Source organism: Nocardia sp. NPDC055053 (assembly GCF_053608285.1).
Genome location: NZ_JBSGVD010000021.1, coordinates 57,672 through 113,535 on the forward strand (window position 1 = coordinate 57,672; position 55,864 = coordinate 113,535).

Annotated in this window: 55 protein-coding genes and 2 tRNA genes (2 of these 57 only partly in view); 31 read left to right on the plus strand and 26 right to left on the minus strand. The window is 69.1% G+C overall.

Annotation, left to right across the window (positions count from 1 at the left end; genetic code table 11):
• The 3 genes from ACWF82_RS21845 to ACWF82_RS21855 all read right to left on the minus strand — a co-directional run.
• Positions 1-716, minus strand: partial view of an ABC transporter ATP-binding protein gene (locus ACWF82_RS21845; protein WP_452503780.1) — the 5' portion only. Its footprint begins 97 nt before the window's first position; 716 of the gene's 813 nt are visible here — the first part of the coding sequence; the start codon lies at positions 714-716; the stop codon falls past the left edge of the window.
• Between the two features lie 10 nt (positions 717-726).
• A complete protein-coding gene (locus ACWF82_RS21850; protein WP_452503782.1) occupies positions 727-1,782 on the minus strand; it encodes a FecCD family ABC transporter permease in 1,056 nt (351 codons plus the stop codon).
• A 70-nt stretch (positions 1,783-1,852) separates the two neighbouring features.
• On the minus strand, positions 1,853-2,851 hold the full coding sequence (locus ACWF82_RS21855; RefSeq protein WP_452503783.1) for an iron chelate uptake ABC transporter family permease subunit: 999 nt from the start codon (positions 2,849-2,851) through the stop codon (positions 1,853-1,855).
• Positions 2,852-3,069: 218 nt separating this feature from the next.
• Here ACWF82_RS21855 and ACWF82_RS21860 point away from each other — a divergent pair, with 218 nt between their 5' ends.
• Positions 3,070-3,780: a hypothetical protein gene (locus tag ACWF82_RS21860; RefSeq protein ID WP_452503785.1), complete on the plus strand. Its 711-nt coding sequence runs from the start codon at positions 3,070-3,072 to the stop codon at positions 3,778-3,780.
• A gap of 96 nt (positions 3,781-3,876) precedes the next feature.
• Here the strand turns inward: ACWF82_RS21860 and ACWF82_RS21865 are convergent, their stop codons facing one another.
• The gene (locus ACWF82_RS21865) at positions 3,877-5,454 is read right to left on the minus strand and encodes an MFS transporter (protein ID WP_452503787.1); all 1,578 of its coding nucleotides are present in this window, start codon (positions 5,452-5,454) and stop codon (positions 3,877-3,879) included.
• A gap of 109 nt (positions 5,455-5,563) precedes the next feature.
• Here ACWF82_RS21865 and ACWF82_RS21870 point away from each other — a divergent pair, with 109 nt between their 5' ends.
• A complete protein-coding gene (locus tag ACWF82_RS21870) occupies positions 5,564-6,718 on the plus strand; it encodes a DUF5925 domain-containing protein (protein WP_452503789.1) in 1,155 nt (384 codons plus the stop codon).
• Here the strand turns inward: ACWF82_RS21870 and ACWF82_RS21875 are convergent, their stop codons facing one another.
• On the minus strand, positions 6,719-7,282 hold the full coding sequence (locus ACWF82_RS21875) for a TetR/AcrR family transcriptional regulator (protein ID WP_452503791.1): 564 nt from the start codon (positions 7,280-7,282) through the stop codon (positions 6,719-6,721).
• Positions 7,283-7,387: 105 nt separating this feature from the next.
• Between ACWF82_RS21875 and ACWF82_RS21880 the strand changes: the two genes are divergently transcribed.
• Entirely contained in the window at positions 7,388-9,079 is a 1,692-nt protein-coding gene (locus ACWF82_RS21880) for a nitroreductase family deazaflavin-dependent oxidoreductase (protein WP_452503794.1), read from the plus strand.
• On the opposite strand, the gene ACWF82_RS21885 is transcribed toward ACWF82_RS21880, so the two are convergent.
• Positions 9,069-10,460, minus strand: a complete 1,392-nt coding sequence (locus tag ACWF82_RS21885) for an MFS transporter (protein ID WP_452503795.1) — start codon at positions 10,458-10,460, stop codon at positions 9,069-9,071. The genes ACWF82_RS21880 and ACWF82_RS21885 overlap by 11 nt on opposite strands.
• A 108-nt stretch (positions 10,461-10,568) precedes the next feature.
• Complete coding sequence (locus tag ACWF82_RS21890) at positions 10,569-11,414, minus strand: NAD(P)H-binding protein (protein WP_452503796.1); 846 nt, start codon at positions 11,412-11,414, stop codon at positions 10,569-10,571.
• A gap of 80 nt (positions 11,415-11,494) precedes the next feature.
• Between ACWF82_RS21890 and ACWF82_RS21895 the strand changes: the two genes are divergently transcribed.
• Both ACWF82_RS21895 and ACWF82_RS21900 read left to right on the plus strand, forming a co-directional pair.
• Complete coding sequence (locus tag ACWF82_RS21895; protein WP_452503798.1) at positions 11,495-12,445, plus strand: AraC family transcriptional regulator; 951 nt, start codon at positions 11,495-11,497, stop codon at positions 12,443-12,445.
• A gap of 11 nt (positions 12,446-12,456) precedes the next feature.
• On the plus strand, positions 12,457-12,858 hold the full coding sequence (locus tag ACWF82_RS21900) for an acyl-CoA thioesterase (RefSeq protein WP_452503882.1): 402 nt from the start codon (positions 12,457-12,459) through the stop codon (positions 12,856-12,858).
• A gap of 10 nt (positions 12,859-12,868) precedes the next feature.
• On the opposite strand, the gene ACWF82_RS21905 is transcribed toward ACWF82_RS21900, so the two are convergent.
• The 4 genes from ACWF82_RS21905 to pdhA form a co-directional block, all read right to left on the minus strand.
• Positions 12,869-13,672, minus strand: a complete 804-nt coding sequence (locus tag ACWF82_RS21905; RefSeq protein ID WP_452503799.1) for an SDR family oxidoreductase — start codon at positions 13,670-13,672, stop codon at positions 12,869-12,871.
• Between the two features lie 116 nt (positions 13,673-13,788).
• Positions 13,789-15,123, minus strand: a complete 1,335-nt coding sequence (locus ACWF82_RS21910) for a dihydrolipoamide acetyltransferase family protein (protein WP_452503801.1) — start codon at positions 15,121-15,123, stop codon at positions 13,789-13,791.
• Positions 15,124-15,137: 14 nt separating this feature from the next.
• A complete protein-coding gene (locus ACWF82_RS21915) occupies positions 15,138-16,112 on the minus strand; it encodes an alpha-ketoacid dehydrogenase subunit beta (RefSeq protein WP_452503803.1) in 975 nt (324 codons plus the stop codon).
• A complete protein-coding gene (pdhA, locus tag ACWF82_RS21920) occupies positions 16,109-17,191 on the minus strand; it encodes a pyruvate dehydrogenase (acetyl-transferring) E1 component subunit alpha (protein ID WP_452503805.1) in 1,083 nt (360 codons plus the stop codon). Before pdhA ends, ACWF82_RS21915 begins: the two co-directional genes overlap by 4 nt.
• A 171-nt stretch (positions 17,192-17,362) precedes the next feature.
• Here pdhA and ACWF82_RS21925 point away from each other — a divergent pair, with 171 nt between their 5' ends.
• Entirely contained in the window at positions 17,363-17,857 is a 495-nt protein-coding gene (locus tag ACWF82_RS21925; protein WP_379308905.1) for an Lrp/AsnC family transcriptional regulator, read from the plus strand.
• A gap of 127 nt (positions 17,858-17,984) precedes the next feature.
• Entirely contained in the window at positions 17,985-18,506 is a 522-nt protein-coding gene (locus tag ACWF82_RS21930; protein ID WP_452503807.1) for a hypothetical protein, read from the plus strand.
• Between the two features lie 31 nt (positions 18,507-18,537).
• Here ACWF82_RS21930 and ACWF82_RS21935 read toward each other — a convergent pair whose 3' ends face one another.
• From ACWF82_RS21935 to ACWF82_RS21945, 3 genes are all read right to left on the minus strand, one after another.
• Positions 18,538-18,849, minus strand: coding sequence for a helix-turn-helix domain-containing protein (locus tag ACWF82_RS21935; protein ID WP_452503809.1), 312 nt, complete (start codon positions 18,847-18,849; stop codon positions 18,538-18,540).
• Positions 18,849-19,190, minus strand: coding sequence for a type II toxin-antitoxin system RelE/ParE family toxin (locus ACWF82_RS21940; protein ID WP_452503811.1), 342 nt, complete (start codon positions 19,188-19,190; stop codon positions 18,849-18,851). The genes ACWF82_RS21935 and ACWF82_RS21940 overlap by 1 nt, the downstream gene beginning before the upstream one ends.
• Positions 19,191-19,260: 70 nt before the next feature.
• A complete protein-coding gene (locus ACWF82_RS21945; RefSeq protein ID WP_452503813.1) occupies positions 19,261-20,466 on the minus strand; it encodes a benzoate/H(+) symporter BenE family transporter in 1,206 nt (401 codons plus the stop codon).
• A gap of 248 nt (positions 20,467-20,714) precedes the next feature.
• On the opposite strand from ACWF82_RS21945, the gene ACWF82_RS21950 reads away from it, so the two are divergent.
• Positions 20,715-21,533: a sulfurtransferase gene (locus tag ACWF82_RS21950; protein WP_452503815.1), complete on the plus strand. Its 819-nt coding sequence runs from the start codon at positions 20,715-20,717 to the stop codon at positions 21,531-21,533.
• A gap of 49 nt (positions 21,534-21,582) precedes the next feature.
• Here the strand turns inward: ACWF82_RS21950 and ACWF82_RS21955 are convergent, their stop codons facing one another.
• Both ACWF82_RS21955 and ACWF82_RS21960 read right to left on the minus strand, forming a co-directional pair.
• Positions 21,583-22,269: an HNH endonuclease family protein gene (locus tag ACWF82_RS21955; protein WP_452503817.1), complete on the minus strand. Its 687-nt coding sequence runs from the start codon at positions 22,267-22,269 to the stop codon at positions 21,583-21,585.
• Positions 22,270-22,314: 45 nt separating this feature from the next.
• Positions 22,315-22,677 (minus strand): hypothetical protein, encoded by a 363-nt coding sequence (locus ACWF82_RS21960; RefSeq protein ID WP_189031061.1) that lies wholly within the window; start codon positions 22,675-22,677, stop codon positions 22,315-22,317.
• Between the two features lie 198 nt (positions 22,678-22,875).
• Between ACWF82_RS21960 and ACWF82_RS21965 the strand changes: the two genes are divergently transcribed.
• Both ACWF82_RS21965 and ACWF82_RS21970 read left to right on the plus strand, forming a co-directional pair.
• Positions 22,876-25,671 (plus strand): DEAD/DEAH box helicase, encoded by a 2,796-nt coding sequence (locus ACWF82_RS21965; RefSeq protein WP_452503820.1) that lies wholly within the window; start codon positions 22,876-22,878, stop codon positions 25,669-25,671.
• Positions 25,671-26,420 (plus strand): SWIM zinc finger family protein, encoded by a 750-nt coding sequence (locus ACWF82_RS21970; RefSeq protein WP_452503822.1) that lies wholly within the window; start codon positions 25,671-25,673, stop codon positions 26,418-26,420. The genes ACWF82_RS21965 and ACWF82_RS21970 overlap by 1 nt, the downstream gene beginning before the upstream one ends.
• Positions 26,421-26,422: 2 nt before the next feature.
• Here ACWF82_RS21970 and ACWF82_RS21975 read toward each other — a convergent pair whose 3' ends face one another.
• From ACWF82_RS21975 to icmF, 3 genes are all read right to left on the minus strand, one after another.
• A complete protein-coding gene (locus ACWF82_RS21975) occupies positions 26,423-26,830 on the minus strand; it encodes a DUF3224 domain-containing protein (protein ID WP_452503824.1) in 408 nt (135 codons plus the stop codon).
• A 49-nt stretch (positions 26,831-26,879) separates the two neighbouring features.
• Positions 26,880-27,944 carry an amidohydrolase family protein gene (locus ACWF82_RS21980; RefSeq protein ID WP_452503825.1) on the minus strand — a complete coding sequence of 355 codons (1,065 nt, stop codon included), beginning with the start codon at positions 27,942-27,944 and terminating at the stop codon, positions 26,880-26,882.
• 94 nt (positions 27,945-28,038) lie between these two features.
• Positions 28,039-31,260 (minus strand): fused isobutyryl-CoA mutase/GTPase IcmF, encoded by a 3,222-nt coding sequence (gene icmF / locus ACWF82_RS21985; protein WP_452503828.1) that lies wholly within the window; start codon positions 31,258-31,260, stop codon positions 28,039-28,041.
• 134 nt (positions 31,261-31,394) lie between these two features.
• On the opposite strand from icmF, the gene ACWF82_RS21990 reads away from it, so the two are divergent.
• A complete protein-coding gene (locus ACWF82_RS21990) occupies positions 31,395-32,363 on the plus strand; it encodes a DUF2157 domain-containing protein (RefSeq protein ID WP_452503829.1) in 969 nt (322 codons plus the stop codon).
• Position 32,364: 1 nt separating this feature from the next.
• On the opposite strand, the gene ACWF82_RS21995 is transcribed toward ACWF82_RS21990, so the two are convergent.
• On the minus strand, positions 32,365-32,916 hold the full coding sequence (locus ACWF82_RS21995; RefSeq protein WP_452503831.1) for a hypothetical protein: 552 nt from the start codon (positions 32,914-32,916) through the stop codon (positions 32,365-32,367).
• Positions 32,917-32,948: 32 nt separating this feature from the next.
• Between ACWF82_RS21995 and ACWF82_RS22000 the strand changes: the two genes are divergently transcribed.
• A complete protein-coding gene (locus tag ACWF82_RS22000) occupies positions 32,949-33,107 on the plus strand; it encodes a hypothetical protein (RefSeq protein WP_452503833.1) in 159 nt (52 codons plus the stop codon).
• A gap of 67 nt (positions 33,108-33,174) precedes the next feature.
• Complete coding sequence (locus tag ACWF82_RS22005) at positions 33,175-33,969, plus strand: enoyl-CoA hydratase (protein ID WP_452503835.1); 795 nt, start codon at positions 33,175-33,177, stop codon at positions 33,967-33,969.
• Here ACWF82_RS22005 and ACWF82_RS22010 read toward each other — a convergent pair.
• Both ACWF82_RS22010 and ACWF82_RS22015 read right to left on the minus strand, forming a co-directional pair.
• Positions 33,966-35,024, minus strand: a complete 1,059-nt coding sequence (locus tag ACWF82_RS22010) for a hypothetical protein (RefSeq protein WP_452503837.1) — start codon at positions 35,022-35,024, stop codon at positions 33,966-33,968. The genes ACWF82_RS22005 and ACWF82_RS22010 overlap by 4 nt on opposite strands.
• A gap of 67 nt (positions 35,025-35,091) precedes the next feature.
• On the minus strand, positions 35,092-35,637 hold the full coding sequence (locus ACWF82_RS22015; RefSeq protein WP_452503838.1) for a MarR family winged helix-turn-helix transcriptional regulator: 546 nt from the start codon (positions 35,635-35,637) through the stop codon (positions 35,092-35,094).
• A 128-nt stretch (positions 35,638-35,765) separates the two neighbouring features.
• Here ACWF82_RS22015 and ACWF82_RS22020 point away from each other — a divergent pair.
• Positions 35,766-35,837 (plus strand) — tRNA-Cys (locus ACWF82_RS22020).
• A gap of 125 nt (positions 35,838-35,962) precedes the next feature.
• On the opposite strand, the gene ACWF82_RS22025 is transcribed toward ACWF82_RS22020, so the two are convergent.
• The 4 genes from ACWF82_RS22025 to ACWF82_RS22040 form a co-directional block, all read right to left on the minus strand.
• Positions 35,963-36,571: an Rv0361 family membrane protein gene (locus tag ACWF82_RS22025; protein WP_452503840.1), complete on the minus strand. Its 609-nt coding sequence runs from the start codon at positions 36,569-36,571 to the stop codon at positions 35,963-35,965.
• A 110-nt stretch (positions 36,572-36,681) separates the two neighbouring features.
• Positions 36,682-36,754: transfer RNA gene (locus ACWF82_RS22030), tRNA-Arg, on the minus strand.
• A gap of 112 nt (positions 36,755-36,866) precedes the next feature.
• Positions 36,867-37,595 (minus strand): DUF305 domain-containing protein, encoded by a 729-nt coding sequence (locus ACWF82_RS22035; RefSeq protein ID WP_452503842.1) that lies wholly within the window; start codon positions 37,593-37,595, stop codon positions 36,867-36,869.
• Positions 37,595-38,503 carry a DUF3105 domain-containing protein gene (locus tag ACWF82_RS22040; RefSeq protein WP_452503843.1) on the minus strand — a complete coding sequence of 303 codons (909 nt, stop codon included), beginning with the start codon at positions 38,501-38,503 and terminating at the stop codon, positions 37,595-37,597. The genes ACWF82_RS22035 and ACWF82_RS22040 overlap by 1 nt, the downstream gene beginning before the upstream one ends.
• Before the next feature lie 89 nt (positions 38,504-38,592).
• Here ACWF82_RS22040 and argS point away from each other — a divergent pair, with 89 nt between their 5' ends.
• The 17 genes from argS to atpA form a co-directional block, all read left to right on the plus strand.
• Positions 38,593-40,254 carry an arginine--tRNA ligase gene (gene argS, locus ACWF82_RS22045; RefSeq protein ID WP_452503845.1) on the plus strand — a complete coding sequence of 554 codons (1,662 nt, stop codon included), beginning with the start codon at positions 38,593-38,595 and terminating at the stop codon, positions 40,252-40,254.
• A gap of 26 nt (positions 40,255-40,280) precedes the next feature.
• Complete coding sequence (lysA, locus tag ACWF82_RS22050; protein WP_452503847.1) at positions 40,281-41,705, plus strand: diaminopimelate decarboxylase; 1,425 nt, start codon at positions 40,281-40,283, stop codon at positions 41,703-41,705.
• Positions 41,702-43,063, plus strand: coding sequence for a homoserine dehydrogenase (locus ACWF82_RS22055; RefSeq protein ID WP_452503849.1), 1,362 nt, complete (start codon positions 41,702-41,704; stop codon positions 43,061-43,063). Before lysA ends, ACWF82_RS22055 begins: the two co-directional genes overlap by 4 nt.
• Positions 43,060-44,154, plus strand: a complete 1,095-nt coding sequence (gene thrC, locus ACWF82_RS22060) for a threonine synthase (protein ID WP_452503851.1) — start codon at positions 43,060-43,062, stop codon at positions 44,152-44,154. Before ACWF82_RS22055 ends, thrC begins: the two co-directional genes overlap by 4 nt.
• A 25-nt stretch (positions 44,155-44,179) precedes the next feature.
• Complete coding sequence (gene thrB / locus ACWF82_RS22065) at positions 44,180-45,106, plus strand: homoserine kinase (RefSeq protein WP_452503883.1); 927 nt, start codon at positions 44,180-44,182, stop codon at positions 45,104-45,106.
• Positions 45,107-45,539: 433 nt separating this feature from the next.
• Complete coding sequence (rho, locus tag ACWF82_RS22070; protein WP_452503853.1) at positions 45,540-47,561, plus strand: transcription termination factor Rho; 2,022 nt, start codon at positions 45,540-45,542, stop codon at positions 47,559-47,561.
• Between the two features lie 222 nt (positions 47,562-47,783).
• Positions 47,784-48,014, plus strand: a complete 231-nt coding sequence (gene rpmE, locus ACWF82_RS22075) for a 50S ribosomal protein L31 (RefSeq protein ID WP_022567395.1) — start codon at positions 47,784-47,786, stop codon at positions 48,012-48,014.
• Between the two features lie 96 nt (positions 48,015-48,110).
• Entirely contained in the window at positions 48,111-49,181 is a 1,071-nt protein-coding gene (gene prfA / locus ACWF82_RS22080; RefSeq protein ID WP_452503854.1) for a peptide chain release factor 1, read from the plus strand.
• A 61-nt stretch (positions 49,182-49,242) separates the two neighbouring features.
• Complete coding sequence (gene prmC, locus ACWF82_RS22085) at positions 49,243-50,139, plus strand: peptide chain release factor N(5)-glutamine methyltransferase (RefSeq protein ID WP_452503856.1); 897 nt, start codon at positions 49,243-49,245, stop codon at positions 50,137-50,139.
• Positions 50,140-50,402: 263 nt separating this feature from the next.
• Positions 50,403-51,068 carry an L-threonylcarbamoyladenylate synthase gene (locus ACWF82_RS22090; protein ID WP_452503858.1) on the plus strand — a complete coding sequence of 222 codons (666 nt, stop codon included), beginning with the start codon at positions 50,403-50,405 and terminating at the stop codon, positions 51,066-51,068.
• 13 nt (positions 51,069-51,081) lie between these two features.
• Positions 51,082-52,212, plus strand: a complete 1,131-nt coding sequence (locus ACWF82_RS22095; RefSeq protein WP_452503860.1) for an MraY family glycosyltransferase — start codon at positions 51,082-51,084, stop codon at positions 52,210-52,212.
• 19 nt (positions 52,213-52,231) lie between these two features.
• Positions 52,232-52,699, plus strand: coding sequence for a hypothetical protein (locus tag ACWF82_RS22100; protein ID WP_452503862.1), 468 nt, complete (start codon positions 52,232-52,234; stop codon positions 52,697-52,699).
• 286 nt (positions 52,700-52,985) lie between these two features.
• Complete coding sequence (gene atpB, locus ACWF82_RS22105; RefSeq protein WP_452503864.1) at positions 52,986-53,840, plus strand: F0F1 ATP synthase subunit A; 855 nt, start codon at positions 52,986-52,988, stop codon at positions 53,838-53,840.
• 79 nt (positions 53,841-53,919) lie between these two features.
• Complete coding sequence (locus tag ACWF82_RS22110; RefSeq protein ID WP_056817903.1) at positions 53,920-54,168, plus strand: ATP synthase F0 subunit C; 249 nt, start codon at positions 53,920-53,922, stop codon at positions 54,166-54,168.
• Between the two features lie 5 nt (positions 54,169-54,173).
• Positions 54,174-54,731, plus strand: a complete 558-nt coding sequence (locus ACWF82_RS22115) for a F0F1 ATP synthase subunit B (protein ID WP_452503865.1) — start codon at positions 54,174-54,176, stop codon at positions 54,729-54,731.
• 19 nt (positions 54,732-54,750) lie between these two features.
• Complete coding sequence (locus tag ACWF82_RS22120) at positions 54,751-55,563, plus strand: F0F1 ATP synthase subunit delta (protein WP_452503867.1); 813 nt, start codon at positions 54,751-54,753, stop codon at positions 55,561-55,563.
• A gap of 56 nt (positions 55,564-55,619) precedes the next feature.
• Positions 55,620-55,864 carry the start of a F0F1 ATP synthase subunit alpha gene (atpA, locus tag ACWF82_RS22125; protein WP_379039560.1) on the plus strand. 1,396 nt of this gene lie beyond the right edge of the window, so only the first 245 of its 1,641 coding nucleotides appear in the window; the start codon lies at positions 55,620-55,622; its stop codon lies beyond the right edge, outside the window.

Genomic DNA, 55,864 nt, shown 5'->3' on the forward strand with positions numbered 1-55,864 from the left:
CGGACCAGCTCCGCGGTCACGATCTCGGCGGGCAGCCCGGAGGCGACGACCCGCCCGTCGCGCATGGCGATCAGGTGGTCGGCGTAGCGGAAGGCATGGTTGAGGTCGTGCAGTACCGCGACGACCGTGCGTCCCGAATCGCGATTGAGCGAGCGGCACAGATCCAGCAGCTGGATCTGGTAGGCGATATCGAGATAGGTGGTCGGTTCGTCGAGCAGGATGATGGGCGTCTGCTGGGCGAGCACCATCGAGATCCACACCCGCTGCCGCTGACCACCCGACAGTTCCTCGACCGGACGCGCCGACAACTCGGCGACGCCGGTGGCTTCCATCGCCGCCGCGACCGCCTCCTCGTCGGTGCGCGACCACTGTCGCAGCAGCGTCTGATGCGGATAGCGCCCGCGCGCGACGAGATCCGCGACGCGGATGCCGTCGGGCGCGGTCGAAGTCTGCGGCAGCAGGCCGACCTGGCGGGCCAATTCCTTGGCCGGATAGTCGGTCACCGGCTTGTCGTCGAGCAGCACCGTGCCGGATTCGGGGGCGAGCAGCCGGGCCAGCGCGCGCAGCAGCGTCGACTTGCCGCAGGCGTTCGGGCCGATGATCACGGTGAACTTGCCGTCCGGGATGTCAACGGAGAGTTGATCACTGATCGTGCGGCCCTTGTAACCGAGCCGGACCTGGTCGGCGCGCAACCGCGCGGCGTGAGAGTCGTTCATTTCGCTTTCCCTATTTCCGTCGCGCTTCGGCGACGAGCAGATACGCCAGGTACAGGCCGCCGACCGAGCCGGTGACGATGCCGACCGGGATGGTGGTCGGCGCGAAGGCGTGCTGGGCGATCCAGTCGCAGGTGATCAGCAAGGTCGCGCCCATCGCCGCGGCGGGGAGCAGCGCGATCGACGGGGTGCGGGTGAGCTTGCGCGCCAGGTGCGGCGCGGCCAGCGCGACGAAGGCGATCGGCCCGGCGACAGCCGTTGCCAGCGAGGTGAATCCGACGCTGAGCGCGATCAGCCAGCCGGTCGCCTTGCTCGCGTCGAGGCCGAGTGCGCGCGCGGTGTCGTCACCGAGTTCGAGGATCTGCAGGCGGGGCGCGGCCGGGATCAGCGCCAGCGCCAGCACGGCCAGGATGATCATCGTCGGTGCGACCTGTGGCCACGACAGTCCGTTGAGCGAGCCCGCGCCCCAGGCCGCGGCCGACATCGCCGCGTCCAGGTCGGCACGCATGATCAGCCAGGTGTTGACCGAGGCGAGCATGGCGCTCACGCCGATGCCGACGATGATCAGCCGGAAGCCGGTCACGTTGTGCCGGAAGGCAAGCAGGTGGATCACCAGGGCGGCGCCGAGGCCACCGATCATCGCGCCCGCCGCGGTCTGGAAGCTGCCGCCGCCGATGATCAGGATGACCAGCAGCGCACCGGTGTAGGCGCCGGTGCTGAACCCGATGATGTCGGGGCTGCCCAGCGGATTCCGGGTGACCGACTGCAGGATCGCACCGCTGACGCCGAGCGCCGCGCCGAGCGCCAGCGCCATCAGGATGCGTGGCAGCCGCCAGTCCCACACCACCAGCCGGTCGAACCGCTCGTCGCCGATGAACAGCGCGCGAAGCACGCGCGGCGCCGGAATCGGGAAATCGCCGCTGCCGAGGGCGAATACGGCGGTGACGAGGGCGATCGCGAGCAGGATCGCGCACACCACCACGGTGCGCACGCCGATCCTGGTGGTCAGACCGAGGCGCCGCGGGCGCACAACGAGCATGCCGCGCCCGAAATCAATCTTGGTACTCATGCTGTATCCATTCGGCATGCTCGGGCGCCCTGCGTGGTTACGCGAGCTGCCTCCTCCGGGCGCTGACCGCTCATGCCGTGGCTCCCACTCGCGAACGGCGGGCCAGCCAGATCAGCATCGGCGCGCCGAGGAACGCGGTGACCAAGCCGGCGGGCACCTCGTCGGGACGAATGATGATGCGGCCCAGCACATCCGCGGTGAGGACCAGCAGCGGCGCGAGCACCAGCGAGTACGCGAAGATCCAGCGCTGATCGGGACCGACCAGCCAGCGGGCGATGTGTGGCACCGCGAGACCGACGAAGGCGATCGGGCCGACGGCCGCGGTCGCGGTGCCGCACAGCAGCACCAGCGCGAGTGCGGTGAGCAGCCGCGTTCGGGTGACGTGCACGCCGAGCGACCGGGCCAGATCGTCGCCGAGGGCAACGGCATTGAGCGAGCGCGCGCAGACCGCGGCGATCAGCAGTCCGGCCACGATGAACGGCGCGGCGCCCGCGATGATGTCGAACCCGCGGCCGGTGAGCGAACCGGCGTCCCAGCGCCGCATCTCGTCGAAAGCCTTGGGGTCGAGCAGGATCAGGCCGCGGGTGAGTCCGCCGAGCACGGCGGTGGCGGCGACCCCGGCCAGGGTCAGGCGGATCGGATCGGTGCCGGCGTGGCCCGCGGTGCCGAGCCGGTACACGACCACCGAGACAAGCGCGGCGCCGGCGAAACCGAACCAGACGTAGGATGTGATCTCGCTCACGCCAAGCACTCCCACCGCGACCGTGATCGCGAAGGCCGCGCCCGCGTTGACACCCAGCAATCCGGGGTCGGCGAGCGGGTTTCGGGTGAGGCCCTGCATCAGGCAACCCGCGATACCGAGCGCCAGTCCGGCGAGCAGTCCGAGAACCGTTCGCGGCAGCCGGTATTCGGTGACGGTGACGTGGTCGGGTGTGGTCACGGGGCCGGTCAGTGCCGCCCAGACCTCGCCGGCTGGAATCGATTTCGTGCCGACCAGCAGGCTCAGCAAACAGGCCGCGATCAGCAACGCGACCGTCAGCAACCAGCCGCACCAGCGCGGACTTCTCATCAGGGGAATCTCTCTCACGTCGAACTACGCCACTTGGGAGGTTAGCCTAAGAAAGGGTTACATAGGTAAGCCTTGCCTGATCGCTGGTGAGATCACCTAAGAGTTAGCTAAGGCAAGGTCTTGATAGGTGAGCCTTACCTGGCTATGGTCACGGTTCGTTCGGTCCGCAGTTTCTGCGCCGCGCAGCTCACCACGAGGAACACGAAAGGTTCACCCCCGTGAAAATCACCAAGTTCGCCCTGCTGGCTTCGACCGTCAGCGTTGCCCTCGGCATCGCGGCAGGCACTGCCCACGCGGAGCCCGCCGCGGACCCGAACGCCCCGATCAACTACACCGCGACCACCACCGGGGATGCCACCATCATCGGCACCGACTCGGGCTCGATGGTTGTCGAGGACGGTGTGTTCAAGGTCAAGGCGGCCGACGGCACCACCGTCGCCGGCACCGAACTGTCGTTCCGCGTGGACGAATTCGTCTTCCCGATCGCCGCCGAGATCTCTGGCCGCAGCGCCACCCTGACCCCGAAGTTCGACCTCGCGCACGCCACCTACAAGCCGGTCGCGCTGCCCTACGAGGACAAGGCGCCCTGGAAGTCCGAGTACGACCGTGAGGTCGCGGCGTGGGGCCGGATGACCGGCACCATCTCGCTGGGCGCCAGCATCGGCGCCCTGGTCGGCGGCATCGGCGGCGCGGCTGTCGGTTGCGTGCTCGGCGGCGTGCTCGGCGCCGGTGTCGCCGCGGCGTCCATCGCCGGCCTGTTCGGTCCGTTCATCCCCGCCGCCCTGGTCGGTTGCATCGGCGGCGCGCTGATCGCCGGTCCGGTCGGCACCCTCGCCGGCCAGATCTTCATCGCCGCCCCGGTCGCGATCCTCGCTGCGGCGCAGTACTTCACCACCATCAACTCGCCGATGCCGACGCCTGCCAAGTAGGCCGCGCCAGCCTTCTCGTGGAGGGGACAACTCGACGAGATGACGAATCCCGCCCGATCCTTATCGGGCGGGATTTCGCCGTGTTCGAACCGTTTGTCAGTGAGTGTCGGCGTCGACGGTGGGTGTCTTCTCGTTCGGGGCGGGGATATGGCGCAGCAGGACCATCACCAGGGCGGCCGCGACGGCGGTGAGGCCGATGGCGACGAACGAATTCACCTGGAGTGCATGGGTGTATGCCTGGCGGGCGATTGTGCTGAGTTCGGCGCCCAGTGCTTCGGGCAGTGCGGCGGCGACGTGTAGCGCGCCTGCCAGGGTGTCTTCGGCGGCGTGGGTGACTTCCGCGGGGAGGCCGTCGGGCAGGGCTTCGGCCATCTGGCCGCGGTAGACGGCGGTGCCGATGCTGCCGATGACGGCGACGCCAAGGGCGGCCGAGAGTTCCTGGCCGGTTTCGGAGATCGCCGAGGCCGCACCGGCTCTGGCCGGGTCGACCGCGCCGACGATCAGGTCGAGGCCGAGGACGAACATCGGGCTGAGGCCGAGGGAGAAGACCACCATGCCGGTGACGATCAGGGCGAGGTCGTCGGCGCCGGAGAGCTGGGTGAAGATCGCGTAGCCCGCCATGGCGATCACCAGGCCGACCGTCATCAGATACGCGGGGCGCACCCGGGGCGCCAGCGCGCTCACCACGCCGGCGGCAACGACCATCGCCGCGGCTTGCGGCACGGTCCACAGTCCGGCTTCGAACGCCGACAGGCCGAGCACCAGCTGGAGATACTGGGCAAGCAGCAGGAACAGCCCGCCCATGGCCAGCATGGCGACCATCAGCGCGACCAGCGATCCGCTGAATCGCACATTGCCGAACAGCCGCAGGTCGATCAGCGGATCGGTGAGCCGTTGCTGGCGCAGCACGAACACCGTGCCGAGCACGAAACCGGCCACCAGCACGGCGACGGCATCGATCGCCCAGCCGTCCTTGGCGAGTTCCTTGATGCCGTAGATGACGGCCATCACCGACAGCAGCGACAGCAGCGCACTGAGGATATCGAGCTTGCCCGGGTTCGGGTCCTTGTATTCGGGCAGCAGGATCGGACCGCTCGCCAGCAGCAGCACCATCGCCGGCACCGCGACCAGGAACACCGAGCCCCACCAGAAGTTCTCCAGCATCGCGCCGCCGACCAGCGGTCCGATCACCATGCCGATCATGAAGCTGGTCATCCACACGCTGATCGCGGTGGTGCGCTGGCGGTCGTCGTGGAACATGTTGCGGATGAGCGCCAGCGTCGACGGCATCAGCGTCGCGCCCGCGATGCCGAGCAGCGCGCGCGTGCCGATCAGCATGCTCGCGCTGGTGGAGTACGCGGCGACGATCGAGGCGACACCGAAGGCGAGCGCGCCGATCATCAGCAGCTTGCGCCTGCCGATCCGGTCACCGAGAGTGCCCATGGTGATGAGGAATCCGGCGACCAGGAAGCCGTAGATGTCCAGGATCCACAGCAGCTGTGAGCTGCTCGGCTGCAATGCCTCGCTGATGTGCGGGATCGCCAGGTAGAGGACGCTGAGGTCCATCGAGATCAGCAGGGTCGGCAGCGCGAGCACCGCCAGCCCGATCCACTCCTTGAGCCCGGCCGTCCCGGTAGGTTCGCCGGTGGCCTTGTCGCTCTGTGTGGACGTCACCGTACCGACGTTACCGACGGATCGACGGCACGTGCCAGGCATTTTTCGGCGTCGCGGTCGGTGCGCGGACGCAGAAGTCATTGGACATTACCGGGCAGGTCCCACGAGGATGGGCGCGGTGTCCACACGTAACGAACAGCTCAGGCTCGTCGAACCGCCGCGTCAGCCGGAGGATCCGGGTGAGCGTTTTCCGTGGTCGGCGGCCATCGATTCCACCTACTCCACCCGCGACGCCATCGACGCGCTGGCGCTCGCGCCGTTCCTGCGCGGCGACCAGTCCTTCGCCCGCCAGGCCCACCTGGACAGGGTGCGGCCCGACGCGCCGCTGCGGCCCGCCGACTCGCGGATCGTGCGCTCGGTGGCCGACGACGACAGCAGCGCGCTGCTCGCCGAAGGCGAGGGCTGGTCGCTGCGGGCGGTGCGCTGGGCGGGCGGCTCGGCCACCGTCGAGGTGACCGCCGTCAGCGACGAACTCGCCGTCGACGTGCTGGCGAGGGCAACGGCCGAAGCCGTGCAGCCGCCGGGCGCCGGTTCCACCGTGGAGATGGGGTTCTGGCACATGGATGTCCGGCGGCCGCTGCGCAGGCGCCGCCAGATCAGCGCGCCGGCCTGGTCGGAGATCCGCGACAACTACGCCGCGGCGGTGTCGGCGAGCATGGACCGGCTGATGGCGCTCGAGGTCGCCGAGATCAGGGGCAGGCTGGTGCTGTTGCACGGCGAGCCCGGCACCGGCAAGACCACCGCGCTGCGTGCGCTGGCGCGGGCGTGGTCGTCGTGGTGTCAGGTCGACTGCGTCGTCGATCCGGAGGAACTGTTCAGCAATCCCGGCTATCTCATGGAGGTGGCCGCCGGCGCCGACGGTGACGACGGCAGCCGCTGGCGCCTGCTGGTGCTGGAGGACTGCGACGAGCTCATCCGTGGCGAGGCGAAAGAAGCTGCGGGACAGAAGCTCTCGCGACTGCTCAACCTCACCGACGGCATGCTCGGCCAGGGCCGCAATGTGCTGATCGCGGTCACCACCAACGAGGATCTGTCCCGGCTGCACCCCGCGGTGGTGCGGCCCGGCCGCTGCCTGGCCCAGATCGAGGTCGGCCGGTTGTCGGCGCCCGAGGCGCGGGAGTGGCTGGCCGCGCAGGACTGCTCCCCGGGCGAGTCGATCGGCAGGGAGGGCGCGACGCTGGCCGAACTGGTCGCCCGCCGCGACGGCGAGATCCAGATCCAGTCGGTTGCCAGGGACGCGACCGAGGTCGGCATGTACCTGTGATCACGCCGGGATGTGCGCCTTGACCAGCTCGGTGAGGTGACGGCCGACGCGGTCCAGCGGCTCGGTGCTGTGCTTGGCGAGCGACATCACCACCGCGCCCTCGATCGTGGCGATGACCGTCGTCGCCAGGGAGCGGGCGGTGTCGGGCGCGATATTCTCCGCGCGCAGCCGCGCTTCCAGCGCCTGCTCCCAGTCGTCGAACGCCTCGCCCGCGGCGTCGGCGGCCGCTGGTGACGCCGAGCGCCCGAGCGCGGCGGCCACGACCGGGCAGCCGTCGAGGAAATCGCTGGACTCGACGACCTGTTTCCACGCCTCGGCGAAGGCGGCGATGGTCTGCTCCGGTTTGGCGTTCTTGCTGAAGGTCTCGATCAGCGTCGTCATCGCCCGGCCGGCGACCCGGGTGGCCTCGGTGATCAGCTCGGATTTGCCGCCGGGGAAGTTCAGGTAGATCGTCCGGCGGGAGAGCCCGCTGTGGTCGAGCAGCTGCGCGACGCCGGTCCCGGTCACGCCGTTGCGGCGCACCAGGTCGATCGCGCTCTGCACGAGTCCGTCGCGTGCTGCCATCGGCGTCCTTTCGGTCGGTTCGATTGAAGTATACCGATCGGTGTACTACCGTCGGGTAGGTACACCGATCGGTGTACTCGACGCGATCCGCGGAGGAGCCGACCGATGACAGCCCTGAGCGATCAGCTCGCCCTGCCCTGCGGCCAAGTGCTGCCCAACCGGCTGATGAAGGCCGCGCTGAGCGAGGGCCTCGGCACCGCGGCCGGCGCGCCGGACGAACGCCTCGAGCGGCTCTACCGCCGGTGGGGCACCGGCGGTTTCGGTCTGGTTGTCACCGGCAATGTGATGGTCGACCACGACCATCTCGGCGAGCCTGGCAATGTCGTCATCGCCGACGAACGCCACCTCGACGACCTGTCGAACTGGGCGCGGACCGCCAAGTCCGGCGGCGCCCGGCTCTGGATGCAGATCAATCACCCTGGCAGACAGGCGAATCCGCTCGCGACCCGGTCCCAGCCGGTGGCGCCGTCGGCGATCGGCCTCGGCCTGCCCGGCATCCCGGCGCCGCGCGCGCTCACCGACGCCGAGATCGTCGACATCGTCGGCCGCTTCGCCACCACAGCGCGGATCGCGGAGCGCGCCGGCTTCGACGGCGTGCAGATCCACGGCGCCCACGGCTATCTGGTCTCCCAGTTCCTCTCGCCGCTGGCCAACCAGCGCGACGACCGCTGGGGCGGCGATCCGGACCGGCGGGCGCGTTTCGTGCTCGAGGTGGTGCGCGCCATCAGGGCCGAGGTGTCGCCGTCGTTCGCCGTCGCGATCAAGCTCAACTCCGCGGACTTCCAGCGCGGCGGCTTCACCGAGGACGAGTCGCGCGCTGTGGTGCGGCGGCTCGCCGCCGAACGACTCGATCTGATCGAGATCAGCGGTGGCAGTTACGAATCGCCCGCGATGATGGGCAGGCCGGTCGCCCGGTCGGCGAGCACCGTCGCGCGCGAGGCGTATTTCCTCGAGTACGCCCAGTCGGTGCGGGCGGCCGCCGGGTCGGTGCCGCTGGCCGTCACCGGCGGGTTCCGGTCCCGCGTGGCCATGGTCGACGCGGTCGAGTCGGGGGAGTGCGATGTGGTCGGCCTCGGCCGTCCCAGCGCCGTCGCCCCCGGCGCGGCCGGTGACATCCTGCACCGCCGCACCGAGCGGCTGCATTCGCCGAGCATCTCGCTCGGACTGCCGGCGCGGGTGTCGACACTGCCCAATGTCAAGAGCCTCGAGGGCGCGCTCGACCTGCAGTGGCACACCGACCAGCTGCACCGCATCGGCGCGGGCGCCGACCCCGATCCCGAGCGCACGCCGTGGCTCACCGCGGCGGCCATGCTGAAGCACCACGGTGTCGACGCGTTCCGGAGTAGGAGGGGTTCGACCGTGCCGAAGGATCCGACGCTGCGCAAGTTCGAAGTCGAACGCGCGGTCGGGCGCTATCTCGCCAATCCGGCGGTTCGCGCGCTGAGCCGGCTCGGCATCCGCACCACGTTCGCGACCGAGCTGGAGACGACCGGCCGCAAATCCGGGCTGGTCAGGACGGTCCCGGTGTCGGTGGCCTTCGACGAGACCGGCGCGTGGGTGATCAGCCAGCACGGGACCAGGTCGGGCTGGGCGGCCAATATCGGCGCCGAGCCGAAAGTCCGGGTGCGCCAAGGCGATCGGTGGCGGAGCGGAATCGCGGAGCTGCGCCCGGCCGACGACGTCGTCGCGCGGGCCCGCAGCTTCGCCCCCAACCCGGTGCTCGCCGGGCTGACGGCGGCGACATTCCGCGCGTTGCAGAGCACGCCGGTCTCGGTCCGGATCACCTTCACCGACTGACGACCTTCGCCGCGGCCGCGCAGGCCAGGGTGAGCACCAGCGGAACGGCCAGCGCCGCGGTGAGCGGGATGACGGCGGTCAGCCACCCGATCACCGCGGGGCCGGCCAGCAGCCCCAGATAGCCGATGGTGAACACCCTGGACATGTCGGTGGCGGCGGTCGTTCCACCGAGATTGCCCGCGGCGGTGAAGATCTGGGGAACCCCACCGGCGAGACCGAGGCCGCACATCGCCCAGCCGACGAGGGTGAGCGGCAGCCACGGTGACGCGATGACAACGCCGAGCCCCGCGGCGGCGAGCAGACTGCCGAACCGCAGGATGGCGACCGCCCCGATCGCCCCGCTGACCCGGTCGGCGAGGAACCGGCCGAGCGTCATGGTGGCGGAGAAGGCGCCGAACGCGAGCGCGGCGTCGGATTCGGACGCGCCGAGATGCTCCCGGACCTGCAAGGCGCTCCAATCGCCTGCCACGCCCTCGGCGAGCAGCAGGACGAAGGCGACGATGCCGAGCGAGACCACCTTGCGTGTCCGCTCATGGTCGCCGTGGCGCGTCTTCGACAGTTCCTCGCTCGCCAGTGGGGACGGCTCGGCGGCGTTGTCGCGGGAGGCTCGCGAACCGTCGTCGCGCCGTTCGGCGAAGTCGGCCGGACCTTGGTCGACCCGGATGGCATCGGTGTGGTCGTGGCCGCCACCCTGCGTGCGGACGGGTCCGTCGGTGTCGCCCCTCAGCGGATCCCGAGGCGCGCCTTCCGTCTCGAGCTCTGTCAGGACCGCGTCGTAATGCTCGGGCCGAGAACCAGTTTCGGGGTGGTGGGTCCGAATCAGGTGGGGGACGAGCACCGCGGTGACGACGAGTCCGGCGATGCCGGCGCAGGTCAGGGTCAGCTGCGGTGACCAGCCCGCGCGCTGGGTGGCGGCGCCGGCCAGCGCACCGGCGAAGCCGCCGCCGGAGAACATGGCGTGGAAGGCCGACATGATCGGGCGGTGGTAGGCGCGTTCGACGTGCACCGCCTGGGTGTTCATCGAGACGTCGAGCGCGCCGTTGCCGAGACCGAAACAGGCCAGCGCGATCGCCAGGGTGACCGGATCGGTCGCCAGTGCTGGGCCGATCACCGTCACCGAGATCGTGGTGGCGGCCAGGGCGACGAGCGTCCGGCTGCCGAACCGGTCGGCCGCCGGACCCGCGAGCCGCATGCCGATGAGCGCGGCCCCGGCCAGCAGCAACACGAACATCCCGAGCAGCGAGGACGACACCCCGGCCCGGTCGGTGATCGCCGGAATGTGTACCACCCACATGGCCAGCAGGAACCCGTTGAGCGTGAACGCGGCGAACACCGCGGCCCTGGCCAACCGAAGGTCGCGGTCGATCGTCGCTGGGGTCACCAATTCGACGGTACCGGCACCGGACCCACTGCACACCGAACCGGGATCACCACGCTCCGGTGACGGTCGGCTCGCGCGCGAGGCCGCCATCGGAGCGTGGTGATCCGATCACGCCCGGGGTGTCCACGCCCCGGTCGCCGCGACCTCCTTCACGTACTCGCCGAAGTCCCGCGGTGCGCGGCCGAGCGCGCGCCGCACACCGTCGGTGGTCGCGGTGTTGCGGCCGTCGAGGATGGTGCCGAACAGGTAGTCGAGCAGGCTGATCACCTCGCCGGGCAGCTGGTATTCGGTCAGTGCCGCAACGAATTCCGGGCGCGAGACCGGGATGAAGGCGATCTCGCGGCCGGTGGCCATGGCGATCTCGCCCACCGCCTCGGCGAAGGTCAGCGCCCGCGCACCGGTGATCTCGTAGATCTCGCCCGCGTGGCGCGGGTCGGTGAGCGCGGCCGCGGCCACCTCGGCGATGTCGTCGGCGTGCGCGAACGGTTCGGGCACATCACCGTTGGGCAGGGCGACCGCGCCGGCCAGCACGTCGCCGAGGAAGGCGCCCTCGCTGAAGTTCTGGGCGAAGAAGCTGCACCGCACGACGGTCCAGGCCAGGCCCGAATCCTGCACGAGCTGTTCGCATTCCAGCGCTTCGGGCTCACCGCGACCGGACAGCAGCACCACCGAGCGCGCGCCCGCTGCCTTGGCGGCCGCGGTGAACGCGCGGATGATGTCGGGTGCGCCGGGCACGGCCAGATCGGGCTGGAAGGCCAGGTAGACGGAGTCGACACCGGCCAGCGCGGGACCCCAGGTGGCTCGGTCGGTCCAGTCGAACGGGATCGGGGCGGTGCGCGAGCCGAGCCGGATCGGGTGACCCGCGGCCTCGAGGAGAGCGGCGACGCGGCTGCCGGTCTTGCCCGTGCCGCCGGTGATGAGGGAAAGCTGCTGGTGAGAAGCGGTGTTTGTCATGAGATAAGTACATCGGTCCACGGCCTCGGGCGACATCGTCGTGCCGCTCGCGAACATGCGCCGTCGTCTACGGTGGATGTGTGGATGCGTTAGCCGGATTGCTCGAAGGTCCGCGTGCCCGCGGTGCGTTCCTGATGTGCTCGCTGCTGAACCCGCCGTGGTCGCTGCGGATCCAGGACGAGGCGCCGCTGACGGTGCTCGCGATGATCCGTGGAAAGGCCTGGGTCAGTACAGATTCCGCGCCACCGCGGCAGCTCGGTGCGGGCGATGTCGCGATATTCCGTGGCCCGCAGCCGTATACGGTGGCCGACGATCCGGCGACCGAACCGCAGATCGTGATCCAGCCGGGTCAGGTCACCACCACGCCCGACGGCGAGATCCTTTGCGAGACATTGAGTCTCGGCGTCCGGCAGTGGGGCACCGATCCTGACGGCGAGACGCTGATGGTCACCGGCACCTACGAATCGGCGGGCGCGGTGAGCCGGCGGTTGTTGCGTGCGCTGCCGCGGGTCGCGGTCCTGCCGCGCGGCGACCTCGACACCCGTCTGCTCGATCTGCTCGTCGACGAGGCGACCAAGGACCTGCCCGCGCAGACCGTGGTCCTGGACCGCCTGCTCGACCTGCTGCTCATCGCCGCCCTGCGCGCCTGGTTCGCCCGCGACGACGCCCCCGCCTGGTACCACGCCTACAGCGATCCGCTGGTCGGCAAGGCCCTGCGCCTGCTCCAGCACAATCCGGCGCATGCATGGACGGTGGTCGCGCTGGCCGAGGCGGTCGGCATGTCAAGGGCCGCGCTGGCCCGCCGGTTCACCGAGCTGGTCGGCGAACCCCCGATGACGTTCCTGACCGAATGGCGGCTGTCGCTGGCCGCCGACCTGCTCGCCGAATCCGATGCCACGGTCGAGGCCATCGCCCGCCAGGTCGGCTACGGCAGCGCCTTCGCCCTCAGCACCGCGTTCAAACGGCACTTCGGGGTGAGCCCACGCGACCACCGGCAGGGGAATGTCGCTGCGCTATCGTCAGCCGGGTGAGCTATCCCGTCATGTGGCCGATGCCGACCAGGTGGGCCGACAACGACCAGTACGGCCACGTGAACAACGTGACCTACTACTCCTACTTCGACACCGCGGTGAACGCCTGGCTGATGCGGGCCACCGGCATGGACATCACCGCGCTGCCAGCGCTCGGCGTCGTCGCCCAGACCTCGTGCCGCTTCCAGGGTTCGGTCAGCTTCCCCGACCAGCTCCAGGTCGGGCTGCGCATCGCCCGCCTCGGGAACTCGAGCATCACCTACGATCTGGCGATCTTCAAGGAGACCGAGGCGGGTCTCGAACTCGCCGCGACCGGCGATTTCGTCCACGTCTACGTCGATGCCGAGACCCGCAAGCCGGTGGCGATCCCCGAGGTGGTCCGGACGGCGGCGGCCGAACTCGTCACCGGCTAGCGAGCGGCTCTCACCCGCGCAGCATCGCCTGGAACCGGCGCATTCCGGCAAGCCAGCGGTCGTAGTCGGCGCCCTTGTTCCGGTACATCTGCAACACCTCCTGGTGCGGCAGGATCAGGAAGTGTTCGGCGGCCATCGCCTCGACCACGGTGTCGGCGACCTCCTCGGGCGAGAGGACCGCGCCCGCGGTCGTGACCGCCTTGATCGCGAGCGCCGCCGCCTCCGGTGAGCCGGGAATCAGATCACCGCTGAGCAATCTCGTGTCCACACCCATCGGGCACAGGCAGCTCACCCGAACGCCCTTGTCGCCGTAGGTGACCGCGAGCCATTCGGCGAAACCGACGGCCGCGTGCTTGGTCACCGAGTAGGGCGCCGAACCGATCTGAGTGAGCAGCCCTGCCGCGGACGCGGTAGACACGAAGTAGCCGCCGCCGCGCTCCACCCAGCCGGGGACGAGCAGTTTCGCGGCGCGCACGTGCGCCATCACGTTCACATCGATGGCGGCTGCCCACTGGTCCTCGGTGCTGTCCAGCCCGGGCCCGCCACCGATTCCCGCGTTCGCGAAGTACAGATCGACCGGACCGAACGCACTCTCGGCGGCCTCGATCAACGCGGCGACCACCTGCTCGGCGCCGACATCACCCCCGACCGCGACCGCGCTGTCGCCCAGTTCACCGGCGACTTTCGCGGCGGTGTCCGGGTCGAGATCGGCGACCACCACCCGCGCTCCACCAGCGACGAGACGGTGGGCGAGCGCGGCGCCGATACCCGCCCCAGCACCGGTGACGATGGCGACTTTTCCTGCTATCTCCATGGCCGCACCCTAACGGCGACCAAGTCGCGTCGCACCCGCCCGGTGTGCCGACGCCGAGCCGCCGAGCCGGCGTGCTGATGCCCGACATCCGTGCGGTGACGGATCGGCGATAGCGCTCAGACGCGGCTGAGCAGCGTCAACGGGTCCTCCAGGAAGCCCGCGGTGGTCGCGAGGAAGCGGGCGCCGAGCTCGCCGTCGATCATCCGATGATCGAAGCTGAGCCCGAGCGTGGTCACCCAGCGCACGGCAAGCTCATCGCGAAACACCCACGGCCGCTTGCGGATCGAGCCGAGGCACAGGATCGCGGCCTCGCCCGGGTTCACCAGCGGCACCCCGGTGTCGACGCCGAACACCCCGACATTGGTGATGGTGAACGTGCCACCGCGCAGGTCGGCGGGGGTGGCATTGCCGGAGCGGGCCAACTCGGCCGCATAGGCGATCTCCCGGCACAGCTCGCGCAGGTTCAGCGACTGCGCGTCCTTGAGGTTGGGGACAAGCAGTCCGCGATCCGAGGCGACCGCGATCCCCAGGTTCACGTAGTGCCTGGTGATGATCTCCTGGTTCTGTTCGTCCCAGGCGGTATTGATCCCCGGATACTCCGCGAGTGCCGCCAGCGCGGCCTTGGCGACCAGGGCCAGCGGGGTGAGGGTGAGTCCCTCGAAGGATTTCGTCGTGCGCAGGTGGTCGAGCAGTTCCATCGAGGCCGTGCAGTCGACCGTGACGAACGCGCCGGCCTGCGGGATCGTGCGGGCGCTGGCCAGCATCGCCGCGGCGGTGCGCTTGCGGATGCCGGTGATGGGGGTGCGTTCCTCGCGGGCGGTCGGTTCGATCAGGCCGCCGTCGGCATCGCCGGCATGCCCGTTCGCCCGTGCGGGCGCCACGTCACCGAGCCGGGCCGGTGTGCGCGGCGCCGTCACCGGGACGGCCGAGCGCACGTCCTCGACGGTGACCGCGCCCTCGGGGCCCGAGCCAGCGACGAACCACAGATCGATGCCGAGTTCCTTGGCCAGCTTGCGCGCCGCCGGCGTCGCCGCCGCCCGGTGGGTGCTCGGCGTGTTGGCCGCCATCGTGGCCGCCGGGGTGGACTTACTTCTGCGCGAAGTGGATTCGGCTTCCGGGCCGTAGCCGACCAGCACGTCGTTGCGGGGGACGGACTCCGCGGTGGGCGGAGCGGTGACCTCGAGATCGTTGCGCACCCGGATCAGCGGCGCGCCGACCGGCACGGTGTCACCCGGCTGGGCCAGCAGTTCAACGACCACACCGGAGAACGGCGACGGCAGCGCGACGACCGCCTTCGCGGTCTCCACCTCGGCGATGGTCTGGTTCAGTTCCACCGTGTCGCCGACCGCGACGGCCCAGGACACCAGGTCGCCGTCGGCGAGGCCCTCGCCCAGGTCGGGGAGGCGGAATTCGAGAACATGACCGTCGTCGTCGGCGGCTTGTTCCGGCACAGTGGCACCTTTCGTCACGCGGCTAGACAGCGGTCGACCGCCGCCAGAATGCGGTCGGGGTCGGGCAGATGGTGCTTTTCGAGCTTAGCCGGGGGGTAGGGGATGTCGTAGCCACCGACGCGCAGCACCGGCGCCTCGAGGTGATAGAAGCAGCGTTCGGTGACGCGGGCCGCGATCTCGGCGCCGAGCCCGGCGAAGACCGGCGCCTCGTGCACGATGATCAGCCTGCCGGTCTTGTCGACCGATTCGGCGATCGTGTCGACATCGATCGGCGAGAGACTGCGCAGATCGATCACCTCCAGCGAATGCCCTTCCTCTGCCGCGATCTTCGCCGCCGTCAGCGCGGTGGCGACGGTGCCGCCGTAGGCGACCACGGTGGCATCGGCGCCGCGGGTGCACACCCTGGCCCGGTGCAGCGGCAGATCCGGTTCGCCTTCGAAATCTACGTCGGCTTTGTCCCAATAGCGACGTTTCGGTTCGAAGAAGATCACCGGGTCGTCGAGCGAGATCGCCTGGCGGATCATCGAATACGCGTCCGCCGGGGTGCTCGGGCAGACGACACGCAGTCCGGCGGTGTGCGCGAAGTACACCTCGGGCGATTCCGAATGGTGTTCGACCGCGCCGATGCCGCCGCCGAACGGGATGCGAATCGTCAACGGCGCCTTCACCTTGCCGCCGGTCCGGTAGTGGATCTTGGCGACCTGGGAGACGATCTGGTCGAAGGCGGGATAGACGAAGCCGTCGAACTGGATCTCCACCACCGGCCGGTAGCCGCGCAGGGCCATGCCGAAAGCCGTGCCGACGATGCCGGATTCGGCGAGCGGGGTGTCGATGACGCGGTTGTCGCCGAAGTCCTTCTGGAGTGTGTCGGTCACCCGGAACACGCCGCCGAGCCTGCCGATGTCCTCACCGAGCAGCACGACTTTGGCGTCGTCTTCCATCGCCCGGCGCAGGCCGGTGTTGAGGGCGGCGGCGAAGGTGGTGATCATGACTGCGCTCCTTCGGCGAGGTGGGCCGAGAACTGGTGCGCCTCTTCGGTGATCAGCGGGTGCTCGGTCGCGTAGACGTTGTCGAACATGCGCACCGGGTCGGGGTCGGGCATCTCCATCGTCGCGGTGCGCACGCGGCGGGCGATGTCGTCGGCGGTGTCGGCGACGCGGCGGGTGAACTCGGGGTCGAGGTGGCCTTCGCGGTCGAGCAGCAGGCGGATGCGCTCGATCGGGTCGCGGTGTTCCCAGTACTCGGTGTCGGCGGCGGTGCGGTACCTGCTCGGGTCGTCGGCGGTGGTGTGTGGGCCCATCCGGTAGGTCATCGCCTCGATGAAGGTCGGGCCGCCGCCGGTTCGGGCCCGTTCCACCGCCTGGCGGGTGACGGCCAGGACGGCGAGCACATCGTTGCCGTCGACGCGCACGCCCGGGATGCCGTAGCCGTCGGCCCTGCGCACCAGCGGTACGTGACTCTGCACCGTGACCGGTTCGCTGATCGCCCACTGGTTGTTCTGGCAGAAGAACACCACCGGCGCGGTCCACGCGGCCGCGAAACCGAGCGCCTCGGCGATGTCGCCCTCGCTGGTCGCGCCGTCGCCGAAGTAGACGATGGTGGCGATGTCGGCGCCGTCGAGGTGGGCGGCATAGGCGTAGCCGGTGGCGTGCAGGCCCTGGGAGCCGACCACGATGTTGGCGTTGGTCATGTTCACCGCCGCCGGGTCCCAGCAGTGGTGGGCGACGCCGCGCCACAGGGTGGTCAGCTGCTCGGGCGGCACGCCGCGGCAGTAGGCCACCGCGGTCTCGCGGTAGGAGCAGAAGACGTAGTCGTCGGGGTGCAGGGCATGCGCCGAGCCGACCTGGGCGGCTTCCTGGCCGAGCAGCGGCGGCCACAGGCCGAGCTGACCCTGGCGTTGCAGCGCGGTCGCCTCGACATCGATCCGGCGGGTCACGACGAGGTCCTGGTAGAGCTGCCGCAACCGTTCGGCATCAATGTCGGCCACCAGCGCGGCATGCTCGCGATCGAACACGCGCTTGCCGTCCGGCTGGACCAGCTGGACCGGATAGGTCTGTTTCTCCGACATCGAGATCGCCTCCTCGGCACCGCGCCTTGTGGGCCCGATGCAGGTACGACAATCGCTGAGTGCGATGTGTATCACTCAGCATCCACGATAACGCCAACTGCGCAAGCGATCTACACGGGAATGAGCAGAGTGCACGGTCTGGACGGTCCAAACACTGTCATACTGCGTTGTATGACAAGTCGCGAACCCGACGCCGTGACTCTGGACGCCACCGACGCGCGGCTCCTGCGCGAGTTGATCGCCAACCCGCGGGCCACCGGTGTGGAACTGGCCGCGCGGCTCGGCTTGTCACGCAACACCGTGCAGGCGCGGCTGGCCCGATGGGACAGCGGTGGAGTGCTCGGCAGCTTCGAGCGCCGGGTGGAACCGCGTGCCCTCGGCTATCCGCTGGCAGCCTTCGTCGCGGTGGTCGTTGATCAGCATCAGCTCGATGCCGTCGTCGACGAATTGGCCGGCGTTCCCGAGGTCACCGAGGTCTGCGGCATGACCGGCTCCACCGACCTGACCGTCCGCATCGTCGCCCGCGACGCCGACGACCTCTATCGCATCGCGGGCCAGATCCTCAAGATCCCCGGCGTCGAACGCACCAACATGGCTCTGGTCATGCGCGAACTCGTCGGCCCGCGCACCGGCCCGCTGCTGGACCGGCTCGCGGGCCCGAGCTGAGTCGCGACAGGGGTGTCGACCATCGAGCGGTCGTCTGAAGACCGGTTGGCGTTCTTGTCGGGGGACCGCGATACTGTTGTCCGCGAGTCGGTTCGGTAGGTCCGGGCCTGAAGATGGGGTGGGAAGTATGTCGAAGCGCAGTGTTTTCGTCGTGGCCGTGGCGGCGATGGCGGTGACGGTTTCCGGTTGCGCGAGTTCGGATCTGTCGAGCGGTTCGGCCGGCGCGTCGAAGAGTGCGGCCCTGGCCGCGCCGGTGGTGCCGTCGATGCCCGCTCTGCCGCTGCTGGATCGGCGTGCGGGCAACGGTGAGATCGTCCAGCAGGCCGGATTGAACGGCGCCGGGACCTTGAGCATCGACAACGGCAACAGCGACGACGTCGCCGTGGTGGTGGCGAACGGCAATCCCGCATCGCCACAGGCGACCATCTACGTGCGGGGTAACTCGAAGGCCACCCTCAGCGGCATCGCCGGAACCTATTACGTCTATCTGAAGACCGGTGCCGACTGGGACCAGGCCACGCTCAGCTTCACCCGCGACCGCCAGTTCCAGAAGTTCGACGACTCCTTCGACGCCGGCTCCGACTGGGAGATCACCCTGCAGCCCTCGATCGGCGGAAACGCCAGCACGAGCGACGTTCCCGCGTTCTGATCCAGAGGTCCTCGGATACGGGCGGGTGGCCTCACGCGATCGTGTACGCCTCGTCACCGAATCGTGCGACAACCTGGATCTCGCCACCGAGTGCCTCGACGTACTTGCGAATTGTTTCGATCCGCGAACGTTCGATCTCTCCGTGCTCGATCTTCGATACGGTGCGCTGCCCGATACCGATCTTGTTACCCAGTTCGGTTTGATTGAGCTGCTGTGCTTCTCGAAGTTCGGCGAGTCGGTAGGCGCGCTCGACGGAGCGCATCTTCTTCCGCGCGGCGGCGACCCGCGCCTGGTCGTATCCGCCCTGTGGATGCCGCGAGCGGCTGGTGTCGTATAGCTCCATCAGTCCAGTCTTCCTATGTGCTCGTCGAATACGCGATCGGCAATCGGGATGTTGTCCCGATACCACTGCTGCCACTGGTTCGTCTTGTCGCCGGCGATCAAGAGAATTGCCGATCGTTTCGGGTCGAACGCGAAAATGATCCTGGCGTTCGAGCCTGGGATTCGTAGCTCCTTCATATTCGAATGCCTCGATGTACGCAGGGAGTCGACCCATGGGCGACCGAGTGCAGGGCCTCTTTCCTCCAATTCCTGACGCGCTGCTTCGTAGTGGTCGAACATGACATCGTCCAAGCTGTCGACCCAGTTCAGGACCTGCTTGGTGAGGTAGATTCGCCAACCCACTAGGTCAACCATACTCCCTGCAGGGTCTAGAACCTAGGGGTGGTACAGGCTCGAATCGTTGGATGGGAAGTTAGCTGCTCCGTGGCAGGAAGCGGCGGACGATCAGGCCTGCGATCAGGGCCCAGAAGGCGCCGCCGATGCCGAACAGGGTGGTGCCGGAGGCGGCGACGAGGAAGGTGACCAGGCCTGCCGTGCGGTGGTCGGGGTCGCTGAGGGCGCCGGTGAGGGCCGCGGCGAGGGTGGCGAGGAGGGCCAGGCCCGCGACGGTTTCGAGGGTGCCCGCCGGCGCCGCGGCGATGAGGGTGACCAGGGCGGCGGAGGCGAGGCCGAGGATCAGATAGGCGGCGCCCGCGGTGGCGGCGGCGATCCAGCGGCGTTTGGGGTCGGGGCTCGCGCTGGGGGCGGCGGACAGGGCCGCGCTGATCGCGGCGAGGTTGATCGCGTGGCCGCCCGCGGTGGCGCCGGCGATGGTGCCGATTCCGGTGACGAGCATGGACGCGCGCCACGGCACCTGGAAATCGAACGAGCGCATCACCGCGACGCCGGGGATGTTCTGCGAGGCCATGGTGACGATGTAGAGCGGCACCGTGATGCCGACGATCGCCTGCCAATGCCAGTGCGGCGCAGTCCATTCCACGGTCGGGACCATGGCGGAAAGATCCAGGTGCCGGTCGCGGACCGCGATGTCGATCCCGGTGCCGATCGCCGCAGTGGCGAAGGCGACCAGTACCGCCCACTTCGGCGCGTACCGTTGCAGCACCAGCCAGACCACGATGACCGGCACCACCACGGCGGGCGAGGTGGTCAGCGCCTTGACCGGCGCCAGGCACAGCGGGACGAGCACACCGGCCAGCATGGCCTGCGCGATCGGCACCGGGATCGCGGCGACCAGCGAACCGAGCCGCTGCCACAGTCCCGTGATCACGATCAGCACGCCGGTGACCGCGAACGCCGCGACCGCGCCGGGCCAGCCACCCACGACCAGCCCGGTGCTCGCCAGCAGCGCCGCGCCCGGTGTCGACCAGGCCAGCGTGATCGGAATCCGGTACCGGAAACTGAGCAGCAGGATGCCGATGCCCTGGGTGAAACACAGGATCATCAGCCCCGATGCCGCCTGCGCTGGGCTCGCACCCACCGCCCGCAGGCCGCTCAGTACCACCGCGAACGAACTGGTGAATCCGACCAGCGCGGTGATCGCGCCAGCCCCGAGCGGCTGGGCGATGCCCGCCGGCTGCTCGGCGACATCGTCGGGCGGGGTGGTGGTGACCTGCGACATTGTGCCGATATTGCCTGCGGGCCGCGCCGGTGTCGCCTGCCAGTACCGCGAAAGTGGACTGATCGGGACCATCGCAGGGTGGAGTGAATGCTCAGCGCATGCCGCGGTCCGCCGGTGCAGGCCGATCACGAGCGCCGAGCGAGGGTACGTCGTGGTCGCGGGTTCGTTCGGTACCGGTGGGCCGGTCCTACTGCGTAGGGTGGCGGCATCGGGGGCTTCGGCAGGTGCGACGGTGGTGAGGAGCGGGCGTGAGTGCGGTATTGATCTCCCCGGAGGAACTCCGGGAAGAACTGGCGGACAAGAAGATCCATCTGCTCGACGTGCGGTGGGCGCTGGGTGATCCAGACGGCCCGCAGCACTATCTGGACGGGCACATCCCGGGCGCGGTGTTCGTCGACATGGAGACCGAACTGGCCGCGGCGCCCGCGCCAGCGCGTGGCAGGCATCCGCTGCCCGATCCCGGCACCTTCGAGAAGTGCGCGCGCAGCTGGGGCCTGGGGGCGGGCGAGCCGGTCGTCGTCTACGACGCGACCAGCGGTATGGCCGCGGCGCGGGCCTGGTGGCTGTTGCGCTGGGCTGGCGTCGACGCTGTCCGGATTCTCGACGGCGGACTGCCCGCGTGGATCGCGGCGGGTGGCGAGCTCGTCACCGGCGCCGAAGCCGACCCGGTCTCCGGCGACCTGGTGATCCGCCCCGGCTCGCTGCCGGTGATCGACGCCGACGCGGCGGCGAACTGGTCGGGCGTGCTCCTCGACGCCAGAGCGGGTGAGCGGTATCGCGGTGAGGTCGAACCGGTCGACCCCAAAGCCGGTCACATCCCCGGCGCGACCAGCGCCCCGACCACCGAGAACCTGGACGAGACCGGACACTTCCGCACCCCCGAGGAACTGCGCGCGCGGTTCGCCGAATTCGGGAACGGCCCGGTCGCGGTCTATTGCGGCTCCGGCGTGACGGCCGCCCACCAGATCGCGGCCCTCGCTCTCGCCGGGATCCCGGCCGCGCTGTACCCCGGCTCGTGGTCGCAGTGGTCGAACGATCCGAAGCGACCGGTCGCCACCGGCGCTTGACGAGTCGTCGCCTACCCGGAGCACCGAACACGTGGCCGGTGACAGTCGATCAAGGGCACCCGCGCGCGACCTGGTGGAGTGTGGCGTTGTCGGCCGCCGTGATCGGGAGGTCGTAGTCGAGGGCGACGGTGAGGTACTTGGCCGCGTAGAAGCAGTGGTTGGGGCGGGCGGGTGGTAGCCAGCCGGCGGGGGTGTCGTCGCCTTTGGACTGGTTGGTGGACGCGCCGGTGGCGAGCAGGTTCACCGACAGGTCGTTGGCGAAGCGCAGTCTGCGGTCGGGTGGCCAGTCGGCGGCGCCCATGTCCCAGGCCGCGGCGAGCGGGTAGACGTGGTCGATCTGGATGCGGCCGCCGTCGGACTTGCGGAAGGTGAGGTCGGTGCCCGTGTAGGGGTCGGTGAGCACGCCCTCGACGACCACGCACCGGCCGCGCCGCACCACCTCCCGCAGCTGGGCGGCGAGCACATTGTTGCGCGTGTCGCAGCCGTCGTGGCCGCCCGGCGCGTCGGTGTCGTCGGACCACGCGGTGCCGAACACGCACGCCTGGCCCGGCTTGCAGCCGCGTTCATAGCCGCCAGGACGTGGCCGGGCGGCGATCACCCGCACCCGGTCGAGCAGCGCGCTCACCTCGGCGCGGGTCGGACTGCCGGGCGCGGGCAGCACCGGATCGTCCGGTGTGCGCACAGCGCAACCGGCGACCACGAGCACCGTGACGAGCAGCCACGCCCATTTCCGCATACCTGCAGGTTGTAGCCGGAGGCACCGACAGATATGCCGACCTGGCTACAACCAGGCGCGGGCCAGGATGTCGTCGGCGGCCACTTCGCTGGCATGGGGTGGGAACCGCGTCGCCGCGATCGAGGAGATGTGCGTGCCGTCGTGGCCGACCAGCCACGAACCGCCACGGTCCTCGCACTCGGCGATCTTGGCGAAGACGGTGAGCAGGAAAGTGATCGAATCGCGCGGATCGACGGTGTGCGCCAGACGCTGGGATTCGCCGGGTCTGGACAGGTCGAGCCACACGCCGGACTGGCCGTCCAGGCGCATTCCGACGATCTTTCCGGTATCGATGAACGTGAATTTGCGCCGTTCCCACGGGGTTGTCGGGGTATAGCTCTGCTCGAGAACCTGGAGCAGAATCGTCATCACTGCCCTCCGCACGCATACAAGGGGTTCATCGGCCGAGCCGGAGCGAGCCCGGTTCGCCTGGGTCGGTATGTAGTTGTCGCCGGTGGGTGGTCCGGCCCGTGACCAGGGGATACCCCAGTATGTTCCGGGATCGGCGAGAAATCCAGGGGAGGCGGGCCGCGTCGGGTGTCGGTGCCGCCTGCTTGGATGGTCCCCATGCTGCACGGTCTGTGGTCCCCCGGGGCAGGCCTGCTGCTGTGGCACGACGGGGAACCGGTCGCCGTCGGTTCGGTGCTCGGCGACATCCTGGAACGGGCCAGGTTCCGGCACCGCGCCCAGGTCCTCGTCGTCGATGCCGCAGGGCACGCCGACACCGCCGAGGTACGCGCGCACGCGCTCGCGCCGCCGACGGCGGCCGTTGTGCTGCGCAGCGGACTGCCCCGCGAGAACATCTCCGGCGATCTGCGCTTCCTCGGGCACGTCGCCCGCGGCGTCGAACGGTGGGTGCGGGCGGGTCGGGTGGTGCCGCAGGTCGAGCGGGCCGACGGTCAGTGGTGGGTGCGCTGGCGGCTGGTCGGCGGTCAGCGGCAGCGGGCGTGGCTGGCAGAGCTGGCCGCCGCGATGCCCGCGGCGCTGCGGGTCGCCGGGTCACCGGCCACCGTGCTCGAAGACCTGGTCACCGAGCTCACCGACCCGATCGCCCGCGAATACCTCGCGCACCGCACGATGACGCACCCGATCCTGCTGGCCCTCGTCGGTGACACTCCGCTCGAGGCCGGCTCCTACCGGCTGGCCGAGACCCTGGAGCAGTGGCGGGCGGGCTACGCCGCCGACGAACCCGAACTCGTCCTGCGGCTGTGCGAACCCGACGGCGAATTCGGCACCACCGACGACTCGGTGGCGCTGTGGCGGCTGCAGGTCTGCCTGCGCCCGGTCGACGACGCGCCGAAACCCGTCGCGCTAGACGATGATCCGGTCCTCGTGCGGACCGCCGCCGAGAAGCTCGGCCATGCGCGCAAGGCCTATCCGCGCTTGCGTGACCTGCCCACCGACCCGCGCGGCCTCGATTTGCTGCTGCCCACCGAGGTCGTCGCCGACCTGGTCGCCCACGGTGCGCACGCGCTGCAGGAGGCGGGAATCCGGCTGCTGCTGCCGCGCGCCTGGAATATCGTCGAACCGAGCATGCGGCTGCGGGTGAGCAGCCCGGCCGCCGCCGAATCCACCGTCGGCCTGAGCGGATTGCTTTCCTACCGCTGGGAATTGGCGCTCGGTGACCTCGTGCTCACCAAGCCCGAGATGGAGCGGCTGATCCGCAGCAAGTCGGACCTGGTGCAGCTGCGCGGGGAATGGGTGCAGGCCGACCACCGGGTACTGGCCGCTGCCGCCCGCTATGTCGCGACGCACGCCGACGACACCCCGATCACCCTGGCCGACATGATCGGTGAACTCGCCGCCGAACGCGTCGACAATGTGCCGGTAACCGAGGTCACCGCCGCCGGCTGGGCTGCCGAATTGTTCGCCAGGGAAGGCGAACCCGAGCCCGTCCCGGTGCCGATCGGCCTGAAGGCTGAGCTGCGCCCCTACCAGGAGCGTGGGCTGAGCTGGCTTGCGACGATGAGCAGGCTGAACTGCGGCGCGATCCTGGCCGACGACATGGGCCTGGGTAAAACCGTGCAGGTGCTGGCGCTACTGGCGCACGAACGTGAGTCGGCGGCGCAGGTCGGGCCGACGCTGCTGGTGTGCCCGATGTCGGTGGTCGGCAATTGGCAGCGCGAAGCGCAACGGTTCACTCCAGATCTGCGAGTGCTGGTCCACCACGGGCCAGGACGGCTGACCGGTGCGGAATTCGCTGCGGCGGTGGCGGATTCGGATCTTATCGTGACGACGTACACCCTGCTGGCCCGCGACGCGACCCTGCTCAGTGAACAGCAATGGGAGCGCATCGTGCTCGACGAGGCCCAGCACATCAAGAACGCCGCCACCAGGCAGTCGCGGGCCGCCCGCGCGCTGCACGCACGACATCGGCTGGCGCTCACCGGAACTCCGGTGGAGAACCGCCTGGAGGAACTGCGGGCCCTGTTCGACTTCGCCATGCCCAAACTGCTGGGCAGCCCGCAATCCTTCCGGGCGAAGTTCGCGGTGCCGATCGAACGCGAACGGGACCAGCAGGCCGTCGACCGGCTGCGGTTGATCACCGATCCGTTCGTGCTGCGCAGGCTCAAGACCGATCCGGCGGTCATCAGCGACCTGCCGGAGAAGCTGGAGATGACGGTGCGGGCCAACCTCACCGTCGAACAAGCCGCCCTCTATCAAGCCGTGGTCGACGACATGCTCGCGAAACTGAAGGACGCGAAAGGCATGGCACGCAAGGGCGCCGTGCTCGGCGCGCTGACCCGGCTCAAGCAGGTCTGCAACCATCCCGCGCACTTCCTCGGCGACGGTTCGCCGATCCTGCGGCGCGGCAGTCACCGCTCCGGCAAGCTGGCCCTGGTCGAGGACGTGCTCGACGCGGTCGTCGCCGACGGCGAGAAAGCCCTGCTGTTCACCCAGTTCCGCGAATTCGGCGACCTGGTGCTGCCGTATCTCACCGAGCGCTTCGGCACGCCGATTCCGTTCCTGCACGGCGGGGTCACCAAGCAGCGCCGCGACGACATGGTGACCGGTTTCCAGGGCGAGAACGGCCCGCCGCTGATGCTGCTCTCGCTCAAGGCGGGCGGTACCGGCCTCAACCTGACCGCCGCCAATCACGTGATCCACCTGGACCGCTGGTGGAATCCGGCGGTGGAGAACCAGGCCACCGACCGCGCCTTCCGGATCGGCCAGCAGCGCGCGGTGCAGGTCCGCAAGCTGGTCTGCGTCGACACGATCGAGGAGCGGATCGACGAGATGATCAGCGGCAAGAAGCAATTGGCCGAGCTGGCGGTCGGCGCGGGGGAGAACTGGATCACCGAACTGAGCACCGACGAACTGCGCGAACTGTTCACCCTTGGTGCCGAGGCGGTGGGTGACTGATGGCCGATTTCAGTCAGTTCGGTCCGCGCAGGCCGGTCACCGGTGGTGCCAAGGCCCGCGGCGGCTTCGGCCGGACCTGGTGGGGCAGGTCGCTGCTGGAGGCGGTGGAGAAGGTCGCCGACGCGGGCAGGCTCTCGCGCGGGCGCACCTACGCCAGGGTCGGCCAGGTGGTGAACTACCGGATCGAACGCGGCGCCGTCACCGCCGAGGTGCAGGGTAGCCAGCCGAGCCCGTTCACCTCGGTGCTGGCGATGCGCCCGCTGCGCGACGAAGAGGTCGAGCTGCTGCTCGCCGAGATCAGGGAGGCGCCGGGCATGCTGGCCGAGATCGCCTCCGGCGCACTGCCGCCCGCCCTCGGCCCGCACCTGCTGCCGACCACCGCCGCCGAACTCGACTTCTCGTGCAGCTGCCCGGACATGGGCTGGCCGTGCAAGCACGTCGCCGCGGTCTGCTACCTGCTCGCCGAACGACTCGACGAGCGACCGAGCGAGATCCTCACCCTGCGCGGCCTCGACCTGGACACCCTCATCGGCGGCGTCGAGAAGTCCACCCGCAACACCGAAGCCGGTGATCCCTACGGCGACGACCTCACGCTCCCGGAGCTGCCCCGCGTCGAATTCCACGCCGTCATCGAGGACCTCGACCCGATCCCGCTGCGCCGCGCCCTGCGGATGTCGGCCGAGGACGAGCAGATCGCCGCCACCGGCCTGCGCGAATTACGTTCGCTCTACCCCGAATTCGACAGCTGAGGTCAGGGGAGTTCGTACTCGAACCAGATGTGGTGGCCGCCTGTCGAATCGACGTAGAGCGCACCGGTGCCGGTGATGCCGGTCAGCTCGCCGGTGCCGCTGGCGGGGACGATGTGGAAGAACTCGTCGGTGCGATCGGTGCCGCCGGTGGTGGCCGAGTGGACGAAGTTGAAGGCACCGGACTTGCCGCCCAGCGTGCCTTCGAACGACTCCATCGCGATGTAGGTGCCCGCGCCGGACGACATGTCGAATGCCGCGGTGAACAGCGTCGCCGAGGTGCCCGTGATCTCCCCGGCGTAGACCTTCGTCATGAGGGTCACGCCGACGGGCAGCCCGGTGCTGATGGGCGGCTGCGGCTGCAGGTCGGTGGGGTCGAACGCGGTGACTTCGAACGTGCCGGTTGCCTTCATGCCGGCGATGCTAGACCGGTCCACCGACAGCCCCCGCGACCGCCGCGATTCACGATGCCGTGTCCACCCGGTACACGCGGGTGGCATTGCCGCCGAACACCTTCCGCAGCGTGTCCTGGTCGGCGCCCGCCTCGGTGAGCGCGGTGGCCACGGTCTCGACCGCGCCGCTGATGCTGGTGATCGGCTTGTCGACCGGGAAGTTCGAACCCCAGATCAACCGGTCGGGGCCGAACACCGCCAGCGCGTGGGCGAGCAACGGCCGCACCCGCTCGACCAGCTCGGGCACCGGCGTCGGGGCGCCGCGCGGTGGCACCGGATGACCGAGCACCGGCATCATCAGCCCGCTCACCTTGGCCACCACGGCAGGCTGCTCGGCCAGCTCGGTCAGGTCGTCGCGCCAGCGCTCGAACAGTGCCTGCCGCTGGGCAGGGGTGTGCCCGGTGTTCTTGCCGACCGGCCCGAAGATGCCCGCGGGTGTCCCCAGATGGTCGAGCACGATCGGCACCTCGGGGAAGCGCTCGGCCAGCGCCGTCACGTCGGGCAGCTGCACCGAGTACACCCAGGCGTCGAAGGACAGGCCGCGTTCGGCGAGCTGGGGGAAACCGTTCAGGAAGGCGGGGGCGTTGAGGGCGTCGTTCGGCGCGAACGATTTCACGGCCGGATCGGGATGGTGGGCGACCATGGTCCTGATCCCGCGCAGCAGCGGCGAGGCCGACTGATGCGCGTCGAGGACGGCGCCGAAGTCGGCGGTGGCTGGATCGGCCGACGCGATGATCGCGGCGAGGGCCGGGGTGTCCACGCCGAACGGCAGACTGGCCACCCAGCGGGTTTCGTCGGGCTTCCAGCCGGTCCATTCCACTTCGATGTGCGCGATCGCGTCCACCCGGGTTTTCCCGAGGTCGGCCCGGTAGTCGGCGGGCAGATAGGGGCCCAGATAGGCGGACGGGTCACCGACGAATTCGCGGTCGCCCCGCGGAGCCAGTTTCGCCGCGATGTCGACCGGCAGCGGGAGATACCGCAGCAGGGTGGCCAGCTTGCTGAAATGGCGAGGTGTCGTGCGCGGATCCCACTGGTGGATGTGCGCATCGATGATGTCGAGGTCGGTCAGGTCCATGCTCTACGTCCCATCGCCGCCGATGCCTTGTGCTGGCGGCCATTGTCACACGCGGGCGCGGGGTGTGGCTGGATTCGCGCTCGCGGCGATCGCTTCAGACGGTTCGCCGATACTGCCCGCCGACCGCGAAGAATGTGTCGGTGACCTGCTGTAGGCTGCACACCCGCGCAGCGTCCATCAGCACGTCGAAAATATTGCCGTCGGTATGGGCGACCTCGGCCAGCCGGGCCAGCGCGCGATGGGATTCCTCGGCGTTCTCGTCCTGGAAGTCGCGCAACCGCTCCAGTTGGGAACGGCGTTCCGCTTCGGTGCCACGGGCCAGTTCGAGCGGGCCGTGCGCGGCGCCGTCGTCGCGGCCGCGGAAGGTGTTCACGCCGACGATCGGCAGCGACCCGTCATGTTTGCGCTGCTCATAGCGCATGGACTCGTCCTGGATGCGCCCGCGCTGATAGCCGGTCTCCATGGCGCCGAGCACGCCGCCGCGTTCGCTGATCCGCTCGAATTCGAGCAGTACCGCCTCTTCGACCAGGTCGGTGAGTTCGTCGATGACGAAACTGCCCTGCAGCGGATTCTCGTTCATCGCCAGACCCCATTCCTTGGCGATGATGAGCTGGATCGCCAGCGCCCGCCGCACCGAATCCTCGGTGGGGGTGGTCACCGCCTCGTCGAAGGCATTGGTGTGCAGGCTGTTGCAATTGTCGTAGACGGCGATCAGGGCCTGCAGCGTGGTGCGGATGTCGTTGAACTGCATTTCCTGGGCGTGCAGCGAGCGACCCGAGGTCTGCACGTGGTACTTGAGCTTCTGCGCGCGTTCGCCGCCGCCGTAGCAGTCGCGCATCGCGATCGCCCAGATGCGGCGGGCGACGCGGCCGATCACCGTGTATTCGGGGTCCATGCCATTGGAGAAGAAGAACGACAGATTCGGTGCGAAGTCGTCGATCGCCAGGCCGCGGGCCAGATAGGTCTCCACATAGGTGAATCCGTTGGCCAGGGTGAAGGCGAGCTGGCTGATCGGGTTCGCGCCCGCCTCGGCGATGTGATAGCCGGAGATCGACACCGAATAGAAATTGCGCACGTCGTTGCGCACGAACCATTCCTGGATATCGGCCATCATCCGCAGGCTGAACTCGGTGGAGAACAGGCAGGTGTTCTGGCCCTGGTCCTCCTTGAGGATGTCGGCCTGCACGGTGCCGCGCACGGTGGCCAGGGTCCTTGCCCGCACCTCGGCCGCCTCAGCGGGACCCGGCTCGCGGCCTTCGGCGTCGGTGAAGCGTTGCAGCGCTTGATCTATCGCGGCATTGAGGAAGAACGCGAGGATGGTGGGCGCGGGGCCGTTGATCGTCATCGACACCGAGGTGGTCGGCGCGCACAGGTCGAAACCGTCGAAGAGGGTGCGCATGTCCTCGATGGTGGCCACCGAGACACCCGAGGTGCCGACCTTGCCGTAGATGTCGGGACGTTCGGCCGGGTCGTGGCCGTAGAGGGTGACCGAGTCGAACGCGGTGGACAGCCGGGTCGCCTCGGCGTGCGCGCTGAGGACCTTGAACCGGCGATTGGTGCGTGCCGGATCGCCCTCGCCGGCGAACATCCTGGCCGGGTCCTCGTTGTCGCGCTTGAACGGGAAAACGCCTGCGGTGAACGGGAACCGGCCCGGCAGGTTCTCGGCGCGCAGGAAGCGCAGCAGCTCGCCGTCGTCGGTGTAGCGGGGCAGGGCGACGCGCGCGATGCTGGAACCGGACAGCGATTCGCGCCGCAGCCGGGTGCGGATCTCGCGGTCGCGCACCCGGACCACCTGCTCGTCGCCGCGGTAGCTCTCGGCGACAGCGGGCCATTCCGCCAGCAGCGCGGTCGACTCGGGGGACAGGGCGGTGCGGGCCGCGGCCAGCAGTTCGGCGACCGCCGCGTCGTCGGGCAGTTCGTGGCTGACCAGGCCGAGCCGTTGACTGCGTTGCGCCGCAGCGCATTCCCGCGCGGTGTCGGCGTGGTAGGTGCGGACCGTCTCGGCGATCTCGGCCAGGTAGCGAACGCGCGAGGGTGGCACCAAGTGGGCGAACCGGGTGGAGACCTTGGTGTCGACGTGCGGCAGGGCACCCGGCTCGACGGTGAGTCCGTGCTCGGTGAGCAGGCCGATGAGATGGTGGTAGAGGGCGGTGACGCCGTCGTCGTCGAAGGTGGCGGCGCTGGTGCCGAAGACCGGCATGTCCGCCGGGGCCGCACCGAATTCGGCGCGGTTACGGATCAATTGGCGGGCCACGTCGCGGATCGCGTCCGCCGCGCCACGGCGCTCGTACTTGTTGACGGCGACCACGTCGGCGTAGTCGAGCATGTCGATCTTCTCGAGCTGGGAGGCGGCGCCGAACTCCGGCGTCATCACATACAGCGCCACGTCGACATGGTCGACGATGCCCGCGTCGCCCTGCCCGATGCCGGGCGTCTCCAGGATCACCAGGTCGTGGCCAGCGGCCCGGCAGGCGGCGATCATGGTGTCGATGTCGTCGGGCAGTTCGTGATTGCCGCGGGTGGCCAGCGAGCGGAAGTACACGTGCTCGCCGTCGAGCGCGTTCATCCGGATGCGGTCGCCGAGCAGCGCGCCGCCCGCCCGGCGGCGGGTCGGGTCGATCGCGAGGACCGCGACGCGCAGCTTGTCCTGCTGGTCGGTGCGCAGCCTGCGCACCAATTCGTCGGTGAGCGAGGACTTTCCGGAGCCGCCGGTGCCGGTGATGCCGAGGACCGGCACCCGGCGCTTGTCCGCCGCCGCCAGGATCGCGGCCCGGTCGGCTTCGGGCAGTGCGCCCTGCTGTAAGCAGGTGATGGTGCGCGCCAAGGCATTCCGGTCGCCGGTGTAGAGCGCGTCGAGGTCCGGCGGCTTCGCAGCGGGGTCGACATCGCAGACCCGGACCAGTTCGTTGATCATGCCGGGCAGGCCGAGCCGCTGACCGTCCTCGGGGGAGAAGATCCGCACGCCGCCGCGCGCGAGCCGCTCGATCTCCTCGGCGACGATCACGCCGCCGCCACCGCCGAAGATCCGCACGTCACCCGCGCCCGCCTCGCGCAACGCCTGGGCCAGGTACTCGAAGAACTCGATGTGCCCGCCCTGATACGAGCTGACCGCGACGCCCTGCACGTCCTCCTCGACGACCGCGTCGACGATCTCGCGGACCGAGCGGTTGTGGCCGAGATGGATCACCTCGGCCCCCTGGGCCTGCAGGATTCGCCGCATGATGTTGATCGCCGCGTCGTGCCCGTCGAACAACGCCGCCGAGGTCACGAACCGCACGGGATGGACCGGCACGTGCAGTGCGCTGGACTCGCTCATGACCGCCTCCGCAGGTGATGGACGCCCGATACTAGGACGTCCAACTAATTCTAGTATGAACTGGGTCACCATGGCGCGAAACGCGGCATGCGTGATTCGGTCGAAACATCACCGCAGCTCGACATACTCGACGGATGGTTCGCGAACATCGGGTGGGTGTGGCGCTGGAGCGGCTGGTGGCGGCGGGGGTGATCAGCGGGGAGCAGCGCGGGGCGGTGTTGCGGGCCGTGGACGCCGAGGAACACGCGGAGCGGGCGAGCGCGGGGCGGGTGATCGCGGAGATCGTCGCCTATCTCGGTGCTGGTTTGGTGGCCGCCGGTGTCGCGCTGTTCCTCGGGCGGGCGTGGACGGATGTGGCGCAGACCGGGCGGGTGGTGTTGTTGCTGGTCGTCGCCGGATGCGCGGCCGGGGGCGCGGTGGTGCTGGCCGGTGGTTGCGACGGGGTGTTCCGGCGGGTGCCGATCGCCTCGGCGGGGCGAAGCAGGCTCGCGGCGGTGCTGCTCGTGCTGGCCGCAGGCGCGGTGTGCGGTGCGGTGGCCACGGCCTTCGGCGACGGCGGTGGGGACGCCGCGGAGATCGCGGCATCAGTCGCGGGGCTGCTGGTGGCGGTGCTCGGTTATCTGCTGGTGCCGAGCGTCCTCGGGATGGTCGCGATGGGCGGGTTCGGTCTCGCGAGTGTCCTGAACGCGACGTCGGAGCTGTTCGACTACCGGTCCGTCTGGCCCGGGGTGCTGTTGCTGCTGTTCGGCGCGCTGTGGTTCGTGCTCGCCTTGGCGCGGCTGTTCGTCGCCGAGTGGGCGGGCTATCTGATCGGCGGGCTGATCGCGGTGGGTGGCGCGCAATCGGTGACGATCGGTGAATCGCCGTGGCGGCCGATGCTGACCGCGCTGGTCGGGGTGCTGTGTCTGATGCTGTACACGATCCGCCGGGAACCGGTCCTCGTGCTTGGCGGCGCCGCGGCGGTGGCGGGCGCGGTCGCCCAGGCGGTCGCCGATTACACCGACGGCGGGCCCGCCGCCGCGAGCGTGGTGCTGGCGATCGGCGCTGTCGTGCTCACCGTCGGCCTGGTCGTGCTGCTCGTCGGGCCGAAACAGCTGGAATGAGTCAGCGGATCAGGGTGGTCTCGTGCGCGCGGATCGTGCGGAAGAAGCGAGGGCCCACATCGGCGCCGTCGTGGTTGTAGCTGTCGATGATCTCGGCCAGCTCGTCGGCCAGCCTGCGCAGGTCCGCGGTCGCCGTGGTGCGGTCGAACTCGTCGGGCTCCCAGCCCCACGCGGGCGGGATGTCGTCGATGGTGACGACGATCTGATCGGCGAACGGTGTGCTCACCGCGACCGTGAGCTCGGGCGGCGCGGCCGCGAGCGGACTGTGCACCGTCAGCTCGCCCGGGCCGCCGACGACGGCGAAATTCCGGGCGAAGGCGATGTCGTCGCGGACCGACTCGACGATCGACGCGGTGCTCGCGTGCCTGCCGGGCCGATCGTGCCGCGCGCCGTAGACGCGGTCCGAGGACGCGTGAGAAGCGTTGTGGCTGTGGGAATTCCGCAGAATTCGATCGAGCATGCGCTGCGCGGTGGCTCGCTCGCCCGCGCCGGTGTTCTCGTGCTCGATCAGCGCGCGCAGACGGGTGATCCGCACGAAATGGTCGGTGCCCATGCCCCGATTGTGCCCCAGCGGGCCGCGGTGGAATGCGTCACATCGCGTACGCCGGAGTTTCGGCACTGCGCGCCGCCGACGCGCCCGCGGCGACCAAGGCCGCCGAGGACGTGCTGGCCGCGGTCACCGACGCCCAGGTCGACGCCTACTTCGCCCCGCTCGGCGCGGGCGAACTGGGTTTGCCCGCGTAGCCGCTGAGTGATCCGGCTCGGTATCGTCTGCACCATCCGTGACCGCTGATGAACAAGAGGGTGCCTGGTGACCGATTTCGAGACGATTCTGCTGGAGCGCAAGGGCGGCAGCGAGGGTAAGGGCGGGGTCGGCTGGATCACGCTGAACCGGCCCAAGGCGCTCAACGCTCTCAACGCGCAGGTTCTCGACGACGTCATCGCCGCGCTCGACGAGCTCGAGGCCGACGACTCCATCGGCGCCGTGGTCATCACCGGCTCGGAGAAGGCCTTCGCGGCGGGCGCCGACATCAAGGAGATGGCGCCCAAGTCGTACATGGACATGTACATGTCCGATTTCTTCGCCCGCTGGGACCGGCTGGCCAACTTCCGCAAGCCGACCATCGCGGCGGTCGCGGGCTACGCCCTCGGCGGCGGCTGTGAGCTGGCGATGCTGTGCGACATCCTGATCGCCGCCGACACCGCCAAGTTCGGCCAGCCCGAGATCAAGCTCGGCGTGATCCCCGGCATCGGCGGCTCGCAGCGGCTGACCCGCGCGATCGGCAAGGCCAAGGCGATGGATCTCATCCTGACCGGCCGCAACATGGGTGTGGAGGAAGCCGAGCGCGCCGGTCTGGTGTCGCGAATCGTGCCCGCCGACCAGCTGCTCGACACCGCGCTCGAGACCGCCCAGACCATCGCCTCGATGTCGCTGCCGGTCGCGATGATCGCCAAGGAGGCGGTCAACCGCGCCTTCGAGACCACGCTCGCCGAGGGCCTGCTGTTCGAGCGCCGGGTGTTCCATTCGCTGTTCGCGACCGACGATCAGAAGGAAGGCATGGCCGCCTTCGTCGAGAAGCGCCCGCCGAACTTCACCAACAGCTAGTTCTGTTTCAGCCGCAGCGAACCGTCGGTCAGCTGGGCGGGAGTCGGCGCGGTGCCCTGTTCGGGTAACCGCGCCGACGAATTGTCGGTGCCGAGCAACCCGGCGACGGTGCCGCCCAGGGTTGCTGTCACCGCCACCGCGGCGAGGAGTTTTCGGCGGCCGGGCCGCTGCGGTCCGTCGCGCGTAGACAGCGCCGCTCCCGCCCGCAGGCGCGGCATGCGCAGGCGGGACGGGCGCTGGGCGGCCAGCAGGACCGCGCCGCGCGCCGACACGTAGTCGGGCTCGGGGTCGTAGACGATCGGCAGCCCGATGCGCTGGGCCAGATCGGCGCGCAGGGTCGGGTTGCGGGTGCAGCCGCCGAGCAGCACCAGCGCGCCCGGCCGCACACCCGTCTCCTCGACCAGCTGACGCACGAACGAGGCCGAATGATGCAGCCCGGCCTCGCACAGTTCGGCCAGATCGCTGCGGGTCACCACCGCGCGGCCGCCGGTGCCGGCGTCGGTCGCGGTCACCACGCGCGCCCGGCTCAGCGACTCGCGGTGCGCGCGGCTGGTGCGCGCGTCGGCCAGTACGCCGCCGCGGGCCAGTTGCCAGCGCAGCAGGGCGTCGTAGCCGTCGCCGCTGAGGACGGTGCTGCGCTTGCTCGCCAGAATCGTGTCGGTGCGGCAATCGGCATGGGTGACAGTCAAACCCGAGCAGCCGAGGTCGTAGAGGATCACCGAGGCGGTGGTGGGCAGCATCCCGGTGAAACGCAGATAGCGCAATTGCGCCAGCGGTTCGTCGACGATGCCGACGCCGGTGCCGACCGCCGCTCGGATCGCCTCGGCGTGCAGCTCGTTACGGCAGGTGACCGCGGCGGCCGTGACGCACTCGTCGCGCGCGATCGCCGCGACGCGCATCCGGCGGATCGCCGACAACACCGCCTCTTCGACCGATCCGCCCGCCCTGCGCGGTAGCCGGACGTGGTCGACCGGCGGCAGGTGCGGCTGATCGGAGTGGGTCAGCACGGCGCGAGCACCACCCGCGCCCGCCGATACCCCCAGGACCAGCACCATGCGCTACATGGTGGACCAATTTCCGCTAGCTGCCAAGCGAGTCGGCCGGTGATTCGCTCGTCGGTTGCTATGTCGCGTGGAATGCGAGGTTTTGCCCGCCGGAATCCTCGTAGTCGCCCGCCTCGTGGCGGAACTCGGCGAGCAACGTCAGCAGTTCGCGGATTCGGTCCGGTGGCAGTCCCGGCTCGGCGAACACCCGCGCGTTCAGGGATGCGGTGGCCTCGGCGACCAATTCCCTTCCCGCGTCGGTGATTTCGATGAGCGTCGCGCGCCGGTCGGTCGGATGGGGGACCCGGAGCACCAGTCCGGCCTTCTCGAGCCGGTCGACGGTGTTGGTCACGCTGGTCGGATGCACCTGTAGTCGCGCGCTGGCCTTGGCCATCGGCAGGGCGCCGGTCTTGCTGAAACTGAGCAGTTGCAGCAGTTCGTAGCGGGAGAAGGTCAGGCCCGACGGTTTGAGCGCCTCGTCCACCCTGGCCATCACGATCTGCTGTGCCCGTACCAGCGAGGTCACCGCGGCCATCCCGTCGGCCACCGCACCCCAGCCGTGCCCGGTCCACTGGCGATGTGCTTCGGCGATCGGGTCATGCGGAAGCGGTCGTGGCCGAGACATGGCATTGATCATCGCATAGTGCCAGGTCGCTACCGCTCAGGTGCGTCGCGCGGACCGGACCCGAATTGCGCTCACGCTGATCGCAATCATGGTCAGCAGGGCCCGGTCACGGCAATCTCTAAGGCGAGGCGGGCGTGGCTGAGTGGTTGAGGCAACGGTCTGCAAAGCCGTTTACGCGGGTTCAATTCCCGCCGCTCGCTCGATGGACCGGCTGAACACGGTGTTCAGCCGGTCCCCGGCCGCACCGACCAAGCGCGGCCACCATGATCGCCATCAGCCCGGCCAGAGGTTTCCCACTGCGCGACCTCATCGGCGTTCTTCTCGGTCAGTGTCTGGTGGCAGGCACCGAGCAGATCTTCCAGGTGCCGTTTTCCTTCTTGAGGTGCTCTTCGGTGCTGTCCTCGGTGTTGGGCTCCTCGCCCGCGACGGACAGGGTCAGCTTGCCGACGACCGTCGCCTTGGCGGTGTCGCCGGTGATGACGATGTCCTCGACCTTGTCGATGGTCACCGAGACGGTCGCGGCATCGAACTGCTGACGCTGCTCCGGGGTGAGATTGTCGATCTCGGTGCGGTCGGCCTCGCACGCCAGCTGGGCGGCCGCGACGAACCCGTCGGCGCCGAGCGTGTCGTAGAAATCGCGAATCGCGACCTCGATCTGCTTCTCGTCCGAGGCCAGCGGAGTCCGCCCCTGCACGGTGAGCACGATGCCGGTGATCAGCGCGCCGAGCACCACCAGCGCGACGACGGCCAGTGCGATGAACAGCCCGGTCCGGTTCTTCTTCGGCGGCTGCTGCGGCGGGAAGACATCGGGGTTGCCGGGTGGGGGAGTCTGGCCGGGTCCGAATCCCGCGTGCGGGTATCCGGGAGGCCCGGACGGCACCTCGGGTGGCTGCTGGCCGAAGGGGGGCTGCTGGCCTTCGGGGGGATTCGTCATGCCTCGCTCCTGATGTCATCGGGGCGAGGCCCCGAAACCAGTGGAACCGTGCGTGAACAACCTGAATCAAACAAACGAGGCCCCGACCGAACGGACGGGGCCTCGAAATGTGCCCTCGGCAGGATTCGAACCTGCGGCCTTCTGCTCCGGAGGCAGACGCTCTATCCCCTGAGCTACGAGGGCGGGATAGATGCCGGTCGCTGTGCGGCGATCGGGCAGCGACAGCGTATCGCATCGAGTGCGGTGCGCCAAAAACGGTGCCGGACCGGGCGGTTGACCCGGTCCGGCGGCTCGCTCAGCCCAGCGGCAGCGGGCTCGCGCCGCGGGCGGCCAGCATGCTCGTCATCAGCTGGGACTCGCCCTCCTGGGTCTTGGACATCTGCGCGGACAGGACCCGCACCTCGGTGGTGTCGGCGTGCTCGGCGGCGTAGTCGAGCATCGGCACGCCGCCCTGGTGGTGGCGCAGCATCAGCTGTAGGAACAGCGTGTCCATGGCCGGGCCGGTGGACTGCCGCAGCGCGGTCATCTCCTCCTGGCTCGCCATGCCGGGCATCGCCGACATCGGACCCGACATCTCGTGCCCGGTCGTCGCGCCGCCGTGGCCGTGCGAGCCCGAGCCGTGCTCGGTCATCCAGCCCATGTAGCCGTCGACGTTCTGGTTGGGCTCGCCCCACAGCTGCAACCAGCCCTGCATCCGGCCGATCTGATTCTGCTGGGTGGTGAGGATGTCGTAGGCGAGCCTGCGCACGTCGTTGTCGGTCGAGCCGATCAGCGCCGCGCCCGCCATGTCGACGGCCTGCGCGTGGTGGGCCGACATGTCCTGGCTGAACCCCACGTCGACAGGGCCAGGCGCGGGAGTCTCGGTCTTGTCCAGCGGCATCCGCAGCAGCACGCCCGCCACGGCGCCGAGCAGCAGCAGGCCGATCGCGCCGAGGACGAGGATCGCCCCGGCCGGGCGACGCGCGCCCGGCTCGTCGGACTCGGGCGCGTTGTCGTCGGGGTCGGCCGCGGTGTCGTTGCCCACTACTGGCCCGCGGGCTGGGTGCCCGGCAACTGGAGGCCGCCGGGGAGACCGGTGCCGCCGGGGAGGCCGGTGCCGCCGGGCAGACCCGCGCCCGCACCGAGCTCGGACTGGTCCTGGGTCAGGCCCTTACCGTCCATCGGCACGGCCTCGGGGCCGTACGGCGCCGAGTCGAACGGCGGCGGGTTGTTGGCGTCGAAGATCGGGTTCGAGCAGCTCGCGCCGACCTCGGGGTAGGCGTACGGGTTCTCCCGCAGCGCGGAGATGAACTGCTTGATCCGCGCGTCGTCGGCGGAATCGAGCTTGAGCTGGTGACCCCAGGTCTGCAGCGAGATCGGCGAGTCGAGGCCCGGGTACGGCGACATCAGCGAGTACTGACGGCCCTTGACGAAGTTCGACAGCTTCTCCACGCCCGCGGCGTCGACCTTGTCCGGGTTGTAGGCGATCCAGACCGCGCCGTGCTCGAGCGAGTGCACCGCGTTCTCCATGCGGATCGGCTTGGTGTACACCGTGCCGGTGCAGTTGGCCCACGCGCCGTCGTGCGGGCCGCCGTAGGCGGGCGCCTTGTCGTAGGCGACGCGCTGGGCCGACGTCACGTGCAGACCGGCCGGGTACTCCTGCTTGACAACGCCGTCGATCTTCGTCGACGGGTCCTGGTTCTCCTTGGACGGCACCCATTCCTTGAGGTCGGTCTGGGCTTCCCTGATGGCGGCCTGGTCCAGGTACTTGGGCACCAGGCTGTAGGCGAGCAGGCCGATCAACGCGACGATGGCCACACCGGCGCCCAGCAGGGCCCAGGGGAATTCTCGCTTCTTACCCGGAAGGTTGCCTTTGCCGGGTTTGCGGGACGGAGACGACTTCCCCGCGGCCCGGACGGCCTTGGCTGATGTGGCGCTGGTCCTGCTCGGCATCGCTCGCTGTGCTCTTTCGACGTGTGGATCGGGACGTTCGTACCGGGCGGTCGTGGTTGCGAGGCGCCCAGCCAATAGGATAGAGACTCGTGACTCCAGCTGACCTTGCAGATCTCCTTCGCACCACCGCCGCGAAGGTGCTTGTCGAACGTGGACTGGACTCGTCGGTCCTGCCCGAGCAGGTCACAGTGGAGCGTCCGCGCAACCCCGAACACGGCGACTATGCCACGAATGTGGCGATGCAGGTGGCCAAGCGGGCCGGAACCAATCCGCGTGAGCTGGCCGGCTGGCTGGCCGAGGCCCTGTCCGCGACCGACGGCATCGAGGTGGCCGACGTCGCGGGTCCCGGCTTCCTCAACATCCGCCTCGCCGCCTCGGCGCAGGGCGTGATCGTCACGCAGATCCTGGCCGCGGGCGAGGAGTTCGGCACCGGCGCCGCGCTGTCCGGCACCAAGATCAACCTGGAGTTCGTCTCCGCCAACCCGACCGGTCCCGTGCACCTCGGCGGCACCCGCTGGGCCTCCGTCGGTGACGCGCTGGGCCGCATCCTGGCCGCCCAGGGCGCCGACGTGACCAGGGAGTACTACTTCAACGACCACGGCGCGCAGATCGACCGCTACGCGAAGTCGCTGGTCGCGGCCGCCCTCGGCGAGCCGACTCCGGAAGACGGTTACGCGGGCGAGTACATCCAGGAGATCAGCTCCAGCATCGTCGCCGCCCATCCCGACGTGCTCACCCTGCCCGCCGACGAGCGGCACGAGCTGTTCCGTCGCGAGGGTGTGCAGCAGATGTTCGCCCAGATCAAGCAGGATCTGCACGACTTCGGCACCGACTTCGACGTGTACTTCAACGAGAGCGAACTGTTCGCCTCCGGCGCCGTCGAGCAGGCCGTCGAGCAGCTCAAGAACTCGGGCAACCTGTACGAGAAGGACGGCGCCTGGTGGATCGCGTCCACCGAGTTCGGCGACGACAAGGACCGCGTCGTCCTCAAGAGCGACGGCAACGCCGCCTACATCGCCGGTGACATCGCCTACTTCCAGAACAAGCGCGCGCGTGGCTTCGACCTGGCCATCTACATGCTCGGCGCCGACCACCACGGCTACATCGGCCGGTTGAAGGCCGCCGCGGCCGCGTTCGGCGACAACCCCGACACCGTCGAGGTGCTGATCGGGCAGATGGTGAACCTGGTCCGCGACGGTCAGGCCGTGAAGATGAGCAAGCGCGCCGGCACCGTGGTGACCCTGAACGACCTGGTCGAGCAGATCGGCGTCGACGCCGCCCGCTACTCGCTGGTGCGCTCCTCGGTGAACTCGAGCATCGACATCGATCTCGACCTGTGGACCAAGGCGAGCAGCGAGAACCCGGTCTACTACGTGCAGTACGCGCACTCGCGGACCAGCAGCATCATCGGCAACGCCGCCAAGTACGCCGAATTCGCTTCCATCGAACCGGATTTCGCGCTGATGGTCTCGGCGCGTGAAGGCGATCTGATCCGCACCCTCGGTGATTTCCCGCGCGTGGTCGCCACCGCCGCCGAGACCCGCGAACCGCACCGCATCGCCCGCTACCTCGAAGAACTGGCCGGTGTCTACCACCCCTTCCAGTCCGACGACGACATGCGCGTGCTGCCCAAGGGCGACGACGCCGTCACCCCCCTCAATGCCGCCCGGCTCGAACTGGTCAAGGCGACCCGGCAGGTGCTGGCCAACGGCCTCGCCCTGCTCGGCGTCAGCGCACCGGAACGCATGTGAACACTTTTCAGGAAGGACGCACAACTGTGAGTGGTGCACACCCGGCCGGTCCCCGGCACGCAGAGATTCCGCACGCCCCGAGCCTGGCCGAGCGCCCGACCGATCCGAGCGAGATGATCGACCTGCCCGCCAACGTGTGGCCGCGCAACGCCACCCGTGGCGAGGACGGCGTCGTCCGCGTCGCCGGCGTGCCCGTCACCGAGCTGGCCCAGCAGTACGGCACCCCGCTGTTCGTCATCGACGAGGACGACTTCCGCTCCCGCTGCCGCGACATGGTGCGCGCGTTCGGGCCCAATGCCCGCGTGCACTACGCGTCCAAGGCGTTCCTGAGCGGTGAGATCGCGCGCTGGATCCGCGACGAGGGCCTCTCGCTCGACGTCTGCTCCGGTGGCGAGCTGGCCATCGCGCTGCACGCCGGTTTCCCGGCCGAGCGCATCGCGCTGCACGGCAACAACAAGTCGGTGCCCGAGCTCGAGACCGCGGTCGCCGCGGGCGTCGGGCACGTGGTCGTCGACTCGCTCTACGAGATCGAGCGGCTCGAAGCGGTCGCCGGCGCGGCGGGCGTTGTCCAGGACGTGCTGGTCCGGGTCACCGTCGGCGTCGAGGCGCACACGCACGAGTACATCTCCACCGCCCACGAGGACCAGAAGTTCGGCTTCTCGATCGCCGGTGGCGACGCCATGGAGGCGCTGGCCCGCGTCTTCGAGGCCGACAACCTGCGCCTGGTCGGCCTGCACAGCCACATCGGCTCGCAGATCTTCGAGCTCGACGGCTTCGAGATCGCCGCGCGCCGGATGCTCGGCCTGCTCCGCGAGGCCATCGACAAATTCGGTATCGAGCGCACCGCGCAGATCTCCACCCTGGATCTGGGCGGCGGCCTCGGTATCTCGTACCTGCCGAGCGACAACCCGCCGCCGCTGGACGAGTTCGCCGCCAACCTGCGCGGCCTGGTCGCCGCCGAGGCCGCCCGCGCCGGGCTGCCCGAGCCGACCATCGCCGTCGAGCCGGGCCGCGCCATCGCGGGGCCGGGCACCGTCACCCTCTACGAGGTCGGCACCATCAAGGACGTCGAGCTCGACGGTGGTGCGCGCCGCCGCTACGTCAGCGTCGACGGCGGCATGAGCGACAATATCCGTCCCGCGCTCTACCAGGCCGATTACGATTGCCGTCTGGTCTCGCGCTCGTCGGATGCGCACGCGGTCGTCGCGCGCGTAGTCGGAAAGCATTGCGAGAGTGGCGATATCGTCATTCGCGACACCTGGATGCCCGCCGACGCGGGCCCGGGTGACCTGGTCGCCGTCGCGGCGACCGGTGCGTACTGCTATTCGATGTCGAGCCGCTACAACCAGCTCACCCGGCCCGCCGTGGTCGCGGTGCGTGACGGTGTGGCGCGACTGATTCTGCGCCGGGAAACGGTGGCGGACCTGCTCAGCCTGGAGGTAGAAGGATGACGGAAACCGGCGTCAACAACGGCACAAGGGACGCGAGTCGTCCGCTGGGTGTCGCCGTCCTCGGCATGGGCACCGTCGGCACCGAGGTGGTCCGCGTGCTGCGCGACCACGCCGAAGACCTGCGTTCGCGCGTCGGTGCGCCGCTCGTGCTGCGCGGCGTCGCCGTGCGCGACCTGGGCAAGGACCGCGGCCTGCCCGCCGAGCTGCTCACCACCGACGCCGCGGCGCTCGTCGCCCGCGATGACGTCGACCTGGTGGTCGAGGTCATGGGCGGCATCGATCCGGCCCGTGGGCTGATCGGGGCCGCGCTGACCGCGGGCAAGTCCGTCGTCACCGCCAACAAGGCGCTGCTGGCCGACTACACCGGCGAACTGGCCGCCGCCGCCGAGCGCAGCCGTGCCGACCTGTACTTCGAGGCCGCCGTCGCCGGTGCGATCCCGGTGGTCCGCCCGCTGATCCAGTCGCTCTCGGGTGACCGGGTGAACCGGGTCGTCGGCATCGTCAACGGCACCACCAACTTCATCCTCTCCGCGATGGACGAGACCGGCGCCGCCTACGACGACGTGCTCGCCGAGGCCACCGACCTCGGTTACGCCGAGGCCGACCCCACCGCCGACGTCGAAGGCTTCGACGCAGCCGCCAAGGCCGCGATCCTGGCCTCGCTGGCCTTCCACACCCGCGTGACCGCGGCGGACGTGTACCGCGAGGGCATCACCAAGATCACCGCCGAGGACCTGGAGACGGCCTCGGCCGTCGGCTGCACCGTGAAGCTGCTCGCCATCTGCGAGCGCGTCGCGGCCGGTCCGGGCGAGCCCACCTCCGCCGAGGGCGGCAAGGATCGAGTCTCGGTGCGTGTGTACCCGGCGCTGATCCCGCGCAAGCACCCGCTGGCCTCGGTCAACGGCGCGTTCAACGCCGTCGTCGTCGAGGCCGACAACGCGGGCCGCCTGATGTTCTACGGTCAGGGCGCCGGTGGCGCGCCGACCGCGTCCGCCGTGCTCGGCGACCTCGTGATGGCCGCGCGCAACAAGTTCTACGGTGGTCGTGCACCGGGCGAATCGGTCTATGCTGAGCTGCCGATCGCGCCGATCGGGGACACCCCGACCCGCTACCACGTGAACCTGCAGGTGGCGGATCGTCCCGGCGTGCTCGCCGCGGTGGCGGACACGTTCGCCCAGCACGGGGTGAGCATCTCGACCGTGCGTCAGCAGGGCCATGGCGACGGTGCCAGGCTCGTGGTCGTCACCCACCATGCGGTGGAGTCCTCGCTGGCCGATACTGTCGCGGCATTGGCGGAAATGGATTCCGTCACCGCTGTGACCAGCGTTCTCAGACTGGAAGGCACCGAAGAATCATGAGTACCACTGGCATCGCACCCCAGCTCGGCGTGCACTCGCGCTGGCCGGGTCTGATCGCGGCCTACCGCGATCGGCTCGAAGGTGCCGCCGACTGGGAACCGGTGACCCTGTTCGAGGGCGGTACCCCGCTGGTCCCCGCGACGCACCTGTCCGAGCTGACGGGCTGCGAGGTGTACCTCAAGGTCGAGGGCGCCAACCCGACCGGTTCCTTCAAGGACCGCGGCATGACCATGGCGATGACCGATGCCAAGTACCGCGGCCAGAAGGCCGTGCTGTGCGCGTCGACCGGCAACACCTCGGCCTCGGCCGCCGCCTACGCCACCCGCGCGGGCATGGAGTGCGCGGTGCTGATCCCGCAGGGCAAGATCGCGATGGGCAAGCTGGCCCAGGCCGTGATGCTCGGCGCCAAGATCATCCAGGTCGAGGGCAACTTCGACGACTGTCTCGAGCTGGCCCGCAAGGTCACCTCGGACTTCCCCGAGGTCGGCCTGGTCAACTCGGTGAACCCGGCCCGCATCGAGGGCCAGAAGACCGCCTCGTTCGAGATCTGCGATGTCCTGGGCAAGGCACCGGATGTGCACGTGCTGCCGGTGGGCAACGCGGGCAACATCACCGCCTACTGGCGCGGTTACCGCGAGTACCACGCCGACGGCATCACCTCGGTGCTGCCGCGCATGCTCGGTGTGCAGGCCGCGGGTGCGGCCCCGCTGGTCAACGGCGCGCCGGTGAAGGACCCCGAGACCGTGGCCACCGCCATCCGGATCGGCGCCCCGGCGTCGTGGAACGGTGCGATGGAGGCCAAGGAGCAGTCCGGTGGCGCCTTCCGCGCGGCCACCGACGAGGAGATCCTGGCCGCGTACCGCCTGGTCGCCGCGACCGAGGGCGTCTTCGTCGAGCCCGCGTCGGCCGCGAGCGTGGCCGGTCTGCTGGCCGCCCGCAAGGAAGGCTGGCTGGATTCGGGCCTGACCGTGGTCTGCACCGTGACCGGCAACGGTCTCAAGGACCCCGACAACGCCCTGACCGGCATGCCCGAGGTCAAGCCGATCGCCGTCGACCCGGTGGCCATCGCCCACGAACTCGAGCTGGCCTGAGTTGAGCGCACGCGAGAGCAGGCTGATGACAGCGACCCTGCCCGCCGGTCTCGAAGTGACCGTGCGCGTTCCCGCCTCCACAGCCAACCTCGGCCCCGGATTCGACTGCCTGGGAATGGCATTGGGCCTCTACGACGAGATCGTGGTGCGCACGACCGATTCGGGTCTCGACATCCGGGTCGAGGGTGAGGGCGCCGACGACGTGCCGTGGGGTCCAACGCATCTGGTGGTGCGGGCGATCGAGCGCGGGCTGGAATCGCTCGGCGTCTGGGCCGATGGCCTCGATGTGGTGTGCCGCAACGTGATTCCGCACTCGCGTGGCCTGGGCTCCAGCGCCTCCGCGGTGGTCGGCGGCCTGGCCGCCGGCGCCGGGCTGGCCGCGAAGTTCGATCCGGAGCTGCGCCTGGACACCGACCGTCTGGTTCAGCTGGCCTCGGAGTTCGAAGGTCATCCCGACAACGCCGCGGCCAGCGTGCTCGGCGGAATCGTGGTGTCATGGACCGAATCCGATGCCGAGGCCAACCGCGCCTACCGGGCCGTGCGCCTGCAGCCCGCCGCCGCGCTGCGCCCGGTGGTGCTGATCCCGCAGGAACGCTCGTCGACGGCGCACACCCGCGGGCTGCTGCCCGAGCAGGTGCCGCACGGCGACGCCGCGTTCAACGTCAGCAGGGCGGCGCTGGCCGTCGTGGCGCTCACCGAGCGCCCCGATCTGCTGATGCCTGCCACCGCCGACCGGCTGCACCAGACCCAGCGTGCTCCCGCGCTACCGCTCACCACGGCGTGGATCCAGCGGCTTCGGGCCGCGGGAATCGCGGCGACTGTTTCCGGCGCAGGCCCGACAATTCTGGCGCTCGCGACCGGAGAATTCCCCGATGACCTGCGCAAACAGGCGGAATCCGACGGGCTGCGGGTAGTCGAACCCGGCATAGCGGGCGGCGTCGCGGTCGACTGACGGCGTGCCTGCCTTGCCGTTGTTCGCAATGGGCAGCTATTCTGTGCAAGTCCGTACATCGTGCGCATCAGACGCCGGTGCTTCATCAGGGCAATCGCTCCAGCAGGCTCCAGGCTCGAGCCTCCACTCCATGGAGGTGCTGCGACGCCGAGAAGCTGCTCAACTGGAATGATCTCTCCTCACCACTGTCTTCTGGTGGCGAAGCCTCCGGTCCGGCGGGGCGGGTAGTACGGCACAGGCGTCCTGTCGGACGCGTAATCCGAGCTCGGCACACGGTGCCGGGTCTACGGAACGAACCCTCGATTCAGCACACGGCATTCGAGGGAAGGAAAGGATTTCCGTGACAGATACGGACCTGCTCGCGACACCCGGGGTGGAATCCAACCCTACGAACTCGGGCGGCCGCGAAAGTGAATCCGGACAGATTTCGAAAATGAGCGAACACACCGACGTCGCACGATCGGGGCTGACTGGAATGCTGTTGCCGCAGTTGCGCGCATTGGCGGGGGAGCTCGGTATCCGAGGCACCTCCGGTATGCGTAAGGGCGATCTCATCGCCGCTATCAAGGAAAATCAGGCCGGAGCGCCTGCGAAGGCGGGTAAGCCCGCCGAGGCCGCCGCCGTGACGGCCGACGCGCCCGCCGCCAAGGCCGAGGCGCCCGCCAAGGCCGACAAGCCGGCCAAGGCCGAAAAGCAGGCCGAGCCTGCCGAAAAGGCCGCGCCCGCTGAAAAGCAGGCCGCGCCCGCCGAGAAGCAGGCCGCTGTCGCGGTCGCGACCGAGCAGGCCCCGGCCGAGCAGGCGCAGGCCGAGGCCAAGACCGCCGCTCCCGCCGAGTCGACCGAGGATTCCGGTCGCGAGGGCGGTCAGCGTGGCCGTGGCCGGCAGCGTCGTGGTCGTGACCAGGCCCGTACCGGTGGGGGCGAGAACGCCCAGGCCGAGAGCCGTGGCGAGGAGCCCAAGCAGGCCGACAAGGCCGAGGGCGGCGAGCAGGGCGAGCGTCGTCGCGAGCGTGGCGACCGCACCGGTGGTGACCGGGGCGAGCGCGCCGGTGGCGAGCGGGGCGAGCGCGCCGGTGGCGAGCGGGGCGAGCGCGCCGGTGGCGAGCGGAATCAGAACGAGCGCAACCAGAACCAGAACGGCAGCGCCGGCGGTAATCGCGGTCCCCGCGACGACCGCGGTGGTGACGACGAGGAAGGCGGCCGCGGTCGCCGGGGTCGCCGGTTCCGTGAGCGTCGCCGCGGTCGTGACCGCGACGGTGGCGCCGGTGGCGGTGGCGGCGAGGCACGCGACTTCGAGATCCGCGAGGACGACGTCCTCCAGCCGGTCGCTGGCATCCTGGATGTCCTCGACAACTACGCGTTCGTGCGGACCTCCGGCTACCTGGCCGGCCCGAACGACGTGTACGTCTCGATGAACCTGGTCCGCAAGAACGGACTGCGCCGCGGTGACGCGATCACCGGTGCGGTGCGTGCCCCGCGCGACGGCGAGCAGAGCAACCAGCGCCAGAAGTTCGACCCGCTGGTCCGCCTGGATACCGTCAACGGCGGCGAGGTCGAGGCGGCCAGGCGTCGTCCTGACTTCACCAAGCTGACCCCGCTGTACCCGAACCAGCGCCTGCGCCTCGAGACCGCGCAGAACAAGCTGACCACGCGTGTGATCGACCTGATCATGCCGATCGGTAAGGGCCAGCGTGCGCTGATCGTGTCCCCGCCCAAGGCGGGTAAGACCACGATCATGCAGGACATCGCCAACGCGATCGCGATCAACAACCCCGAGTGCTACCTCATGGTCGTCCTGGTCGACGAACGTCCCGAAGAGGTCACCGACATGCAGCGTTCGGTGAAGGGTGAGGTCATCGCCTCCACCTTCGACCGTCCGCCTGCCGACCACACCTCCGTCGCCGAGCTCGCCATCGAGCGCGCGAAGCGACTGGTGGAGATGGGCAAAGACGTTGTGGTGCTGCTCGACTCGATCACCCGATTGGGCCGTGCGTACAACAACTCCTCGCCCGCCTCGGGCCGCATCCTCTCCGGTGGTGTCGACTCGACCGCGCTGTACCCGCCCAAGCGGTTCCTCGGCGCGGCGCGCAACATCGAGAACGGTGGCTCGCTCACCATCATCGCCACGGCGATGGTGGAGACCGGCTCCACCGGTGACACGGTGATCTTCGAGGAGTTCAAGGGCACCGGCAACGCCGAGCTCAAGCTCGACCGCAAGATCGCCGAGCGGCGCGTGTTCCCCGCGGTGGACGTCAACCCGTCCGGTACCCGCAAGGACGAGCTGCTGCTCTCGCCCGACGAGGCCGCCGTGCTGCACAAGCTGCGCCGCGTGCTGACCGGGCTGGACTCGCACCAGGCCATCGATCTGCTGATCGACCGGCTGAAGAAGTCCAAGAACAACCTCGAGTTCCTGATGCAGGTCTCCAAGACCGCACCGGGCGCTCTCGACGAGTGATCGTCTAGAACCGCAGCAAGGGGCCTCGCCGACGCGGGGCCCCTTGCTGCATTCGGGGAACAAATCTGAGGTGGGGGGTGTTTTCGGAGGGTGCGGCCAGATCTGGCATACTGGACCGCTGTGTGTCTGCGGCTTCGCAGACATCCCGCCTAGTCGGTTCCGGTTCACGTATTCCGCGCTCCAGCGGCATGCGACCCGGCGACCATGATCGAGAGGACGCCCATGAAGGCAGGAATCCACCCCACGTATGTCGACACCACCGTTGTGTGTGGTTGCGGCAACACCTTCCAGACTCGCTCCACCAAGGAGTCCGGCCAGATCACCGTCGAGGTCTGCTCGCAGTGCCACCCGTTCTACACCGGCAAGCAGAAGATCCTCGACACCGGCGGCCGCGTCGCTCGCTTCGAGGCTCGCTACGGCAAGCGCGCAGGCAAGAAGGCCGACGCCAGCTAGTTGCCTCATCCGACGCCCGGTTCTGCTTCCGCAGGCCGGGCGTCGGTGGTTTCTCGCCGCACCGATTTCGCCCGCACCGCACATAAGGAAGCAAACGTGACGCAGCCGTCCGCCATCGACGACATTCTGGCCGAGTACGCAGGCCTGGAGACGCAGCTGGCCGATCCGTCGTTGCACAGCGACGCCGGTGCGGCCCGGCGGGTGGGCAAGCGGTTCGCCGAGCTGGCCCCGGTGATGTCGACCTACCGCAAGCTCGAATCGATCCGCGACGATCTCGACGCCGCCCGTGAGCTGGCCGCCGACGACGCCGCGTTCGCCGCCGAGGTGCCCGGTCTGGAAGCCCAGCTGGCGGAGCTCGAGCAGGCGCTGGCCGATCTGCTCGCCCCGCGCGACCCGCACGACGGCGACGACGTCGTGCTCGAGGTGAAGTCCGGCGAGGGCGGCGAGGAATCGGCGCTGTTCGCCGCCGACCTGGCACGCATGTACATCCGCTACGCCGAGCGGCACGGCTGGAAGGTGGAGACGCTCGACGTCACCTATTCCGACCTGGGCGGCTACAAGGACGCGACGCTGTCGATCAAGAGCCGCGACGCCGCGCGTGACGGCGTGTGGTCGCGCTTCAAGTTCGAGGGTGGCGTGCACCGCGTGCAGCGCGTGCCGGTGACCGAGTCGCAGGGCCGCATCCACACCTCGGCGGCCGGCGTGCTGATCTACCCCGAGCCCGACGAGGTCGAGCAGGTGCAGATCGACGAGACCGACCTGCGCATCGACGTCTACCGGTCCTCCGGCAAGGGCGGCCAGGGCGTCAACACCACCGACTCCGCGGTCCGCATCACCCACCTGCCCTCGGGCATCGTGGTGACCTGCCAGAACGAGCGCTCCCAGCTGCAGAACAAGGCGCGCGCGATGCAGGTGCTCGCCGCCCGGCTGCAGGCCCTGGCCGAGGAACAGGCCGACCAGGAGGCCGCGGCGGGCCGCGCCAGCCAGATCCGCACGGTGGACCGCTCCGAGCGCATCCGCACCTACAACTTCCCGGAGAACCGGATCGCCGATCACCGCATCGGTTTCAAGGCGCACAACCTCGACGCCGTCCTCGACGGTGACATGGACGCGCTGCTCGACGCGCTCGGCAAAGCCGACCTCGACGCCCGCATGGCCGCCGAGTAGCCGGCATGAGCGGTCAGCGCCCGCGGGAGGCAGCCCGCGTCACCACGGAGGGCGCCCGAGCATGCCGAATGATCCAGTGACCGAACGCGTCCGGCTGCGTCCGCTGATCGTCGAGGCCGCGGCGCGGCTGGCCGAGGCGGGCGTGGCCTCACCGCTGCCCGATGCGGAGAACCTGGCCGCCCACGTGCTCGGTGTCGACCGGATGCGCCTGGCGCTGCACCCGATGGTCGAGCCCTCCGAGGCGGAACGGTTCGGGCAGCTGGTCGACCGGCGGGCCGCGCGAATCCCGTTGCAGCACTTGACCGGAACGGCTGCCATGGGCGAGATCGAGCTCGCCGTCGGCCCCGGTGTCTTCGTGCCGCGTCCGGAGACCGAGCTGCTGTTCGCGTGGGCGCTGGCCTGGCTGGAGACGCTGCCGCACGACCACGCGCCGATCGTCGTCGACCTGTGCACCGGCTCGGGCGCCCTGGCCCTCGCCATCGCGCACGCCCGTCCCGACGCCAAGGTCCACGCCGTCGAACTCGACCCCGACGCCGTGACCTGGGCCCGCCGCAATGCCGACGACCGCATCGCCGCCGGTGACACCCCCATCACCCTGTACGCCGACGACGTCACCGACCCGGCCCTGCTCACCGACCTGTCGGGCCGCGTCGACCTGGTCGTCTCGAACCCGCCCTACATCCCCGAGGCAGCGGTTCTCGATCCCGAGGTCGCCGACCACGACCCTCACCGCGCCCTCTTCGGCGGCCCCGACGGCCTCGACGTCATCCGCGCCATGGTCCCCACCATCGCCCGCCTGCTGCGCCCCGGCGGCGCCACCGCCATCGAACACGACGACACCAACGGCGGTGGAGTGGCGTCCCTGCTCGCCGCGGCCGACTTCACCGGCATCGTCGAACACACCGACCTCGCCGACAAGCCCCGCTTCGTCGTGGCTCACCGCCCCAGCAAATCCTGACCGCGACCGTACCCAGCTGTCGCAAGACACCCGGCCGATCCAGCACACCCGGAGCATCCGGCCTGCCGACGGATCTCGCAGGAATCGGTGGTCCGCGCAAAGTACCCCGACATCCCACCGTCGGCCCGGACGCTAGACTCTTGCCGCACCCAGGGACCGGCAGCGTTCTCGGGGAGGCGGCACTGCTCGTGCCGCACCCGACGACCGGCAGGAGTCCCGGGGAGGCCGAACAGCCCCAATGATCGCGGAGAGGCGGAAACGCTGTGAGTACCGTCTATGACTGTGCGGAACCGGCGTCGCGGGCAGCGGGGATCACCGCGGCGACCAGCGCGCTGAAGTCCGGTCGGCTGGTCGTGATGCCGACTGACACGTTGTACGGCCTGGCGGCCGACGCGTTCGATTCCGAGGCGGTCGGCTCGCTGCTGGCCGCGAAGCGGCGCGGTCGCGATATGCCCGTTCCGGTGCTCGTCGGTTCCTGGCACACCATCGATGGGCTCGTGTTCTCGGTGCGGCCGCAGGCGCGGGAACTGATCCGCGCGTTCTGGCCGGGTGCGCTGAGCCTGGTCGTACAGGCGGCGCCGTCGCTGGCGTGGGATCTGGGTGACACCCGCGGCACGGTGATGCTGCGGATGCCGTTGCATCCGGTGGCGCTGGAATTGCTGCGCGAGGTCGGGCCGCTGGCCGTGTCTAGTGCGAATGTGTCCGGGCAGCCGCCGGCCAGCACCGTCGAGCAGGCGCGCGAGCAGCTGGGATCGCTGGCGAGTGTGTATCTCGACGGCGGTCCGGCCGAGCACGCGGTGGCCTCGACGATCGTCGATCTGACCGCGGATCAGCCGCGGGTGTTGCGGGAGGGTGCGGTGCCGGTGGCCGATATCGCGGAGGTGCTCGGGATGGCGCCCGACGCGTTGACCAGCCCCGCGCAGCGGTGATCGCACGCCTCCCATGAGCTCAGTCGTTCCCCTGCGCGAGCTGGTGCTCGTGCTGCTCGTCTCGGCCACGGTGACCTTCCTGGCGACCGGCGGTGTCCGGATGCTTGCCATCGGCTTCGGCGCGGTCGCGATTCCGCGTGAGCGCGATGTGCACGTGAAGCCGATTCCGCGGATGGGTGGCGTCGGCATGTATGTCGGTGTCGTCGCCGCGGTGTTGTTCGCGCACCAATTGCCTGCCCTGCGGCGCGGTTTCGATTACGCGCCCGATATTCCGGCGGTGCTGGTCGCGGCGACGATCATCGTGCTCGTCGGCATCGTCGACGACCGCTGGGGCCTGGACGCGCTCACCAAATTCGCCGGGCAGGTCACCGCGGCGGGCGTGATGGCCGTGATGGGCCTGAGCTGGTACGTGATCTACGACCCGTTCAACGACTCCACCGTGGTGCTCGACGCGCTACAGGGCGGTCTGGTGACCGTCGGCATCACCGTCACGCTCGTCAACGCGATGAACTTCGTCGACGGTCTGGACGGTTTGGCCGCGGGGCTCGGCCTGATCTGCGCGGTCGCGGTTTTCGTGTTCTCCGTCGGTTTGCTCTACGACCAGGGCGGCTCGGTGGACACCTATCCGCCCGCGCTGCTGGCCGCCGCGCTGGCCGGCGCCTGCCTCGGATTTCTTCCGCACAATTTCTCGCCCGCCCGAATCTTCATGGGCGATACCGGCTCGATGATGATCGGTTTGATGCTGGCGGCGGTTTCCACCGGTGCCTCCGGCCGAATTCCGCTGCAGGGCTATGGCCCGCGCGACATTGTCGGTTTGCTCTCACCGCTGTTGCTGGTCGGCGCGGTGATGTTCATTCCGGTGCTCGATCTGTTGCTCGCGATCGTGCGCCGCGTGCGCGCCGGCGTGAGTTTCTCCACACCGGACAAAATGCATCTTCATCACCGATTGCTACAGATCGGACATTCTCAGCGACGCGTGGTCCTGTTGATCTATTTGTGGGTCGGCGTGCTCGCCTTCGGCGCGGTGGGAACATCGCTGATGGATCGGCGACTTGTGGTGTTGCTGATGGCGGGTGGATTGGTGTTCGCGCTGGTAGTGACCGCGATCCCATCGATGCGGCGGGTGGAGTCGGCCAACCGGTGAACGAAGGCCGCAAGGTAAAGTGCGGCCCGTGAGCTTTACACCGGAAACCGTGCCGAGCCCCGACGCCCCGCTGCGCGCCGCGCTGCGCTACGGCCTGATCGGCCTCGGCGTCCTCGTGGTCGCCGCCGGGGTGATCGCCACCGCGGTCGCCGGAACGGCGGGTCTGTGGGGCGCCCTGCTCGGTGCCGCCATCGGTGGTGGGTTCATCCTCACCACCGTCGTCGCCGTGCTGCTCGGCGCGAAGCTGCCGCCGAGCACGGCGGGCATGGTCATGCTGGTCAGCTGGGTCGGCAAGATGCTGGTCGCGCTGCTGGTCATCGCCGTGCTCAACCAGTTCGATTTCTACAGCAGGCCTGCGCTTTTCTTCACCGTGGTCGGTGCCCTGCTGATCGTGCTCGGCGCGGAAACGTACGGCGTTGTGAGCCAGCGGGTTCCGTACGTCACGACACGCGCGGGAGACGACGAAACGGCTTCCGAGCAGGAATAATCCCACCCAGCTACACACTGTCGTAGATAGCTTGGTAAAGTGTTGGTAAGCAAGCACCCAAGCTAGGGGCGCGGCCCGACCAACTCAGGGCTTTGCCTCGGGTTACCAGGGGGGATCGCCTAGATCCTGCCCGGTGCCGCTATGCTTACTGCCGATCCGGGTGGAATGTGCCCGGTTGAAGCATGTCGACGATGTCGCCGACGCCCGAACAGAAGTCATACGGTTACACGCCGTATAGGCAACTGTCGAATTTCGAGCCGACCAGAGTCGACCCCATTGATCGTCAATGTCCGATCGAACCGCGGGAATGACCGTCGTACCCGCGGCCCGAACACGGGAGAGAACGCTGAGCGTCATCACTTTGGCGGCGGGCGAGTTCCACGCGCCATCGCTGTCCGACTTCTTCCCTCCAGCAGTGCTGTTCGAGGGTACGCCGTTCGAACTCGATCGCCTGATGCTGGTCCGGCTCTTGATGACCGCCGTCTTGGTGGCCGTCTTCGTCCTGGCTTTCCGATCGCCGAAGATCGTTCCGCGCGGTCTGCAGAATGTGATGGAAACCGGTGTGGTTTTCGTCAAGGAGCAGATCGCCGACGAGGTACTCGGCAAGGAAACCGGCAAGAAGTTCCTCCCGCTGATCGCGACGATCTTCTTCACGGTTCTCTTCCTGAACTTCTCCGGTGTGATTCCAGGGTTGAACATCTCGTCGAACGCGCGAATCGGCATGCCGCTGGTCCTGGCCGCGGTCGTCTACATCACCTACAACTACGTCGGCATCCGGAAGTACGGATTCTTCTCCTACATCCGGCACAGCATCGTCGTTCCCGACGTGCCGATCGTGCTGCACGTGCTGCTGATCCCGATCGAGTTCATCTCGACCTTCATCCTGCGCCCGTTCACGCTGACCGTCCGTCTCATGGCCAACATGCTGGCCGGCCACATCATGCTGGTGCTGTTCTTCAGCGCGACCTGGTTCTTCCTGTTCGACGCCACCGCGTGGATGAAGGTCTTCTCGCCGTTCTCGCTGCTGGCCGGTATCGGCTTCACGCTGTTCGAGCTGCTGGTGATCTTCCTGCAGGCCTACGTTTTCGCGCTGCTGACCGCCGTGTACATCGGGCAGTCGGAGCACGCTGCCGACCACTGACCTGACTGAAACCACAACTACCGGAAACCTGCTACACACGCCGACCGGCGGGTGAGCAACAGAAAGGGAAAGAAGACTCATGAGCCTCGCTTACCTGGCCCAGGAAGCCGCGACCACCGAGAGCACCTTCAAGGGCTTCGGCGCCATCGGCTACGGTCTCGCCGCGATCGGCCCCGGCATCGGCGTGGGTATCGTCGTCGGTAAGGCCATCGAGGGCATCGCGCGTCAGCCCGAGCTGTCCGGCCAGATCCGTACCACCATGTTCCTCGGTATCGCCTTCACCGAGGCCCTGGCGCTGATCGGCCTCGTCGCCGGCTTCATCTTCTGATTCCGATGCGCGAAATCATGATGCTCGCCGCTGAAGGGGGAGAGGAAGTGAATCCTCTCGTCCCCGAAACGTACGACATCGTCTGGTCGATCGTCTGTCTGATCGTCGTCGGTCTGCTGTTCTGGAAGTACGTGATCCCACGTGTGACCAAGACCCTCGAAGAGCGCACGGACAAGATCGAAGGCGGTATCGCCAGGGCCGAAGCAGCCCAGGCGGAGGCACAGCAGACGCTGCAGCAGTACCAGCAGCAGCTCGCCGACGCCCGGCTCGAGGCCGCACGTATCCGCGAGGATGCGCGCACCCAGGGTCAGCAGATCCTCGCGCAGATGCGCACGGATGCCCAGGCCGAAAGCGACCGTATCGTCGCCGCCGGTCACTCCCAGCTGGAAGCCCAGCGCCAGCAGATCCTGACCGAGCTGCGTTCCGAGGTCGGCCGCACGGCCGTCGACCTGGCCGAGAAGATCATCGGCCAGTCTGTCTCGGACGAGGCCAAGCAGTCGGCGTCGATCGACAAGTTCCTCAGCGAACTCGACGACACCGACGCCATCGGGGTCGGAAGGTAACGACGCGAAAGTGAGAAGCATGTACGCAGCGAGCCGCGAGGCCAGCTCCCGGTCCCGGGAGGCGCTTCGGGCCGCTCTGACCGGAAGCGAAACTGTTGCGGCCACAACGGGGTCGGAACTGTTCGCCGTTGTCGCCGTGCTGGACGACCAGCGTTCGCTGCGTGTGGCGCTCGCGGACGTGTCGGTGCCGGGTTCGGCGCGCGCTGAACTCAGTGAGCGGATCTTCGGCGGCAAGGTCAGCGCTGCCACGCAGGCAGTGCTGACCACCGCGGTGGCGCAGAACTGGTCGCGCACCCGTGATCTGGTCGACACCCTGGTGCTGCTCGGGCAGGAGGCTCTGCTGGAGTCGGCCGCCGACGGTGGCCGGCTGGACGCGGTGGAGGACGAGCTGTTCCGGCTCGGACGCATCATCGCCGACAACCCGCAGCTGGAGCAGGCACTGTCCGATCAGGGCAAGCCCGCCTCTGCGCGGCGCGAGCTGATCGAGCGGTTGCTCACCGGTAAGGCCGAGCCGATCACCCTGGCGCTGGCCGAGCAGGCGGTGACCCGACTGCGGACCAACAACATCGGCGTCGCCCTCGACGCCCTGTCCGATCTGGCGGCGGCCCGTCGTGACCAGATCGTCGCCCACGCACACGCGTCGGTCGCGCTGTCCGATCAGCAGAAGGAGAAGCTCTCGGCTTCCCTGCAGCGGATCTACGGCAAGCCGGTCACCGTGCACGTGCAGGTCGACCCGACGCTGCTGAGCGGCGTCGTCGTGCGCGTCGGAGACGACGTCATCGACGGCAGCGCCACCGGCCGACTGGAGAAGCTGCGCCGGGCACTGTCCTGACCAGCAGCTCAACTCCAACCCCCGACATTCGAGACCACAGCGAGAGCAGGAACAACATGGCGGAGCTGACGATCTCCTCCGACGAGATCCGTAGCGCGATCGAGAGCTACACCCAGAGCTACACCCCGGAAACCTCCATCGAAGAAGTCGGCCTCGTGACCGACACCGGCGACGGCATCGCGCACGTGAGCGGTCTGCCTTCGGCGATGGCCAACGAGCTGCTCGAGTTCCCGGGCGGCGTCCTGGGCGTCGCGCTGAACCTCGAGGACACCGAGATCGGTGCCGTCATCCTCGGCGAGTA

Bases quoted from the DNA above. Each gene is read 5' to 3' on its own strand.
- ACWF82_RS21960 (WP_189031061.1), bottom strand. From the start codon at position 22,677: ATGACGATTCTGCTCCAGGTTCTCGAGCAGAGCTATACCCCGACAACC.
- ACWF82_RS21990 (WP_452503829.1), top strand. From the start codon at position 31,395: ATGGTTCGCGAACATCGGGTGGGTGTGGCGCTGGAGCGGCTGGTGGCG.
- atpB (WP_452503864.1), top strand. From the start codon at position 52,986: ATGTCCGATCGAACCGCGGGAATGACCGTCGTACCCGCGGCCCGAACA.
- ACWF82_RS22095 (WP_452503860.1), top strand. From the start codon at position 51,082: ATGAGCTCAGTCGTTCCCCTGCGCGAGCTGGTGCTCGTGCTGCTCGTC.
- prmC (WP_452503856.1), top strand. From the start codon at position 49,243: ATGCCGAATGATCCAGTGACCGAACGCGTCCGGCTGCGTCCGCTGATC.
- icmF (WP_452503828.1), bottom strand. From the start codon at position 31,260: ATGAGCGAGTCCAGCGCACTGCACGTGCCGGTCCATCCCGTGCGGTTC.
- rho (WP_452503853.1), top strand. From the start codon at position 45,540: ATGAGCGAACACACCGACGTCGCACGATCGGGGCTGACTGGAATGCTG.
- ACWF82_RS21890 (WP_452503796.1), bottom strand. From the start codon at position 11,414: ATGACAAACACCGCTTCTCACCAGCAGCTTTCCCTCATCACCGGCGGC.
- ACWF82_RS22015 (WP_452503838.1), bottom strand. From the start codon at position 35,637: ATGTCTCGGCCACGACCGCTTCCGCATGACCCGATCGCCGAAGCACAT.
- ACWF82_RS22000 (WP_452503833.1), top strand. From the start codon at position 32,949: ATGCGTCACATCGCGTACGCCGGAGTTTCGGCACTGCGCGCCGCCGAC.
- ACWF82_RS21880 (WP_452503794.1), top strand. From the start codon at position 7,388: ATGACAGCCCTGAGCGATCAGCTCGCCCTGCCCTGCGGCCAAGTGCTG.
- ACWF82_RS21850 (WP_452503782.1), bottom strand. From the start codon at position 1,782: ATGAGTACCAAGATTGATTTCGGGCGCGGCATGCTCGTTGTGCGCCCG.
- thrC (WP_452503851.1), top strand. From the start codon at position 43,060: ATGAGTACCACTGGCATCGCACCCCAGCTCGGCGTGCACTCGCGCTGG.
- ACWF82_RS22040 (WP_452503843.1), bottom strand. From the start codon at position 38,503: ATGCCGAGCAGGACCAGCGCCACATCAGCCAAGGCCGTCCGGGCCGCG.
- ACWF82_RS22010 (WP_452503837.1), bottom strand. From the start codon at position 35,024: ATGGTGCTGGTCCTGGGGGTATCGGCGGGCGCGGGTGGTGCTCGCGCC.
- thrB (WP_452503883.1), top strand. From the start codon at position 44,180: ATGACAGCGACCCTGCCCGCCGGTCTCGAAGTGACCGTGCGCGTTCCC.
- ACWF82_RS21905 (WP_452503799.1), bottom strand. From the start codon at position 13,672: ATGGAGATAGCAGGAAAAGTCGCCATCGTCACCGGTGCTGGGGCGGGT.
- rpmE (WP_022567395.1), top strand. From the start codon at position 47,784: ATGAAGGCAGGAATCCACCCCACGTATGTCGACACCACCGTTGTGTGT.
- ACWF82_RS21980 (WP_452503825.1), bottom strand. From the start codon at position 27,944: ATGGACCTGACCGACCTCGACATCATCGATGCGCACATCCACCAGTGG.
- ACWF82_RS22110 (WP_056817903.1), top strand. From the start codon at position 53,920: ATGAGCCTCGCTTACCTGGCCCAGGAAGCCGCGACCACCGAGAGCACC.
- ACWF82_RS21975 (WP_452503824.1), bottom strand. From the start codon at position 26,830: ATGAAGGCAACCGGCACGTTCGAAGTCACCGCGTTCGACCCCACCGAC.
- pdhA (WP_452503805.1), bottom strand. From the start codon at position 17,191: ATGTCGGAGAAACAGACCTATCCGGTCCAGCTGGTCCAGCCGGACGGC.
- ACWF82_RS21925 (WP_379308905.1), top strand. From the start codon at position 17,363: ATGACAAGTCGCGAACCCGACGCCGTGACTCTGGACGCCACCGACGCG.
- ACWF82_RS22025 (WP_452503840.1), bottom strand. From the start codon at position 36,571: ATGACGAATCCCCCCGAAGGCCAGCAGCCCCCCTTCGGCCAGCAGCCA.
- ACWF82_RS21875 (WP_452503791.1), bottom strand. From the start codon at position 7,282: ATGGCAGCACGCGACGGACTCGTGCAGAGCGCGATCGACCTGGTGCGC.
- ACWF82_RS21930 (WP_452503807.1), top strand. From the start codon at position 17,985: ATGTCGAAGCGCAGTGTTTTCGTCGTGGCCGTGGCGGCGATGGCGGTG.
- ACWF82_RS21995 (WP_452503831.1), bottom strand. From the start codon at position 32,916: ATGGGCACCGACCATTTCGTGCGGATCACCCGTCTGCGCGCGCTGATC.
- ACWF82_RS21970 (WP_452503822.1), top strand. From the start codon at position 25,671: ATGGCCGATTTCAGTCAGTTCGGTCCGCGCAGGCCGGTCACCGGTGGT.
- ACWF82_RS21900 (WP_452503882.1), top strand. From the start codon at position 12,457: ATGTGGCCGATGCCGACCAGGTGGGCCGACAACGACCAGTACGGCCAC.
- ACWF82_RS21870 (WP_452503789.1), top strand. From the start codon at position 5,564: ATGGGCGCGGTGTCCACACGTAACGAACAGCTCAGGCTCGTCGAACCG.
- ACWF82_RS21955 (WP_452503817.1), bottom strand. From the start codon at position 22,269: ATGCGGAAATGGGCGTGGCTGCTCGTCACGGTGCTCGTGGTCGCCGGT.
- ACWF82_RS21915 (WP_452503803.1), bottom strand. From the start codon at position 16,112: ATGATCACCACCTTCGCCGCCGCCCTCAACACCGGCCTGCGCCGGGCG.
- ACWF82_RS21935 (WP_452503809.1), bottom strand. From the start codon at position 18,849: ATGGAGCTATACGACACCAGCCGCTCGCGGCATCCACAGGGCGGATAC.
- ACWF82_RS21945 (WP_452503813.1), bottom strand. From the start codon at position 20,466: ATGTCGCAGGTCACCACCACCCCGCCCGACGATGTCGCCGAGCAGCCG.
- ACWF82_RS21965 (WP_452503820.1), top strand. From the start codon at position 22,876: ATGCTGCACGGTCTGTGGTCCCCCGGGGCAGGCCTGCTGCTGTGGCAC.
- ACWF82_RS22115 (WP_452503865.1), top strand. From the start codon at position 54,174: ATGCGCGAAATCATGATGCTCGCCGCTGAAGGGGGAGAGGAAGTGAAT.
- ACWF82_RS21855 (WP_452503783.1), bottom strand. From the start codon at position 2,851: ATGAGAAGTCCGCGCTGGTGCGGCTGGTTGCTGACGGTCGCGTTGCTG.
- ACWF82_RS22055 (WP_452503849.1), top strand. From the start codon at position 41,702: ATGACGGAAACCGGCGTCAACAACGGCACAAGGGACGCGAGTCGTCCG.
- ACWF82_RS22120 (WP_452503867.1), top strand. From the start codon at position 54,751: ATGTACGCAGCGAGCCGCGAGGCCAGCTCCCGGTCCCGGGAGGCGCTT.